General features: G+C 43.2%; 49 protein-coding genes and 1 riboswitch (2 of these 50 running past the window's edge). Of the genes, 29 read left to right on the top strand and 20 right to left on the bottom strand.

The annotated features are described in order from the left end of the window. The 3 genes from AK822_RS05965 to AK822_RS05955 all read left to right on the top strand — a co-directional run. Positions 1 to 243, top strand: partial view of a cell envelope integrity TolA family protein gene (locus AK822_RS05965; protein WP_060490924.1) — the 3' end only. Its footprint begins 666 nt before the window's first position; only the last 243 of its 909 coding nucleotides appear in the window; its start codon lies off the left edge, out of view; its stop codon occupies positions 241 to 243. Positions 244 to 304: 61 nt separating this feature from the next. Next, on the top strand, positions 305 to 748 hold the full coding sequence (locus AK822_RS05960; RefSeq protein WP_060490923.1) for a cell envelope integrity TolA family protein: 444 nt from the start codon (positions 305 to 307) through the stop codon (positions 746 to 748). A 91-nt stretch (positions 749 to 839) separates the two neighbouring features. Then, entirely contained in the window at positions 840 to 2,141 is a 1,302-nt protein-coding gene (locus tag AK822_RS05955; protein WP_060490922.1) for a PD40 domain-containing protein, read from the top strand. Between the two features lie 142 nt (positions 2,142 to 2,283). On the opposite strand, the gene AK822_RS05950 is transcribed toward AK822_RS05955, so the two are convergent. From AK822_RS05950 to AK822_RS05940, 3 genes are all read right to left on the bottom strand, one after another. Beyond that, the gene (locus tag AK822_RS05950) at positions 2,284 to 2,916 is read right to left on the bottom strand and encodes a c-type cytochrome (RefSeq protein ID WP_060492187.1); all 633 of its coding nucleotides are present in this window, start codon (positions 2,914 to 2,916) and stop codon (positions 2,284 to 2,286) included. Positions 2,917 to 3,020: 104 nt separating this feature from the next. Beyond that, complete coding sequence (locus AK822_RS05945; protein ID WP_060490921.1) at positions 3,021 to 4,622, bottom strand: flavin monoamine oxidase family protein; 1,602 nt, start codon at positions 4,620 to 4,622, stop codon at positions 3,021 to 3,023. Between the two features lie 165 nt (positions 4,623 to 4,787). Continuing rightward, positions 4,788 to 6,257, bottom strand: coding sequence for a cytochrome c (locus AK822_RS05940; RefSeq protein ID WP_060490920.1), 1,470 nt, complete (start codon positions 6,255 to 6,257; stop codon positions 4,788 to 4,790). A 653-nt stretch (positions 6,258 to 6,910) separates the two neighbouring features. Between AK822_RS05940 and AK822_RS05935 the strand changes: the two genes are divergently transcribed. Beyond that, positions 6,911 to 7,096, top strand: a complete 186-nt coding sequence (locus AK822_RS05935) for a hypothetical protein (protein WP_060490919.1) — start codon at positions 6,911 to 6,913, stop codon at positions 7,094 to 7,096. A gap of 103 nt (positions 7,097 to 7,199) precedes the next feature. Here AK822_RS05935 and AK822_RS05930 read toward each other — a convergent pair whose 3' ends face one another. The 3 genes from AK822_RS05930 to AK822_RS05920 form a co-directional block, all read right to left on the bottom strand. Further along, positions 7,200 to 7,802 (bottom strand): flavodoxin family protein, encoded by a 603-nt coding sequence (locus AK822_RS05930; RefSeq protein WP_060490918.1) that lies wholly within the window; start codon positions 7,800 to 7,802, stop codon positions 7,200 to 7,202. Between the two features lie 86 nt (positions 7,803 to 7,888). Further along, positions 7,889 to 8,854, bottom strand: coding sequence for a purine nucleoside phosphorylase YfiH/LACC1 family protein (locus AK822_RS05925; protein WP_060490917.1), 966 nt, complete (start codon positions 8,852 to 8,854; stop codon positions 7,889 to 7,891). 106 nt (positions 8,855 to 8,960) lie between these two features. After that, positions 8,961 to 10,214, bottom strand: coding sequence for an RluA family pseudouridine synthase (locus AK822_RS05920; RefSeq protein ID WP_227678117.1), 1,254 nt, complete (start codon positions 10,212 to 10,214; stop codon positions 8,961 to 8,963). A 781-nt stretch (positions 10,215 to 10,995) separates the two neighbouring features. Between AK822_RS05920 and AK822_RS05915 the strand changes: the two genes are divergently transcribed. The 17 genes from AK822_RS05915 (at position 10,996) to yfaE (ending at position 29,261) form a co-directional block, all read left to right on the top strand. Continuing rightward, positions 10,996 to 12,198 (top strand): outer membrane protein assembly factor BamD, encoded by a 1,203-nt coding sequence (locus tag AK822_RS05915; RefSeq protein ID WP_060490916.1) that lies wholly within the window; start codon positions 10,996 to 10,998, stop codon positions 12,196 to 12,198. Between the two features lie 208 nt (positions 12,199 to 12,406). After that, positions 12,407 to 14,581 (top strand): DNA primase, encoded by a 2,175-nt coding sequence (locus AK822_RS05910; protein ID WP_060490915.1) that lies wholly within the window; start codon positions 12,407 to 12,409, stop codon positions 14,579 to 14,581. 531 nt (positions 14,582 to 15,112) lie between these two features. Beyond that, a complete protein-coding gene (gene rpoD / locus AK822_RS05905) occupies positions 15,113 to 17,029 on the top strand; it encodes an RNA polymerase sigma factor RpoD (protein ID WP_045452235.1) in 1,917 nt (638 codons plus the stop codon). Positions 17,030 to 17,213: 184 nt separating this feature from the next. Next, positions 17,214 to 17,420, top strand: a complete 207-nt coding sequence (locus AK822_RS05900) for a ParD-like family protein (protein ID WP_060490914.1) — start codon at positions 17,214 to 17,216, stop codon at positions 17,418 to 17,420. Then, on the top strand, positions 17,413 to 18,186 hold the full coding sequence (gene map / locus AK822_RS05895; RefSeq protein WP_060490913.1) for a type I methionyl aminopeptidase: 774 nt from the start codon (positions 17,413 to 17,415) through the stop codon (positions 18,184 to 18,186). The genes AK822_RS05900 and map overlap by 8 nt, the downstream gene beginning before the upstream one ends. Positions 18,187 to 18,364: 178 nt before the next feature. Further along, complete coding sequence (locus tag AK822_RS05890) at positions 18,365 to 19,291, top strand: bestrophin family protein (protein WP_060490912.1); 927 nt, start codon at positions 18,365 to 18,367, stop codon at positions 19,289 to 19,291. A gap of 373 nt (positions 19,292 to 19,664) precedes the next feature. Further along, a riboswitch (TPP riboswitch) is annotated at positions 19,665 to 19,783 on the top strand. Positions 19,784 to 19,921: 138 nt separating this feature from the next. Beyond that, positions 19,922 to 20,569 (top strand): thiaminase II, encoded by a 648-nt coding sequence (tenA, locus tag AK822_RS05885; RefSeq protein ID WP_060490911.1) that lies wholly within the window; start codon positions 19,922 to 19,924, stop codon positions 20,567 to 20,569. A gap of 188 nt (positions 20,570 to 20,757) precedes the next feature. After that, on the top strand, positions 20,758 to 21,456 hold the full coding sequence (locus AK822_RS05880; RefSeq protein WP_060490910.1) for a class I SAM-dependent DNA methyltransferase: 699 nt from the start codon (positions 20,758 to 20,760) through the stop codon (positions 21,454 to 21,456). A 256-nt stretch (positions 21,457 to 21,712) separates the two neighbouring features. Continuing rightward, positions 21,713 to 22,033 carry a YbeD family protein gene (locus AK822_RS05875; protein ID WP_045446256.1) on the top strand — a complete coding sequence of 107 codons (321 nt, stop codon included), beginning with the start codon at positions 21,713 to 21,715 and terminating at the stop codon, positions 22,031 to 22,033. A gap of 525 nt (positions 22,034 to 22,558) precedes the next feature. Further along, the gene (gene nrdA / locus AK822_RS05870) at positions 22,559 to 24,835 is read left to right on the top strand and encodes a class 1a ribonucleoside-diphosphate reductase subunit alpha (RefSeq protein WP_060490909.1); all 2,277 of its coding nucleotides are present in this window, start codon (positions 22,559 to 22,561) and stop codon (positions 24,833 to 24,835) included. 526 nt (positions 24,836 to 25,361) lie between these two features. Then, the gene (locus AK822_RS05865; RefSeq protein ID WP_060490908.1) at positions 25,362 to 25,589 is read left to right on the top strand and encodes a hypothetical protein; all 228 of its coding nucleotides are present in this window, start codon (positions 25,362 to 25,364) and stop codon (positions 25,587 to 25,589) included. Positions 25,590 to 25,681: 92 nt separating this feature from the next. Continuing rightward, entirely contained in the window at positions 25,682 to 26,248 is a 567-nt protein-coding gene (locus AK822_RS05860; RefSeq protein ID WP_060490907.1) for a DUF6680 family protein, read from the top strand. A gap of 341 nt (positions 26,249 to 26,589) precedes the next feature. Further along, positions 26,590 to 26,841 carry a type II toxin-antitoxin system Phd/YefM family antitoxin gene (locus AK822_RS05855; protein ID WP_060490906.1) on the top strand — a complete coding sequence of 84 codons (252 nt, stop codon included), beginning with the start codon at positions 26,590 to 26,592 and terminating at the stop codon, positions 26,839 to 26,841. After that, positions 26,831 to 27,118, top strand: coding sequence for a type II toxin-antitoxin system RelE family toxin (locus tag AK822_RS05850; RefSeq protein WP_010198775.1), 288 nt, complete (start codon positions 26,831 to 26,833; stop codon positions 27,116 to 27,118). Before AK822_RS05855 ends, AK822_RS05850 begins: the two co-directional genes overlap by 11 nt. Before the next feature lie 94 nt (positions 27,119 to 27,212). Continuing rightward, positions 27,213 to 27,596: a hypothetical protein gene (locus AK822_RS05845; RefSeq protein ID WP_060490905.1), complete on the top strand. Its 384-nt coding sequence runs from the start codon at positions 27,213 to 27,215 to the stop codon at positions 27,594 to 27,596. A 72-nt stretch (positions 27,597 to 27,668) separates the two neighbouring features. After that, positions 27,669 to 28,802, top strand: coding sequence for a class Ia ribonucleoside-diphosphate reductase subunit beta (gene nrdB, locus AK822_RS05840; protein WP_045446160.1), 1,134 nt, complete (start codon positions 27,669 to 27,671; stop codon positions 28,800 to 28,802). Positions 28,803 to 28,994: 192 nt separating this feature from the next. Then, positions 28,995 to 29,261 (top strand): class I ribonucleotide reductase maintenance protein YfaE, encoded by a 267-nt coding sequence (gene yfaE / locus AK822_RS05835; RefSeq protein WP_060490904.1) that lies wholly within the window; start codon positions 28,995 to 28,997, stop codon positions 29,259 to 29,261. Between the two features lie 126 nt (positions 29,262 to 29,387). Here the strand turns inward: yfaE and AK822_RS05830 are convergent, their stop codons facing one another. After that, positions 29,388 to 30,716, bottom strand: coding sequence for a S1C family serine protease (locus AK822_RS05830; RefSeq protein WP_060490903.1), 1,329 nt, complete (start codon positions 30,714 to 30,716; stop codon positions 29,388 to 29,390). Between the two features lie 315 nt (positions 30,717 to 31,031). Here AK822_RS05830 and AK822_RS05825 point away from each other — a divergent pair, with 315 nt between their 5' ends. Beyond that, entirely contained in the window at positions 31,032 to 31,865 is an 834-nt protein-coding gene (locus AK822_RS05825) for a Nif3-like dinuclear metal center hexameric protein (RefSeq protein WP_060490902.1), read from the top strand. Positions 31,866 to 32,952: 1,087 nt separating this feature from the next. Next, positions 32,953 to 34,161, top strand: a complete 1,209-nt coding sequence (locus AK822_RS05820; RefSeq protein ID WP_060490901.1) for a transglycosylase SLT domain-containing protein — start codon at positions 32,953 to 32,955, stop codon at positions 34,159 to 34,161. A 139-nt stretch (positions 34,162 to 34,300) separates the two neighbouring features. Here AK822_RS05820 and AK822_RS05815 read toward each other — a convergent pair whose 3' ends face one another. The 3 genes from AK822_RS05815 to AK822_RS05805 all read right to left on the bottom strand — a co-directional run bounded on the left by AK822_RS05815 (position 34,301) and on the right by AK822_RS05805 (position 39,878). Beyond that, the gene (locus tag AK822_RS05815; protein WP_060490900.1) at positions 34,301 to 37,300 is read right to left on the bottom strand and encodes a LysM peptidoglycan-binding domain-containing protein; all 3,000 of its coding nucleotides are present in this window, start codon (positions 37,298 to 37,300) and stop codon (positions 34,301 to 34,303) included. A 354-nt stretch (positions 37,301 to 37,654) separates the two neighbouring features. Beyond that, positions 37,655 to 38,149 (bottom strand): nuclear transport factor 2 family protein, encoded by a 495-nt coding sequence (locus AK822_RS05810; RefSeq protein WP_060490899.1) that lies wholly within the window; start codon positions 38,147 to 38,149, stop codon positions 37,655 to 37,657. Between the two features lie 445 nt (positions 38,150 to 38,594). Continuing rightward, positions 38,595 to 39,878 (bottom strand): CNNM domain-containing protein, encoded by a 1,284-nt coding sequence (locus AK822_RS05805; RefSeq protein ID WP_087945572.1) that lies wholly within the window; start codon positions 39,876 to 39,878, stop codon positions 38,595 to 38,597. 551 nt (positions 39,879 to 40,429) lie between these two features. On the opposite strand from AK822_RS05805, the gene yajC reads away from it, so the two are divergent. From yajC to AK822_RS05775, 6 genes are all read left to right on the top strand, one after another. After that, complete coding sequence (gene yajC / locus AK822_RS05800; protein WP_045446152.1) at positions 40,430 to 40,759, top strand: preprotein translocase subunit YajC; 330 nt, start codon at positions 40,430 to 40,432, stop codon at positions 40,757 to 40,759. 395 nt (positions 40,760 to 41,154) lie between these two features. Further along, positions 41,155 to 43,032 (top strand): protein translocase subunit SecD, encoded by a 1,878-nt coding sequence (secD, locus tag AK822_RS05795; RefSeq protein WP_060490898.1) that lies wholly within the window; start codon positions 41,155 to 41,157, stop codon positions 43,030 to 43,032. A gap of 9 nt (positions 43,033 to 43,041) precedes the next feature. Then, a complete protein-coding gene (gene secF, locus AK822_RS05790) occupies positions 43,042 to 44,313 on the top strand; it encodes a protein translocase subunit SecF (RefSeq protein ID WP_060490897.1) in 1,272 nt (423 codons plus the stop codon). A gap of 313 nt (positions 44,314 to 44,626) precedes the next feature. Next, on the top strand, positions 44,627 to 46,042 hold the full coding sequence (locus AK822_RS05785) for an MATE family efflux transporter (RefSeq protein WP_087945571.1): 1,416 nt from the start codon (positions 44,627 to 44,629) through the stop codon (positions 46,040 to 46,042). A gap of 142 nt (positions 46,043 to 46,184) precedes the next feature. Then, positions 46,185 to 46,916: an AzlC family ABC transporter permease gene (locus AK822_RS05780; protein WP_060490896.1), complete on the top strand. Its 732-nt coding sequence runs from the start codon at positions 46,185 to 46,187 to the stop codon at positions 46,914 to 46,916. Further along, a complete protein-coding gene (locus AK822_RS05775) occupies positions 46,906 to 47,271 on the top strand; it encodes an AzlD domain-containing protein (RefSeq protein ID WP_045452206.1) in 366 nt (121 codons plus the stop codon). Before AK822_RS05780 ends, AK822_RS05775 begins: the two co-directional genes overlap by 11 nt. 169 nt (positions 47,272 to 47,440) lie before the next feature. On the opposite strand, the gene purF is transcribed toward AK822_RS05775, so the two are convergent. The 10 genes from purF to zapE form a co-directional block, all read right to left on the bottom strand. After that, a complete protein-coding gene (purF, locus tag AK822_RS05770) occupies positions 47,441 to 48,976 on the bottom strand; it encodes an amidophosphoribosyltransferase (protein ID WP_055124190.1) in 1,536 nt (511 codons plus the stop codon). 317 nt (positions 48,977 to 49,293) lie between these two features. After that, positions 49,294 to 49,791 carry a CvpA family protein gene (locus tag AK822_RS05765; protein ID WP_045446136.1) on the bottom strand — a complete coding sequence of 166 codons (498 nt, stop codon included), beginning with the start codon at positions 49,789 to 49,791 and terminating at the stop codon, positions 49,294 to 49,296. 136 nt (positions 49,792 to 49,927) lie between these two features. Beyond that, complete coding sequence (locus AK822_RS05760; RefSeq protein ID WP_060490895.1) at positions 49,928 to 50,962, bottom strand: quinone-dependent dihydroorotate dehydrogenase; 1,035 nt, start codon at positions 50,960 to 50,962, stop codon at positions 49,928 to 49,930. A 182-nt stretch (positions 50,963 to 51,144) separates the two neighbouring features. Further along, positions 51,145 to 51,690: a DUF4870 family protein gene (locus AK822_RS05755; RefSeq protein ID WP_226914222.1), complete on the bottom strand. Its 546-nt coding sequence runs from the start codon at positions 51,688 to 51,690 to the stop codon at positions 51,145 to 51,147. A 165-nt stretch (positions 51,691 to 51,855) separates the two neighbouring features. Then, a complete protein-coding gene (gene gspM / locus AK822_RS05750) occupies positions 51,856 to 52,422 on the bottom strand; it encodes a type II secretion system protein GspM (protein WP_060490894.1) in 567 nt (188 codons plus the stop codon). Positions 52,423 to 52,487: 65 nt separating this feature from the next. After that, positions 52,488 to 53,744, bottom strand: a complete 1,257-nt coding sequence (gspL, locus tag AK822_RS05745; protein WP_060490893.1) for a type II secretion system protein GspL — start codon at positions 53,742 to 53,744, stop codon at positions 52,488 to 52,490. Positions 53,745 to 53,884: 140 nt separating this feature from the next. After that, positions 53,885 to 54,343 carry a SixA phosphatase family protein gene (locus AK822_RS05740; RefSeq protein ID WP_060490892.1) on the bottom strand — a complete coding sequence of 153 codons (459 nt, stop codon included), beginning with the start codon at positions 54,341 to 54,343 and terminating at the stop codon, positions 53,885 to 53,887. An 84-nt stretch (positions 54,344 to 54,427) separates the two neighbouring features. Beyond that, positions 54,428 to 55,723 carry an NAD(P)H-dependent glycerol-3-phosphate dehydrogenase gene (locus tag AK822_RS05735; RefSeq protein ID WP_060490891.1) on the bottom strand — a complete coding sequence of 432 codons (1,296 nt, stop codon included), beginning with the start codon at positions 55,721 to 55,723 and terminating at the stop codon, positions 54,428 to 54,430. Positions 55,724 to 55,900: 177 nt separating this feature from the next. Beyond that, on the bottom strand, positions 55,901 to 56,545 hold the full coding sequence (locus AK822_RS05730; RefSeq protein ID WP_060490890.1) for a nitroreductase family protein: 645 nt from the start codon (positions 56,543 to 56,545) through the stop codon (positions 55,901 to 55,903). A gap of 189 nt (positions 56,546 to 56,734) precedes the next feature. Continuing rightward, positions 56,735 to 57,671, bottom strand: the 3' portion of a protein-coding gene (gene zapE / locus AK822_RS05725; protein WP_060490889.1) for a cell division protein ZapE. 164 nt of this gene lie beyond the right edge of the window; 937 of the gene's 1,101 nt are visible here — the last part of the coding sequence; its start codon lies off the right edge, out of view; it ends in the stop codon at positions 56,735 to 56,737.

Below are 57,671 nucleotides of genomic sequence, written 5' to 3'. Positions count from 1 at the left end.
AGTGCTATATTAAGTAAAATACAAAGCAAACTTGATACCCCAATCGAAACACAGGGTCTAACCACGTCATTGTCGCTCAAATTAGATACCAGAGGCAACGTGAAATCTGCAAAGGCTAGTGGTCCAAATGCTGTCGTCAACCAAGCAGTTGAACAAGCTGCACGCGCTGCTAGCCCATTGCCAATTGATTTAGATAATCCTGAAAGTTTTACAAATTTGACAATCAACGTTACTATTAATTGATTTTGTATAGCCTCTAATTCTATATCGTTAATGATTTTCTACTATCTTAAGGTTCTGGTTTATGAGTTTAAGCAAGTGTCATATATTACGTAATACCTCAACTTTGCTGCTATTGCTATCTTTCTCTCTACTATCTAGCTACTCTGTCGCTGGCACATTACCAGAAAGCCATAATGTCAAAAATGAGTTTATGGATCAAAAAGCCTTGTTTGCCGCTATTACTACTAGAAAAAATGATTTAAGTAATGAGAGTCATGTAACAACAGCTATATTAGAAAAAATTAAACGTAATATTACTCTACCCACTGCTACCCCCGAATCAACAACTACTTTATACTTTAAGTTGGATGAAAAAGGTAATGTGTTATCTGTTAAGGCTCAAGGTGCAAATCCTGCTGTAAATCAGGCAGTGGAAAAAGCTGCTCTATCTGCTAGTCCATTACCCATTGGCTTCAATAAACCTGAAAGCTTTAAAGACTTGATAATTAAAATTAACGTTCAATAAAAAACACCTAACGTTGTACAGTTAATCTCACTATAAATAATAATTAAGCCTGTATGATGAACCAATTATTTCTATTTTAGGATATTACTTCATGAAGCTATCTACACATTCTATCCTTCGTGCCACTTCAAGCCTGTTGTTAATCACTCCCTTGTTATCAGTGCCTGCTTATGCCGCTGAATCAATGGTACTCGATATGACTGTTACCGCGCCAAGACAACAAAACCAAGTCGCCTTTGTGCCATTTGCTGGTGACTCTGTATTATCGCCGATTATTCTAAATGATTTAAGCAAAACAGAGCTAAAAGTGACTAGCAAAGATCTACCACAGCAGCCGCGCAGTAGCAGCGAGCTGGCAGGCACATTACCAGTATGGCAAAGCATGGGGATTCCTTATCTAGTGGTCGGCAGCACCCGCAGCAATCGCGGTAAAATAGTAACCGATTACGAAGTGATTGACGTTAAATCTGGTAGAGTAATCGAAGGCAAACAAAGCTTAACGGCTGACAATAATAAAGAAAGCATGCGCTATGCTGGTCACGTCATCGCTGATAAAGTATATGAGCTAATTACTGGTACGCCAGGTGACTTTTCAGGGCGTATTGCTTACATTGAAGAGATTGGTGCTGGTAAAGAAAAAGTCTCACGTTTAAAAGTGATGGATGCCGATGGCGAAAATGCCAAAACCATTACTGAAGTAACCGGTTCTATCTTTTCACCAACATGGTCGCCAGATGGCAATCGTATTGCTTATTCCGTACAACGTGATAAATCTTATCCCGTTATTTATGTACAAAATGTGAGCGGTGGCGGTGCAACTCCGTTAACGCCCTTCCCTGGCAGCAATCTCAGTCCATCATTTTCACCTGATGGCAGCAAGATATTATTCTCTAGTAGCTTTGAAGGTAGCGCAGATATTTATGAGATGAGTGCCAGTGGTGGTCAACCTAGAAGGCTTATCAATTGGCCAAGCAGTGAAGTGCAACCAAGTTATGCGCCTGATGGCAAATCCTTTGTTTTTGTATCAGACAAAACTGGATTTAACAAACCACAGATTTATCGTTATGAGTTTGGTTCAGGACGTACTACTAAGGTATCAAGTAGCGGTTATGCCACTAGCCCGCAATTTAGTAACGATGGCTCACAAATTGCCTTTCTAAGTGGTCGCTCAGCGGCGATCATGAATAGCGGCGGCGCGGTCACTACTAACTTGGGCAATACGGGTATCGATGAAGCGCCAAGCTTTTCGCCTAATGGTAAGCGTGTCGTTTACGCCTCAAAGCAAGGTGGCAAAGGTGTATTAACCATCAAATCATTGAATGGTGGTGAGTCGTTTGGTAAGTCTGGTCAAGGCACGATTCGCTCACCAGTCTGGTCATCGAGTCCTAAATAAATCCTCTTTCTTAATTCATAAAGTCTTGCTCATAAAAAAGCGCCTAATAAATAATTAGGCGCTTTTTTATGAGCAAGGTACGGTTAAATCATTTTGTGACTAGCATGTATTGGACAATTATTGACTAAATTAGTAAACACCATTAATCATCACTCGGATCACCCGCTGATGGATTTGGATGCCGCAGTTTTGCCACATCTTCAGCAGTCACGGTATCGGTAAAACCATTTAGGTCACTGACCACATATTGAGTAACCGCCGCCATCTGCGCATCGTTCATCATTCCATGGAATGAGGGCATGCCACGAAAGCCATTAATCAAGATATCGATGATGTAATATTTTGATTGCATCTTACTGTTATTCGCCAGTGGCGGATAATAGCCTGCACCGTAAGCACCCTCGCCTTTGTGCATGTGACAAGCCGCACAAGAGTCGTGATACAGCTTTTTGCCATCTGTCGTTACAAAGCCATTTGTTCCTTCAAACTTTGCGTCCCATTCAGTAATACTTGGGTCGTCTTCCATATTGGGCAATGAGCTGTCATCGACAATATTGATAGCAGGTGCAGTAAGCTCCTCACGGCTCATATAAACGCCGCCCCACGCACCCGTATTTCGGCTTTCTTGATAGTCATTGGTTGTTAAGGAATTCTGATCTTGTACACTGGAAACCGTCACTTCATCATCTGACTGTTGACTACAGCCCAACAGTGCTGCACTGCTTATCCCACTCAGCAGCATCAGCGTCAGCAGTTTGAGTGTCATGTTTTTCATGACTTTTTTCTTCAAGATTGCTTTCTCCACGATTGCCTTCTTCACAATTGCATTGTCCATGATAGCCTCTGAATCTTATAGTTATTTATATAACCCAAGCGTTATTAAACCAGCATTTTTGCTTTTTTATGTAAGCGCTTTGCGGCATCCATACCAGATAAAATAGCGCCTTCTTGCCATGCCGGAATATGTGAGCAATGCTCGCCCGCCAGCACAATACGATTATCAATACTGCACAAGGTATCGTAATGCTGACGACGGGTCGACTCATTCCAAATACCGTAACAGCCGAGCGTCCATGGGATGCGGTGCCAGACAACTGATGTCCCTGCGCGGAACTCTTTTGGATACTGAGGATGGATGTATTTACCATAAGCAAGCGCAACATTAATACGTTCTTGCGGCGTTAAGCTATTAAACTTATAAGACGTCGGACCATAACCATACGCACCGAGTAGCACGCCCGTACCATCTTTAAACATATTTTGTGACGGGTAAGCAATCTGAGCAATGGGCATGTCGGTATAAGTCAGACCACCAAATATCCATTCATCCTCTTCCCAAAAGCGGCGGTTGAACTCTAGACCAACTTTATAAGAGGTTTCATAAGGCACGGCAGCCATCGCCTGCTTCATTGGTTTTGAGACATTGATATCCATCTGCGTCAATACAGTTAATGGAATATTGCACACGCACCAGTCTGCACGAATGGTCTTGGTGGCACCATCTGGGCTGTTGCTGTCTACATAATCGACAGTGACGCCACTGTCATCTTGATGAATTTTAGTGACCTTTGCATTAAACTCAATCATATCGCGGCATTCACGGGTGAACGCATCACCAATTTTTCCCATACCACCTACTGGCTGAAACATCGTCGGTTGATGACCATAAGTCATATGGTTGCCATAAATATCTGCCCACATACCTGAATCTAGTATCTCACTAATCGGCAAAGGTTTTGATGGCGTCGCATCAGGCATCAAGCCACCACCCGGAAACACACTAAAGCCGCGATGTTTACTGGTCTCATTACTGGCGCGGTAACGATAATCTTTATCCAGCACCCCCCAGCCTTTTAAACCTTCTAATAGCTTTTCTTTGTCCTCAGTATTGACCGAGCGATCAAGACCACCAACGTTAACTGATTTCGATAGCAGCTCCGCGACATGACCTTGGATGTCGTTTTTCACATCACCCAAACGCTGCGGCACGCCGTCGAAATGAGTACTTCGATGCAGATAAGCACGATCATTGGTTTGAATAAAGGGCTGCATTTCAACGCCAAACTGTTTGCAATAATGGAAGACGGCATAATGATGGCTTGGCAGACGCCACGGTCCACCATTAAAATAATTGCCCTCTTCAAAATCACAGGTGACTTCTTCGCCGCCAAGCTCAGTATATTTATCACCGCTGTTCAGTGTCCAGCTACGACCGCCGCCACGATTTTGATATTCGAGTACTTTGACATCGTAACCCGCTTTACGTAACTCATAAGCTGCAGTCAGCCCGCCAAGACCCGCACCAAGAATGACGATACTAGCGCCAGGAGGTGCACCTTTAAGATCCATGGTCTCTTTAAAACTCGACTCTGACGCAAATCCTAATGTCGTCATCGCCTGATACATCGCGGTCGCGCCCGCTGTTTTACCAATCATCGAGAGCAGTTGGCGCCGCGTTGGTGATTGAAGCATGTCTTTCATAATAGTGTCCTTAAAGTAGACGTTCCTGCAAGATGGTAGGCATATATATTATTAATCAGCTCGGCTTAGTTCTACGTCTGTTTTTCGAGCTGTTGTGCCTTACCATATTGCCTGTAGGTCTTGTCCTATAATAAATATGTAGATCGTCTTTATAGAATCAATGAATTAACGACGGCGCCTAGACCGCAAGATGGCTCGTATAACAAACACAATGATAATAATAGCCACGATGATGCCGATTACTGCCAGTAAGCCCGCATATTTGATTAAGAAGGGCTTGTCAGTACCTGTCGTTGCGATACGATCAACATCACTAGCACTCACCTCACTACTGTTGAGACCACCAAAATTCACACGCACATAATTGGTAATACCAGCGATTTGCTCGCTATTTAGCTCATCTGAGAACCCTGGCATGATAGGTGACGTGTTAGTCGCGCCTTCTACCCCATGAAGGATCATATTGACCAGCGCATCAGGTTTCTCACGGCGAATACTGCTGAGTCCAACGATAGGAGCGTAACGCGCATCAGGCTGACCATAACCGTCAACGCCGTGACAGCTACCACAAGCTGCCAAATATAGCGATTCTGGTGAATTGCTGCCATTACTCACCTGCGCTTTGGCTTGGGCTAAATAATCTTTTTGCGCCAGTAAATCATGAGTGATAGATTCGCTAATGGGTGTTGGTAAACGCGAGACATCAATGGCTGCGACCTTATCATCTGTTTGGATAGCAGGCACCGCTTTTAGATAAGAAGCAATGGCATTCAAATCTTCATTTTTTAAGTAGCGCGTACTATGTGCAACCGCCTCGCCCATAGGACCACCCGCATAGGCACGCTGGTCAAGCTCACCAGTACGCAGATAAGTGACGATATCTTGTTCACTCCAACTACCGATACCGCTCGACTCGTCAGGCGTAATATTTGGTGCATGCCAATGACCAAGCTGAGCACCTGATAGATACATTTTTTTATCGAAACCCATAGTGCTATTACGCGGGGTATGGCAAGTACCGCAGTGCTCTAAGTTATTGACAATATATTCACCACGTTGCTGCGTCTCGGTGAGACCATCACGGTTTTCAGTAGACGGGACATTGAGAAAATTCCAGCCAATCATTAAGCTGCGAATGTTAAAGGGAAATGGCAGGTCAGTTTTATATTTCGGTGCTTCATCGATAGCAGGTACGGTTTGCAGATAAGCAAACAACGCACTGATATCTTCTTCTTTCATGCCACTATAAGAAGGATATGGCATGGCAGGGTAAAGCATATGGCTTGGCGTACGACCTTTTTGCAACGCAGTCTTTAAATCCGTTTCGGTATAATCGCCGATACCATAACGTTTAGATGGGGTTATATTGGTTGAATAGATGTCTCCCATCGGCGTTTCGATCGCTGTACCGCCAGTATAATCTTCGCCATGACATGCCATGCAATCGGCTGCACGGGCAATGTAAGCACCGCGATTGACAAGCTCGCTGTTGGCTGGACTAATATTAGGTAAACTGGCATTAGGCAAGCTAGCATTGGCTAGGCTGGTATTGACGACGCTTGCGCCTTCAGCCATCGCAGCGCTGGAGGTCATACCAATGACGAGCATCGATAACATCACAGAAAGTGGCTTCATAATATCCTCATATAGCTGGCACCTAGGGTGTTGTAATTATTATTAGGATGAATGATTGAGATGAAACATTTAATATTAAGCAAGCCTTAATGAGTGACGACTTGTTATACTCAATTGATAATCCATTAAATGAAGTAGCAAATCATCCAGTAAATACTCAGTAAAATAGCGTGACAAAAGTACTTTCATAAGCGTAGTGACTAAGCATAGTTACTAAATGATGTCTACTCACTCTACTAATGTAAGACTATTTCGCTACTATTACTTAACGAGTAACGTATTGGTCTCAAATTTTTACAAAACGTAAAGAACTGCGTTATCATTGTCAGTTTTTGATAACGTAATATATTTTTTTATATTATAATAATAGGTCATTTAAATAATACCTTTAAAATCAGTAACTAAAGTCCTATTTTTTGGGTGCATATCTTTTATAAAAAACCTATCATTGTAGATAGCTGTCAAAAATTTGCTTCATTTTTTGTCATCATCGATTTTAGTTGTACATAATAGATACATAGACTTAAGTTAGCACTCGCTTTTTTTATCAGTCATATTTTTATAATGCTATGAAACAAGCTATTGCAACGCACCATATTTTGTTTATGATAGGCGCTATTTCCACATTGCCGATCGCCGCCTGAGACACCACTATGAAGTTACCGATTCTTGCTTGTATACTGACATCAGCCCTGTTAATCACAGGCTGCCAATCATTTCAGTTTGTCGACAGCCCTATCCCTGTGAATACCACCCCTACCAATAGCATCTTGGTCAAAAATACGCCTGCCACCACTGTGCAAGTTCAAAATAATACCAGTACAAAAAATCAAAAATAGTGCCATCACATTCATAAAATAAGCAAAAAAAAGGCAGATATCAGTTTGATATCTGCCTTTAATGTTTAATAAATTACCTTGAATGATTCAATAGCCATTCATTTCAAGGGCGCGCCGCTGGCTGATGCTTGATAATTGTCTTGGCCAAATGATCGCCGAACCAAATAGCCGTATCAATATCTCCACGTCCTGGCGTTTCTTCAGGGGGACCATCAAGCGACTGGGTCATCAAGCCCAAAAAGCTAGATAAACGGTTTAAATCATGAGCCTCATGACCTGTCGGCATCAGCGGTAATCCAATCCAGTTCATGCCATGCTGCATCGCATACAAAGAAATCTGCTGCAATACCGCCAGCTTATCACCGCTCAGCCCACCAGAGTTGGCAAAAGCGGCTGCCCACTTGCCTTCCCATTTACGATGATACCAGCGCTTTGAGGTTTCATCCATAAAAGTCTTAAATTCAGCAGTGACACTACCCATATATACGGCACTACCGAAAACCAGCAAATCCGCCTGATCCAAATAATCCCAGTCAACCTTGTGGACATCAACGGCTTTGGCCTGTGCTGCTGGCAATTGCTGATGCGCCCCTTTAACGATCGCTTCAGCGACGCGCTTGGTATGACCGTAGTTGCTATGATAAATAACAGCAATAGATACAGTCGGTATGCTATCAGTAATGGACGATTTGGCAGGTGTATTCATACAAACTCTAATAATGGCTATAAATGGTTAAATAAAAACAATATAAGTTCAACAGTTAATTGCGCGCAACAGCAAATAGCGTAATCCTACGCAGCGCCACGTACAATGACCAGCGCCATTCGACCTGTAGCAGGCTGCTGCAAATGCGTTTGACGCCGATAAGAATAATAGTGGTCATCAGTATAACTACAGCTGCTAGATAAGGTGTCATCTACTATAACGCCCGCCGCACTAAGCTGATCCGCTGCCAACTTTGGTAAGTTTAGCTTGATTTTTCTCGCGTCAACTGTGTTACAGATTGACAGCTTATCAACCGTATCCTGTACATGTTGAGTCTCGTTATCGCCTTTAATAGTAGCCACAGAATCTATGACATATAACGAATCAAAATGTTCAATACTGGCTGTGTTCAATAACTTATTTTCTGTGCAACCTTTCAATAATTGATTGCGAACTTGAGCGCCAACTTCATAGCTGTCTTGACTGATACAAACACCAATCCAAGCTTTGATTTGTCCCGATTGCGTAAAACATTGCACAGTCGCTTGAATAACCCCGCAAGCCAGACCTTGCCAACCCGCGTGAATCGCTGCTATTTGACCACTAGCTGGCTGATATAAGACTATCGGCACACAGTCAGCCGTCATTATCGCAAGCCCAAGCCCTTGTTGCCGACTGACCATCGCGTCAGCAGACATTGGCATCATACCTAGCGCTGTGCCATCAATATCATGAATTTGCTTACCGTGAACTTGGTTAACCCAGTGTAAGCGTTTGATGGGTACCTGTTGGCAGGCAGTCAACGATAAGGGTGCAAGCTGCTCATTGATGGCAGATAATAAACGCATGCGATTGCTCAGTACTTTTGCAGCATCGTCATTGACATGCAAACCTAAATTTAGCTCACCGTAATTCGCTTGACGTTGCTGTCGTACTAGCTGTTCTGTGGGCTGGTCTTGTGAGTCAACATCATCGCTTGAAAAGGCAGCTGTTTGAAAAACAGCCACATCATCAATCTGTGCAAGCAATGTCATAGGAAGCTGATGAGTCATGGCTGATTTACCGTCTTAATGAGTCATTTTTATATCATGGATCGCTATTTACTACTAGGCTCTGTTTTTTACAAGCGACTTTACGCTCTCGCCTACAAGGAGCGGTCTACTCGTCATCATAGCCATCACTTAGCACAGCCATTAACTGCTGCATATCTTCAGGCAGTGGTGTGGTGACTTCGATATCTTCACCAGTCGTTGGATGCACGAAACCCAGTGTGTAGGCATGCAAGGCTTGACGTGGAAAATTATTAATCGCTTGACGTTGTGCTTCTGTCAGTCCTGCCCGCAATTGACGACGACCACCATAGACACGATCACCCACTATCGGATAAGTCACATGACTTAAATGCACACGAATTTGGTGAGTGCGGCCCGTTTCAAGACCTACATCCAACAAGCAATAATTACCATTAAGCGCGGTCACATTCAGTAAATGAGTCACAGCCTCGCGTCCTGCCGTCATTACCGTCATTTTAGTACGCTGGTTGCGGTGACGACCGATTGGGGCGTCAATACGGCGATGGCGCGATAGACTCGCTGCATCCCCTGCTACCACACATTGATAATGACGATAGACCGACTTGTCCTTTAGTTGCTCCATCAGCGCAAGCTGTGCTGGCTTGGTTTTGCCAATCAACAATAGCCCTGAGGTGTCTTTATCAATACGGTGCACCAGACCTGCACGCGGCAGATGGTGCTGCTGCGGATAGTGATACAGCAGTGCATTGACCAAGGTGCCGGTTTGGTTGCCCGCACCAGGATGCACTACCATGCCAACAGGTTTATTGATGACCAATACGTCATCATCTTCATAGACCACATCGATGTCTATATTTTCTGGTTGATCTTCACTATGCTGCTCTAATGTGGTGGTTAACTGCAGCACATCACCCGCTCTGACACGAATTTTTGGTTTTTGCACGCCACCGTTATACAGCAGGCTGCCATCACTGATCCAACCTTGTAATTGAACACGTGAGAAATCGGTAAATATTTTTGAAGCCAATTTATCAATACGTAAACCAGCTTCGTCTTCTATAACCGTATGCGTCATATTAATAATTACTGGTACCACTTGACCGGCGGCTGACGCTTCATCATCGTCGCTATCATCAATGTCGTCAGCATCTTCATCGCTGCTATCTATCATATCGTCGTCAAGCTCATCACTATCTTTTAACATAGCTTCTTCTGACACAGCGTCTTCTAAAACATGATCGCCATGGCTTTGCTCATCAAGCATCGACTGATTATCGTCAGGTAATTCACTATTATTTAAAACGTCATTTGGCATCGGTGACTCTTGTGCTGATGAATCAGTCTGTCTTGATTGATTCGGTGGTAAATGGGTAGTCATAGCATTATTATTCATAGCAGATTTATATATGGCAAAGCGCCTGACGTGGTTTTGAAAGGTAGCTTTTGAGAAAATTTCTAATAAAGTGTTAAGCGTAACGCTATAAAAAACGAAAGGCCATTCGCTATCAATCACTTATCATAAAAGCGATCGTCGTCGAAAAAAGCGGAGGCAATACCGTGCTAGTGTAGCATGCCAAGCGCCTAAGCCCTATAGAAGCTGTGTGTTATCTGTCATTTTTTGATTATACCGCAGCGAGCGTCAGCGCCGTACTTAACTCTCTAAAATATGACATTGCTGTAATTTACTGTATATTTGTCAGTGTCAGCGACATTCGATATCGCTCGTGACAGCAGCTCATGTTAAAATGCCAAACTGACATGCGCTGGTTTACAGCTCATTGCGAGCAGCAGCATATCGCACCTGTGTTGCAGTAGACTAATAACTAACGATATTGACTCAAATCCGATGAGCACGATTGGATTAAGTACAATATAGATGGCGAAAAAATAGACGAAGCAAACGTTATTCTATAAAGTATAGCCATATTTTGCTGTATGCTATGCCACTGTATGCTTATCGAATTTTTTATTAAAAGCATTTGGTTTGATATAAACCCTATGCCATCAAGCGTTTTTTAATAACGATAACTGGTATGTCCGATGATTGACATAGTAGATGACAGACCACTATTGATGCCTACGCATCGTTTTTTATCATTAACCTAATATCTAGTATGATAGCGTCGCTGCTATTATACGTCTTGTGTCGGAGAAGAAGTATGCAAGCTGTTGGCAATACGTTTATCAAACTGTCCTCAATAACCCTACTTGCGCTAAGCGTAAACTTAGTGGGCTGTCAGACTTTCAAAAACCTGACTGGCGGTAAAGACGTCGATGCGGTAGAAACTGCCGAAAAATCAGAGCAGAACTATTATAACGACGCCATTACCCAGATTGATAAAGGCCGCTATACACAAGCCATCGAAGATTTGACCAATCTGCGCACTTTTTATCCTACTGGACAATACGCTGAGCAAGCATTACTCGACATGATGTACGCACAATATGCCAGTGGTAAGTATGAAATGGCAGCCGCCAGCGCTGAGCAATTTATTAACCTATATCCTTCTAATCCGCAAGTCAGCTACGCTTACTATGTGCGCGGCGTCGCCAATATGCAAGGCTCATCAGAAGGTCTAAAACTGTTTAAGCTCAATCAAGCTGAGCGTGATACCGCCTATTTACGTATTGCCTTCGCTAACTTTCAAGAGCTTATTAATAAGTACCCTAACAGCCCTTACGCGCCAGATGCCGCTCAGCGCATGACTTTCATTTACAATCAGTTTGCTGAAAGTGAGATGAGTGCCGCCAACTGGTATATCGAGCGCGAAGCTTATGTCGCTGCTGTTAACCGTGCCAAATGGGTGTTTCAATACTACCCACTTAGTGAATCCATCCCAGACGCAATCGCGGTCTTAGCTTATAGCTATGATAAACTGGGTATGTCTGATTTGGCAGCAGAATACAAAACTCTATTGCAGATTAATTATCCCAACATGTTAAGTGCTGATGGACGCGTTAAACTCGACACCAAACGTGAGCGTTCTTTCATCAACAAATTGACTTTTGGGCAGTTAAGTCGTTTTAACAAAGATACTTCATCAGTTGCGACAGGCGACTATAACGGCGCGACCAAAACTCAGGTTATTCGTAACGCCAGTCAATTAAGACTGCCAAGCGATAATGCAGCAGCAGCCAGTGCAGCGCAAGATACTTCACCTGTGCGCGCTAATACTGGCATCAATGTCGGCTTAGGTCTGCCTGAAGCATCCGCTGAGCGCATTACTAGCCAATCGAGCACTGGCTCTACGGCAAGAGAAGCCAATGTCGATCCACAAAACACCAATCCTGTACGCCGTACGACATTGCCTGTTCAAGGGATTGATATCCTGCCAGCAGATGTCGATATGAATGATGAATAAATGCGCTAAATTTGAGGCAACGTCTCTCTTTTAATTAAGAGAACGTCTCTTCTTTTTAGTACATCAACGCACATCATGAAAAAAATAAGGTCAACAACAGAGTTGGCCTTATTTTTTCTGTTTCTGTTTCATTATCTATGCCCAATATTGTTTGTGCCCAATATTGCCTATGCTTAAGATAATACACCTATGGTAAACTGTTTTTTGCATGAGTATTCCAAATCACATTCTCGACCAATTAAATAGCCAAGCTGACTTAATCAGTATCATTGGGCGTCATACGACGCTTAAACGTGCTGGTAGTGAGTTTAAAGGCTGCTGTCCGTTTCATGGCGAAAAATCGCCCTCTTTTTATGTCAATCCACAAAAAAACATCTATCATTGCTTTGGCTGTAGCGTCGGCGGTAATGCCATCAGTTTTTTACGCGATTATGAAAATTTAACGTTCATTGAAGCGGTTAATGAGCTATCAAAGCAGACGGGTATCGAAGTTCCAAAAGAAGAGCAACAAAACGTCAGCTACCAGCGCCGTGCACCAAAACCGATTGTACCACCGTCGATACCTAATCCGACTATCAACGCTAAAAGTGACGCTAAAAGTCTTGCTCAAACAATTAATGCGCCTTCTATTAACGCTACTTCGGCTATTCAGCAACAAAACCAGTACGGCGATACCGATCAACCCGTTTATCACGACAGTAGCAACGGCTACGATGAGTATCCGCCGCTAGATGCTTACGACTCAGCGTCTTATCCAGAAGATTCTTATGACGCAGACTACCAAGATGATAATAGCTATCCGCCAGCATGGTTGACAGGTGGCAATACTGACGCTGCGGCATTGTACGATGATCATAGCGTTTCCGATAAAGACGGTAACCTGTATGAGCTGTTAGAGCAAATCCAGCAGTTTTATCAGCACAATCTCACCCTTCATCCGCATGCCAAGCATTACTTTTTATCGCGTGGTATTACAGAAGACATCTTTGAGACGTTTGGTTTGGGCTATGCCCCATTTGGCTGGCAGCATCTTGAGCATCAGTTTCCACAGGATATTGAAGGCTTAAAGGCGCTTGGTTTGGTGCGCCAATCAGAGTCAGGGCGCGATTATGATCTACTCCGTGATCGGGTCATTTTCCCGATTCGAGACAATCAAGGACGCACCATTGGTTTTGGTGGGCGGGCGCTCGATGATGAGGTAAAACCCAAATATATTAACTCCTCTGACTCGCCCGTTTTTCATAAACAGCATGTGCTGTATGGCTATTACGAATCACGCCAACAACGTGCCGACAGCTGGTTGGTGGTCGAAGGCTATATGGATGTGATTGCCCTTTACCAAGCGGGTATTTATGGTGCTATCGCTTCTATGGGCACGGCGATCAATGAAAGCCAAATCTCACGACTTTTAACATTAAACCCTACCCTAACCTTGAGCTTTGATGGCGATAGCGCGGGACAAAAAGCGGCTTGGCGTACCCTTGAAGTGGCTTTGCCAGTACTTGCCGATGACAAAGAGTTGCGGTTTTTGACCCTACCAAATAATCATGATCCTGATACGTTTATTAAGAGTCAGGGCGGCGATGCCATGCGTGAGCAAATCGCGAATGCCATGCCATTGTCACAGTATATTTTTGCCTATTTAAGCGAGCGTTACGATTTAACCTTGGCAGAAGGCAAAGCCAAGCTCATGTCACAAGTACGTGCCTTGACCACTGCATTACCTAAAGGCAGTAGCTTTCGCTATTTGCTGAACAATGACGTCTATCAGAAGCTGGGTGGTAAACGTAGCCAAAATAAAGATGCAAGAGATGCGCTGGTAGATTTTGATGGTGACATGACCATCAGTCAGCAATTGCAACTTTGTTTTTTGTTTCAGCCACGCGCCTTAATTGAAGACCCTATCGAAGCCATTTGGCAGCAGGCAGGTATTAATGATTTACAGCTGCCAGCACACATCAAGCAAAAAGCCGCGCCTGACATCTTGCGTCCGCTTGCTTGGGAAGATTTGCAAGATATCGCCTTGCTGGATATCGTTAGCACCATCAAACGCTGCCTGAATCATTTACCCAAAGATGCCAACGCCGCCGCACACTTTATATTGTCTAATGTCAAGCCAATCACCCAAGAGACACTTAGCCGTAGCTGGGGCGGATTTTATAAGACATTAATTGGCAGAAATATTTTGAGCTTGGATGAGTTGATCGAAAACTTGGTGATGCAGTTGCTCAAGTTACATCTGCAAAAAAAGATGCAAGAGCTCATCAAAAATCCTGATCATATCAAGCTGGCGATTGTCCGTAAGCAGTCGCAATTATTAAATGATTGGCTACGCGCGCAGCAAGCTGAGCAGTCAGCGCAGATGGTTACCGTCAAATCTTAACGTTTGCCATTATTTTTGCTAAAAAATCTCCAACCCTTTAAAAGTATAGCGGCTGCCCCCACTACTAATGATTATGCCCAATAGCATGTATTGCCATTTAATCATTCAACTGATAGCAAATAATCAGTAAAAAACGGTCGGTAGATATCACTACCTCGTGCTTGATTACGCTGGTGTGTGTTAAACTGTGTCGCTAACTATTTATAGCCCAATTTAATAGATGGCGATAATCCGCCTCATTAAGCACAAATTTTAGATATTATTTTGAAGTATCCGTTTTTAGGGACCGTTATTTTTATATATTATTTTTTAGATAATGTTATCTTGAAGAGTTTTTAGCGTTACTAATTTCTAGCAGTTTTTTAGCATTGTAATTGTAGTATTTTGAGCCTTTATTCATATCAACTCATTTTTGATATTATTGACAACCTCTACGCCATATTTTGATGAATCGATTGATTATATCAACGCACTGAGCGAGCGATAGCGCGTCACAATATAAAAATGTCCGATGCAAGTAAGCGAGTATTTATGAACGATAAGTCAGTTTCTAAGTCCACATCTCAACTGGCCACCTTAATCCAAATGGGTAAAGAGCAAGGCTATCTCACCTATGCTGAGGTGAATGACCAACTGCCCGACTCTATTACCGAAAGCGATCAGATCGAAGATATTGTGCAAATGCTGACCGACGTTGGTATCAAAATCTTTGAATCTGCGCCTGATGCCGATGACATCTTGATGAACGACGATTCAAGTGATGATGACATGGCAGCGGATGAGGCAGCGGCGGTATTGGCCTCTGTTGAGACTGAGCCGGGTCGCACCACTGACCCTGTGCGTATGTATATGCGTGAAATGGGTACGGTTGATCTATTGACCCGTGAAGGTGAGATCGCCATTGCCAAGCGTATCGAAGAAGGCATTCGTGACGTACAGCATGCGATGTCTTACTGGCCGGGTACCGTACAGTTCGTCCTTGATGAGTATCAAAAAGTACAAGATGGTGAAAAAAAGCTTTCTGACGTCATTACTGGCTTTTTAGATCCTGAGACCGAAGCAGACAAAATCGCTGCCCAAGAAGCAAAAGAGGCAGCAAAAGAAGAACGTGAACGCATCAAAGAAGAAAAAGAAAATCCGCCTGTGATCAAAGCAAAAGCCAAAGCAGCGGCGCTTGATGATGAGGACGAGGATGAAGACGACGTTGAAGAGGAAGCTGAAGAAGAAACCAGCGGTATCGATCCTGAAGAAGTACGTCTGCGTCTAGAAGAAATCGAACACTTATTTATTAAAGCCAAGCAAGCCTTGCTAGATTATGGTCGTGGTAGCACAGAAGCAGATACTGCTTATGCCCTACTTGCCGAACGCTTTATGATGCTAAAGTTGAACAATCGCTTGTCAGACCAAGTGATGGCCATCATGCATGATGTCTATGACGACGTGCGTAAGCAAGAACGTCAAATCATGCGTTTGGTGATTCGCCGTGGACGTATGCCACGTGAAGAGTTCCGTAAGACTTTCCCTAGCAACGAAACCAACGTCGATTGGCTGATTGAGCGCATCAAAGGTAAGCCTGCATTTGCTGGTACGCTAGAAAAAGTCACTGATGATGTTATTTTATTGCAACGTCGCATTCGTGACTACGAGCAACAGCTCGACATGAAAATCCACGACATGAAAGATGTCGCGCGCCGTATGGCAGTCGGTGAAGCAAAAGCTCGCCGCGCCAAAAAAGAAATGGTCGAAGCTAACCTGCGTCTGGTTATTTCTATCGCGAAGAAATATACCAACCGTGGTCTACAGTTCTTGGATCTAATCCAAGAAGGTAACATCGGTCTGATGAAAGCAGTCGATAAATTTGAATACCGCCGTGGTTATAAGTTCTCGACCTATGCCACATGGTGGATTCGTCAGGCGATTACCCGCTCTATCGCTGACCAAGCGCGTACCATTCGTATTCCTGTACATATGATCGAGACCATTAACAAAATAAACCGTGTTTCTCGTCAGTTGCTACAAGAAATGGGACGCGAGCCAACGCCTGAGGAATTAGGTGAACGCTTAGAGATGGACGAAGTTAAAGTCCGTAAAGTACTGAAGATCGCCAAAGAACCTATTTCGATGGAGACACCAATCGGTGATGATGAAGACTCGCATCTAGGTGATTTCATCGAAGATGGTACTATCTCAAGCCCTGTTGATGATGCGACCGCAGCTGGTCTGCGTGAAGCGACTCGTGATGTATTGGGCAATCTGACTGAGCGTGAAGCACGCGTGCTAAAAATGCGCTTTGGTATCGACATGCCAACGGATCATACCTTGGAAGAAGTAGGTAAGCAGTTTGACGTAACACGTGAGCGTATTCGTCAGATTGAGGCAAAAGCACTGCGTAAATTGCGTCATCCGTCACGTTCTGAGCATCTGCGTTCATTCTTAGAGAATGATTAATAATAAAGCAAATTAAGCACCAATAAAAAAGCCGAGTTTATCTCGGCTTTTTTGTGTCATCGATTTGATGGCTCGAATGCTAATGCTATAACTACATGTCTTCATCAAGGAATACAAGAACGAGCTTGCAATGGCACTATACAATATATATGATTCGTATACATTTCATATACTAGGTAAAACAATGGGTATTGTTAAAATTGATGACACACTACACGAAGAGCTTCGTAAAGCCAGTGCGGTAATGGTACGTTCGATTAACGCGCAGGCAGAGTATTGGATAAAAATAGGTATGTTGGCCGAGGCCAATCCTCACGCATCTTATACCGATATCATCAGCGAGCAGTTAAAACGAGCAGATGTTAATATAGGAAATCTTATCGATGGCTAAAATCGCGCTAAAAACACCTGAAGACTTGGCCATCATGCGTGAGTCTGGACGCTTATTGGCATCGGTTTTTGCTTACCTAGATACGCACATGGTCGCTGGCATCTCCACAATGACTGTCAATGATTTAGTCGAGCGCTATATTGTGAATGTTTTGCAGGCGCGACCTGCCAGCAAAGGTCAATACGGCTACCAATACGTGCTCAATACTTCTGTCAATCAAGTGGTTTGTCATGGTGTACCCTCAAACAACCAATTCCTAAAATCAGGCGATATCATCAATGTAGACATTACTTTAGAAAAAGGCGGTTTTATTGCCGACTCTAGCAAAATGTATATGATTGGCGATGTGATGCCCTTAACAAAACGCCTCGTCGATAACACTTATGAGGCCATGTGGGCAGGTATCCGTGTGGTCAAGCCGGGCACAACGCTCGGTGATGTCGGGCATGCCATTCAAAGCCATGCCCAACAGCACGGTTACTCTGTCGTTAGAGAATACTGCGGGCATGGTATCGGTCGCGAAATGCACGAACAGCCTGAAGTTTTACATTATGGTCGCGCAGGTGCAGGCTTGGTTCTAGAACAAGGTATGACCTTTACTATTGAGCCAATGATTAATCAAGGCAAAGCCAAAGTAAAAATGAAAAAAGACGGCTGGACGGTGGTGACTGCAGACAAAAAGCTTTCTGCCCAATGGGAGCATACCATCGCGGTGACTGCCGATGGTTATGAAGTGCTGACGCTGCGTGAAGAAGAGACCCTTTAGAGCGTGCTTACAGTTTTCCTTGCTGCTGCGCAATACAAAAGTGATTTAAGTATTTAAGTGTCATCTTATTATTGCCATATTGGTAACTACTGATATGATAGGTCGCGATGATTTGAGTATACGCTGATTGATACCTCTGCCATCGCTTTTTTATACATGCCATCGATAGGAAACTGACATGATTGTCCGGCAAACCCCAAACGCTCTCAAGATACTTTTTACCCTGCACGGCTCTGTCATTCCAAAAATTTATCCGCAAATTTTGCTGATCGCGCTTCTCAGCACACTTATAACAATTATTCAGCACTGGCTTCCTGACTCTTTTCCTTATTATGGTATGGCTCCTTTTACCTTGCTAGGAATCGCGTTGTCGCTATTTCTTGGTTTTCGTAACAATGCCAGTTATCAACGCTGGTGGGAAGCTCGAGGGCTTTGGGGTCAGTTGGTATATGATGCGCGTAGCTTAACCCGTCAAGTGCTTTCTTTTATAGATGCTGATACCGAGAATGGGCACGAGACTGGGCGAACGATGGTTTACCTGACCATTGCTTTTGCGCATGCTGTGCGCCATCGCCTGCGCGGCTCGTCACCTTGGCATGATGTCGAGCCTTTTGTCGCATCGAAACACCATGATAGTATGCGCCAAGCGCGCAACCTACCTGATTACATCATGCGCCTCATGGGTAAGCAGCTCGGCGACATTCGGCGTCAAGGACTGGTGTCAGAGCAAGTCATACAGAACATGGACGAGCGCCTGACGTCTATGACCATTGTATTGGCGGCCTGCGAGCGCATTCATAATACACCGCTGCCGTTTGCTTATATGCTGCTGGTCCATCGCACGACCTATCTGTATTGCATCATGTTGCCTTTTGGCTTGGTGGCCTCGCTCGGTTGGGTGACCCCACTGATTTGTGCCGTGATCGCTTATACCTTTTTTGGTTTAGATGCCCTCAGTGAAGAGCTAGAAGAGCCTTTCGGCTTAGCCGCCAACAAACTACCCCTGACTGCATTGTCGCGTACTATCGAGATCAATCTGCGAGAAGCACTAGAAGAGGCAGATATTCCGCCTGAGATCACTCCTATCAATGGCTATTTACCATAGCCTCTTAGCTGAACGCCTATAAAGCTTAAAGTAATCAATGCTAAATGAGATAATATCCCATAAACGTATTGCCTTAATTTATGAGATATTTTTTATATATCCTAACTTCAAGCAGCTAAATACTATAGGCAATAGTAGAGCCTTTATGAATAAAAAATACATTTGAAAATAGTGATTTCTCTCGCCATTCTCGTGTTACTTGACCAGCTTAATAAAAGGTAAAATCCTGTCTATTTACGCTTGTAAGACAACCTTTATTCATGGTTTTTTGCGCATTACTTGCTAATGATGGCTGAATTCGTCTACCATAGAGCCGATTGCTTAAGCACGAGCAGTTTAAACTTATGTAAACTTTATATCTATTTCTGAAAAATAAACCTTGTCGGGGTGCTTTGATTTTGATGCTTTAACTACAATTCAAAATCATGGCTGAGAGTTACCCGCGAACCTGATGCAGTTAGCACTGACGTAGGAAACAAGCGTGACATTTTATAGCACACCTCTTAAGCATCTATTGCTAAGCAAGCCTTGCCAGTTTATTCACATAATCTGGTAAGGTTTTTTTGTGCTTGCTTACTGATCACCTCCTACTCTTTGCTTACTCGCATTTTATAACAGTAAGTGAACACTATGAACTACCAAACATTACGCCACAATTGCCCAACTTGGGATGGCTATATTCAGCATGATTTTGTCAAACAGCTAACGGCAGGTACGCTCGCCCCTGACAGCTTTCGTCACTATCTTGTGCAAGACTATTTATATCTTATTCACTATACCCGTGTGATGGCGTTGAGCGTGTATAAGAGTGATACGCTGGCACAAATGCGAGTCGGTCAAGCGGGCATCAACGCCATGCTCGATATGGAAATTGGCATGTATCTCGATTTATGTCATGAGTGGAACATCCCACTTAAAGAAGTAGAAAGCGCCCCTGAATCTGCCGTGACTATTGCCTATAGCCGCTACCTATTGGACGCTGCGATGTCAGGCTCATTGGCTGAGCTTTATGCGGCGATTGCTCCTTGTTTGATGGGTTATGGCGAAATTGGCAAACGCATTAAAGAACAAGGTTTTGTCGCGGACAATCCTTACCAGCCATGGATTGATGTCTTTGCCAGTGACGAATTTCAAGCGATTACCGCGCAGAATGAAGCGCAGATTAATACGCTACTAGCGCAGGCCAACCCCACTCAGGCAGACAAATTCAAACAGTTATTTAATACTGCTTCACGTATGGAAGTGAATTTTTGGCAGCAGGCGCTTGATCTGTCCTAGCCCCTATGCAAGGTGCTAGCTTTATGGCAAATTTAACGTCACGTACTATTCAATATAGTTGATTCAATTTAAAACAGTGACAAGGCAACCAAGTGCAGATGTATGAGTAATACTTTAAGCGAGGTTAACGCTGTCACTCTTTTATAGTGGATTAACGATACAACAAAAAATACTCAAGGAGAAACATCATGGCAGCATTCGATGAACACGCAAGCGCGTATGACAGCTGGTTTTTTGACAACCAAAACTTACTGACCAGTGAGCTAAAACTGGTCGCTCATTTTTTAGATAAGGACAGTGAGATATTGTCTATCGGCTGCGGTAGTGGACTGCTTGAGTCACTATTGGCGCAGGATTATGATATCCATATCAGGCACGGCATTGAGCCTTCTAAAGACATGGCCGCCATTGCCGAAAAACGCGGTCTGCAAGTGGATATTAGTCCTGCCGAGACTTGCGATATTGAGCCAAATAAGTTTGATATCATCATGTTTAACGGCAGTGTCAGCTACATCAACGATTTGGATATCTGTATTAAAAAAGCATTTGATGCCTTAAAAACGGGCGGCAAATTGATTGTTATCGATGTGCCAAAAGAAAGCGGTTTTGCGAGCTTATATAATTTGGCAAGCTCATTAAATACTTGGGAGCATCCGCTACTTGCGCATATCTCTCCTGCTGACCCCTATCCTATTGAGCTGGTTAAATCAGCAAATTGGCGCACCTCTGATGAAAAAATCGCGCTGATGCAAGCCTATGGTTTCGTCGATTTTGAGTATGCACAAACCTTACTGACCCATCCTATGTATGCCAATGACAAGGTGCAAGAAGTCGTCGAAGGCTACGACCGTGGGGATTATGTCGCTGTTTGTGCTTATAAAAAATGAGCTGATAGGTGTATTTGCGTGTGATTAGCATGGATGACTGAGCAAAATTTATGACAGATCACAGTGATCCATAGCATACTGTCATTGCCATGTTAGCACTTGAATTATAAGTTTAGTGCCACTATAAATGGTGGATAAAGCTCTTATGCTAATAGCTAACATTTAATAAAGCGAGGCACACATCATGACTGACGATCCAAAAGACAGCACCAATCAAAACAACAACCAAGCACCAACAAATGAAAAATCAGTAAAAATGACCAACCTAACGCCCAATCAAGGTGTGATCACAGGCAAAAGGACGGATATTCAAAATCCTGAGCTTTGGGACTTTCCAATGAACTATCCACTTAGCATCATCGGTCATGAAGGCGAGCGTGAGAACTTACTCAACGAAGTGAAGCTTATCTTGGGCAGTCAGTTCCCTGATTTTGATTTGGCCTCGATAGAAGTGAAACCGTCTAAAACGGGTCGCTTCCATTCAGCACGGGTCAATCTATATCTTACAGCAGCCGATCAGGTCAATGTGCTGTATGCCTCACTCGACGCTGCCAAAACAGTTCGTTTGGTCGTATAAATAGATAATTGTCGTTTAAAAAAAGCCAGCCGCTTTTCCGTCGAAATCGTCATTCATACGGGTGGCGATTTTTTGTGGTTTGCTGTACAATCTGCGCCCTCATTATTATTGTTCTGTGTCCCCTTATTGGTGGGTCATTTACTCGCGAATAAAAAGCAAACTGTCAGCCCGTTTTTACAAAAAACTTATTATTTGAGTCAATCGCGTCTAACCCTTACCCCATCGTCCTTTGCTAAAATTCGGACACAGCACAACCTCACAGCAACATAGTTTGATGCTAAAATCAATATAGTATTTTCAAAATTTTCCCGCTATATTGTGCCTACCTACTAACAAACACGCTATATGTAGTACTCAGTGAATTTAATTGTCACTATGAGTAGCGGTAGATTTTTGCCTAAAAAAACACCTATCGCGGCGCAAGCATCGTAGCATTATAAAGAATGCCTGCCGTTTACTGACTGTGCAGCATCACTATAAGCAACATTATAAATAATTACCAAGTTATCAACTTAAGAGGGCAACATGACACACATCGACAAAATCAAAGTGACCAAACGTGACGGACGATTAGAGCTTATTGATTTGGATAAAATTCATAAGGTAATCGAGTGGGCAGCTCACAATTTGGATAATGTGTCTGTGTCGCAAGTTGAGCTAAAGTCGCACATTCAGTTTTATGAAGGTATCAAGACTCGCGATATTCACGAGACCATCATCAAGTCAGCAGCAGATCTTATCTCTGAAGATACGCCTGATTATCAGTATTTGGCTGCGCGTTTGGCGATTTTCCATCTGCGTAAAATTGCTTACAATAAATTCACCCCGCCGCACCTTTATGATCATGTCAAAAAACTGACCGACGCTGGTAAATACGATCAGCATATCCTAGCTGATTATAGCCGTGCCGAGTTTGATGAATTAGAAGCATATCTTGATCACTGGCGTGATATGAACCTAGCTTATGCTGCTGTTGAGCAAATGGCAGGTAAATACCTCGTCCAAGACCGTGTTAACAAGACCGTCTTTGAAAGCCCGCAGTTCTTGTACATGCTGGTTGGTATGTGTTTGTTTAGCCGTTATGACAAGTCAGATCGTTTGGACTACGTAAAGCGTTTTTACGATGCGACGTCGCAATTCAAAATCTCACTACCAACACCAATCATGGCAGGCGTGCGTACGCCATCGCGTCAGTTTAGCTCATGCGTATTGATTGAATGCGGTGATAGCCTAGACTCGATCAACGCGACCACCAGCGCCATCGTACGCTATGTGTCACAGCGTGCTGGTATCGGTATCAATGCAGGTCGCATCCGCGCCCTTGGTAGCCCTATCCGTGGCGGCGAAGCACAGCACACGGGTTGTATCCCATTCTATAAACTGTTCCAAACTGCTGTGAAATGCTGCTCACAAGGCGGCGTCCGTGGTGGTGCAGCGACGTTGTTTTACCCACTATGGCATTTAGAAGTTGAGTCATTATTGGTACTTAAAAACAACCGCGGCGTGGAAGATAACCGTGTCCGTCATATGGATTACGGCGTACAGTTAAACAAAACGATGTACACCCGCTTGATCAAAGGTCAAGACATCTCGCTATTTTCACCAGGTGATACCCCTGGCTTGTATGATGCGTTCTTTGAAGATCAAGACAAATTCGAAGAGTTATACACCAAGTACGAAAATGACCCAAGCATTCGTAGCCGTCAAATCCCAGCAGCTGATTTGTTTAGCCTAATGATGCAAGAGCGCGCCAGTACGGGTCGTATCTATATCCAAAACGTCGATCATTGCAACACGCATAGCCCATTTGACGCGACGGTTGCACCGATTCGCCAGTCAAACCTATGTATGGAAATCGCCCTACCGACTAAGCCACTTGATAACATCAATGACGAAGAAGGCGAAATCGCCCTTTGTACGCTATCAGCGGTCAACTTAGGTAAAGTCGACAACGTCAGCGATATCGAAGAGCCAGCCGAGCTCATCGTCCGTGCGCTTGATGCCCTGCTCGATTATCAAGACTATCCAGTCAAAGCAGCTCAAAATGGCAGCATGCGTCGTCGTACGCTCGGTGTTGGCGTGATTAACTATGCGTATTACCTTGCGAAAAATGGCGTGCGCTATTCGGACGACTCAGCACTAGGTCTCACGCATCAAACGTTTGAAGCGTTGCAATTTTATCTCTTGAAAGCGTCAAACAAATTGGCAAAAGAGCAAGGCGCTTGCCCTGCCTTCAATGAGACTACATATTCACAAGGTATCTTGCCGATTGATACGTACAAAAAAGATTTGGACAAAATCTGCCAAGAGCCGCTACATCTCGATTGGGAAAGGCTGCGTACTGAAATCACCACTCACGGTCTGCGCAACTCTACCCTAACCGCCTTGATGCCATCTGAGACCTCTAGTCAGATTGCCAATGCGACCAACGGTATCGAGCCACCACGCGGTCTGGTCTCTATCAAAGCGTCAAAAGACGGCATCTTAAAGCAAGTCGTGCCTGAGATTGATAAGCTAAAAGGTCAGTACGAGCTACTATGGCAAATGCCAAACAATGACGGTTACCTAAGGCTGGTCGCTGTCATGCAGAAATTCGTCGATCAAAGTATCTCTGCCAATACCAACTACGATCCCGTTCGTTATGAAGGCGGCCGTGTACCGATGAAGATATTGCTAAAAGATTTGCTAAATGCGTATAAGCTTGGCGTGAAAACTTTGTATTACCATAATACGCGTGATGGTGCGAACGATGCCCAAGCGGATATGGAAGATGATTGTGCTGGCGGGGCTTGTAAGATTTAGAGTTCTAGGTATCACGTTCTCTGTTGAAATACAGAGGGCGTGATAATTACTTTTATGCAGACAAAGGAGGTAAAAAGGCAATAACAAAAGTAGGTTTTTCTCAAATTAATCAAACAAAGAGGTTAATAGCTCATGGCTAAAAATACTGGAAATGGAAGTCGAAAGGGTTCAGTGACAGGTCGAACTCAGATTAAGCATCCTAGTAATCCTGAACACTCAATTAAGAGAGATGCTAATACAGGTCAATTTATGAGTGGTATGAAAGGTAGTTATAAAGGAGTCGCACAGGAGGTAGATAGTAGAAGATAAAAATGGCATTGATGATAAATCACCAATGCCATCGGAGATACTGAATACGCCAATATTCAATATCAGGAAGTTGAGACTATCGACATCCACAAGTGGTTTGGCAATAGAATAACCTCTAGAGAGACGTCATTCTAATTTAAACCATACCACTTGTCCAAGAAAATTGATGAAGTAATAGTCATCCTTTAAAACAAACTTAGACGAGAGGTAAAAGTATATGGAAACATATCGTGATTTAAATAATGATTCAGGTGTAAGTGCTTATGAAATCAGTAATGACTCAATCACTGTGCGTTTCAAAACAGGTGCAGAGTACCTGTATAACTATGCATCAACTGGGGTCACTGATATCGAAGAGATGAAAAGACTCGCGCAATCTGGAGATGGCTTAAATAGTTATATTAGCAGAAAAGTCAAAGGCAACTACGTCAAAAGACTAGCGTAGATAGTTAAAGTTGTAGCAAGTGTAGGTTGGACGTTGTTTGTTGACACCAACCTACCATAATTAAAATAATTTTTAGTTATTTAGGTAGATTTATGGATGCTACAGACATAGTTACGATTTTAGCTGTTTTTCTTGGCCCTATCTTCGCAGTGCAAATTCAAAAACTTCTTGAATATAGTAAGGAACATAGAAACAAAAAGCTTAGTATCTTCCATGTATTAATGTCAACTCGTGGAATAAAATTATCCGCAGAGCACGTATCTGCATTGAATATGATAGATATAGAATTCTATGGAAAAACCCGTTTTGGAAAACATAAACAATCTAATAGTGAGAAAAAAGTTACGATTGCATGGAAGCTATATAAAGATTACTTAAATACAGAGTCACAATATATAGATAATTGGGATAAACAAGCGACTGATCTATTTATATCTTTGTTATCCGCCATGGGTCAGGATCTTGGATATGAGTTCGATGACGTCCAAATTAAAAAGGACTGGTATAGACCTATTAGCCATGAACATATTGAGAACAGCAAACTCAAGTTACTTCAAGGGTTGGTGGAAATGTTAGACGGTGAAAAAGCTATTCCAATAACTATTGAAAGTTTATCGCAAAATAAAACTAAGAATCAGAGTGATAAACTATCTTATTAATCAAGCGTAGGTTGGGTGGAGCTTGCGACACCCAACGATTTTAATTGAATAATATGCTGAGTCTCGTGCCTCGACACCAATCTACCTTTAGATCGTAACGGTTTTTGCAGGGTGTGTTCCACGCACCGATGATATAGAACTTGCATTTAAAGATGCGCGAGGCATATCCTAAGCCTACTATGTCAAAATACTGGGCTTTGGTTCAAGTTTAAAGGTGCGCGAGGCGCACCCTACAAATTACTAACTCCAAATATTTAATTTAATACAATAACAATTAAGACCTAATTTTCGTGCTAAAATCAGCCCTATATTTAGAGCGTAATATTAGCGGAGAATGAGTTATGCAACCAATATTTGCCACACAGACAGCCAGTATTTCAGAACTAAAAGCCAACCCATCGGCACTGATTAAACAGTCAGATGGTGAGTCCATTGCTATTTTAAACCATAACAAACCCGTGGCTTACCTAGTTTCGACAGACGTATTCGAACGTATGATGGAAGCGATGGACGACATGGCATTAAGCCAAACCGTTAGCGCACGATTAAATGACGGGCAGATACCGATAAAGGTATGTTTGGATGACTTATAATCTTGAGTTTCATCCTTTGGCATTAAAAGAGTGGAAAAAGATAGCACCAAATATTCAGCAGCAGTTTAAGAAAAAATTACAGCAGCGATTGTCAAACCCTCATGTGCCTGCGTCAAAACTATCGGGACATACGGATACTTATAAAATTAAGTTACGCACTGTAGGGTATCGTCTGGTATACACCGTAAAAGATGATGTGGTGGTAGTTTATGTATTGGCAGTTGGCAAAAGAGAAAACAACAAAGTATATGACAATCTTGCGACGCGCCAGCCATGATGAAGCTAAGATATTGAGACAGTCATTGTAGGAAGCGTCCAGCGCTATCATAGAAATATAGAAACACACAAACAATAAAAACGACGGAGGTCATGTGCAATATACCGCAATCATCAAAGACGGTGGTTTGTTTATCCCAAACGTATTTTCAGACCTAAACGATGGTGGCTCGCATATCGTACAAGTGGAAGTCGACATCGCAGACGTCCGTGAGCAATTAGGCGAAGGCACAGCAGCAAAACCAGAAGCATCAAAGAAAGTCGCCACAAAAGTATTGAAAAAAACAGTAAAGAGAACGACTAAAAAAGACGCACAGAAAGAAATGCAGCAACTATCAGATGATGATGGCTTGAGTGCGCTGCGTAAGAGTGCGATCGATGAATTGGAGGGTTTGGACGATAGTGAGCTGAGTGAGATATTTAAAGCGTATATGAATGATGGACAGACGTCAGAACAGATATCTTTAGAGAACTTGTAATATAATTCAGTCAAACCAAATCTAGTCAAAACCCTATAACTTAATAACCATATCAATGATAAAGGCAGTCCCATGACTTATTCGATTTTTTCCCAAACGCCAAACAATGCGCTAACAGAGCCGATGTTTTTTGGTAATCCGGTCAACGTGGCGCGTTACGACCAACAAAAGCACCCTATCTTTGAGCAATTGATTGAAAAGCAGCTATCGTTCTTTTGGCGTCCAGAAGAAGTCGATGTCTCACGTGATCGTATGGATTATGGCAATTTATCCTCACATGAGCAGCATATCTTTATCAGTAATCTGAAATATCAAACGCTGCTCGACTCTATCCAAGGTCGTAGCCCAAACGTGGTGCTATTGCCACTGGTATCGATTCCTGAGCTTGAGACATGGATTGAGACGTGGACATTTTCTGAGACCATTCACTCGCGCAGCTATACCCATATCATTCGCAATATTATCAATGACCCTGCTATCGTCTTTGATGACATCATGCAAAACGATCATATCTTAGAGCGCGCCGCCGACATCGCCAAGTACTACGATGACTTGTATTATAACTCATCGCTATACAACCTATACGGTGCAGGCACGCATACGATCAATGGTAAGCAAATTACCGTTGATTTAAAATCGCTGAAAAAGCAGCTTTACTTGTGCTTGATGGCCGTCAACGTCTTAGAAGCCATTCGCTTTTATGTGTCATTTGCTTGCTCTTTTGCCTTTGCCGAGCGTAAGTTAATGGAAGGTAATGCCAAGATTATTAAATTGATTGCTCGTGATGAGGCGCTACATTTAACGGGTACTCAGCATATTTTGAATCTCATGCGCATCGGTCGTGATGATCCTGAGATGGTCGACATTGCCAAAGAGTGCTATGAAGAAAGCATCGAGATATTCCGTAAAGCGGCTGAGCAAGAAAAAGAATGGGCAGGCTATCTGTTTAAAGACGGCTCAATGATTGGTCTCAATAAAGACATTCTGTGCCAATATATCGAATATATCACCAATTTACGTATGGAAGCGGTTGGCTTACCAGTGGCATTCCCGAATTCTAAATCAAACCCAATCCCGTGGATTAACACGTGGTTGTCTTCTGACAACGTGCAAGTTGCCCCACAAGAGACAGAAATCAGCTCATACTTGGTGGGTCAAATTGATTCAGATTTATCAGACAGCGATTTTGATGATTTTGAACTTTAGAGCTTATGTGTTCATTTAAAAAATAGTTTTTGAAAGAGTATATAGTCTTTTCAATATAATTTGGATACAAGGAAGGCTAGCGAAAGTACTACAAATAGTAGACTAAGCGAGCCTGACACCGTATCTGATTTATATAGGATTGACTATAGTTTAGGAAGTACAGAATGATAGGGAAACAAACAGGATAAGACTATGACTTGGGTAATGACGAGTAAAAAGCAATTTTACTTGCATGATGACGAAAGCTTGCTTGATGGATTGCTACGCACCGGACATGATATCAATTATCAATGTAAGGAAGGCTATTGTGGCAGCTGCCGCATTAAGCGTATCGCCAGCTCACACGTCATTGACTATCCGTTTGCACCCCTTGCCATGATTGATGAAGACGAGATCCTGCCCTGCTGTTGTCGTGTACAGGGTGTGATTTATATCAATCACGAGCATACTATAGAGTAATACTAACAAAAATAGTGCTAAAAAAGCCGAAACAAAAAGCGCGTTATCTTCAAGATAGCGCGCTTTTTTACTGTCTATAAACCGTCCAAGCCATTTTGATTAAGCTTTATGTGATGAAGAATGACCTTATAAGGGTGCACCGTCTCTTTCAAATAACTGCAACAGCTCCTCACGCATACGGTCACGCTCGGCTTCTGACATCATCGGTACGTCTTGTCTCTCACCTTGTAGGTTTGGATCTTCCATACCACCAACATTTTCATCAAGAATCACAACTGGACGTTCCATCGGCTCTTGTGCTGGACGCTCTTCTAACAATATTTTGACTTGGGCATTTTTACCACGGCGTAATATTTGCGCATTCAGTGTGGTATTCGGTGCTTTACGAGCGACATACTGAATCAAGGTATTGGCATCCGTCATCTCAACACCGTCAATCGTCAAAATAATGTCGCCGATACGCAGACCACTCTTAGCAGCAGGACTCTTAGGAACGACATTAAGCACTTCTACCCCAGTCGAGGTTTCAAGCTGCGTTGGGTCACGTAACTGTGACTGTATCTCAATCCCCAACCAACCACGGCTCACCTTACCATCTTTGATAATGGCATTCATCACTTGCTCAACGATGGCGGTAGGAATAGCAAAACCGATACCCATAGAGCCGCCAGAGCGTGAGTAAATGGCCGTATTAATACCAATTAATTCACCAAAAGCGTCAACGAGTGCGCCGCCCGAATTACCTGGGTTAATCGCTGCATCGGTCTGGATAAAGTCTTCAAACTTGTTGACTCCAAGCCCAGTACGTCCTGTCGCTGAGATAATTCCTTGCGTTACCGTTTGACCGACACCGAACGGATTACCAATCGCTAATGCAACATCGCCAACTCGGATAGGTTCTTTACGGAAACCAAGTGGTGCCAAACCGGTCATATCTACTTTAATCACTGCCAAATCACTGTCTGGATCTGTACCAACGATTCTAGCGCGGCTCTTACGACCATCATTAAAGGCGACCGTAATTTCATCGGCTTTTTCAATCACATGGGCGTTGGTCACGATATAGCCATCTTCTGAGACAATCACCCCAGAGCCTAAATTGGTATTGCCCTGCTCTTCTGACGGTGCACCATGGAACTCAAAAAAGCGGCGCAACACAGGATCATTCATATAAGGATGCTCTGCCATCGTTTGCGTGGTGTAGATATTCACGACTGATCGTGAGGCGCGAGCAACCGCATTATGATAAGAAGAAATCGCTGCGGGTGTATCAGAAACAGGTGCTGACGCTTGCTGCTCAGCAGGTGTGGTTCTGGGCGGCTCCCATGCCTGCTCCGATGCCGTCTTCATACTCGCAAACAACCAAATAAATGCGGCAATCACGACTAGCAATAAAACCCAAGGTAACCATTTTAATACAGACGCCTTGCTGCTGGTGTTCCGAGATGACGACATATAAAACCTCTATAAATTTGATACAAACAGACGAAGATGAATAAGGTGAGAAGCATGGTGTATATTAGGACGCATTGAGCAGCATTTATCAAACGTTCACAGCCCACTAGATGGTTGTTTTTTTGCACTATCTATACGACAAGCTTACATGTATAAATTATAACCGCCAATACTACCCAGTTGTAACGTATCGTGTACCATTTCAGTGAGTAGGGTTGTCTATCCTACTGTAGCCACATGTTAAAATACTCATTATCAAAAGCCACATCTTAGCTATAAATGCTTGCCCCACTGAATCAATTATAAGGGAATACCATGACCACACACAATATCTCAACCAAGCCCTCAAATACCGCCATTACCGTTCAAGCGCTGACCACATTCTGTGATGACTATTTATCAGCAGATGCTTTTAAAGATTATGCCCCTAATGGTTTACAAGTAGATGGGGGTCGACCTATCAAGCGCATCATCACTGGTGTAACGGCTTGTGAGGCGTTGATTGATGCGGCGATTGCTGACAATGCAGACGCCATTATGGTACATCATGGTTATTTTTGGAAAGGCGAACCTGCCCCCATCACTGGTATGAAAGGTCAGCGTATCCGTAAACTTATGCAGCATGGTATCTCTTTGATTGCTTATCATCTACCGCTCGATGCCCATCCTGTCATTGGTAATAATGCCAAGCTGGCTGACGCATTAAACATGACCGTTATCGGCGCTTTATACCCTAGTGAGTCGCATCCAGTAGGTAATATCGCTACTTGTACACCGCAAAATGCTCAAAGCCTCATTACTCACATTACTCAGACGCTAGGACGATTGCCATTGCATATCTCTGCCAATTATAGCGCACCGAATAGTACAAGCGCTCATATCGATAATAACAGAATTATCGAACACGTGGGCATTTGTACGGGCGGCGCACAAGATATGATCGAACAAGCTGCATTGATGGGCTGTGACGCCTTTATCTCTGGCGAAATATCAGAACGTACCACCCATATTGCCCGTGAGCTGGGCATTGATTATTTCGCTTGTGGACATCACGCGACAGAACGCGGCGGTATTCAAGCACTCGGTCACATAGTTTCTCAAGCATTTGGCATACCCGTGACCTTTGTAGATATTGATAATCCTGCTTAGACTGTGTCCTCAACTCTACTCATAGCTATCTAATAGCTATCTAATAGCTATCTAAATTTAGAATAATTTTCGGAAAACAAGGCTAATAATAATCAGTATTATTGTCCAGTATGCATAATTTTTGCTGCTGCAATTTTCAATAGTGTACCAATAACAAGGGCATTTTTAACCGTCTATAGCCCAATTGTTAAGTTTTATCGCTAATTTCTTAACCACACTTGAATAATCCAAGGAATATCCGCATATTAATATCCGAAGAAAGAATGTCTTGTCATGAGGCTTCCCATTTATTACAGCTTCCGGTTATGGTACTTAAATGAGTATAACCGCCTAAAATCTCGCTATGTTGTATAGCTATTGAGGTCATATAGATAGCGAGATTTTGGACGGTTTACTAATAGACACACTGTGCGTGATATATTTTCAGCAGCATGGTCTATCTTGATTTAAGTGTCGCGATACTGGGTTAGCAACCGCTTGATTGATAGAATGTTTGAGTAAATTTTCTATCATTTCTTTATTAGTAATGAAAATAGCGACTTGCTTACCCTTATTGCTGGACAAAAAATTAATCACTGTTGACTCTATTACAAATGATTTAAAGAGGCTATGGTCATTAATATCAGCATAGAAAAGCTGAGTGCATAAGCACCCCGAACATTCTATGTTTTGTCTCAATAACTTAGTTCATGACCTTACCTATGTTTAATATATAGTTGTTTTATTCTTAGCCCTATCTATGCATCGATGAAGGAATCATCCGATTTATATCCTTCGCGGTGTTGTGCGTTCATCATTTTGTATTGATACTTTATATCGATGTTTTATATTGATATTTTGAGAGATTTTTTAGCCCTCTTACCTGATACGCCGAATACGCCAGTAGATAACCAGCTAATTAAAAACTGCACCGCTACATCTGATAAAAATTCATTAGCGGCACTATTATTAAACAAGATGACGACGCACTTATCTTATTAAGAAGTGCGTGGTTGTCTAAAATGCAACATCGATGTATGGCTACTTTATAAGCATACACTCATAAGCGTTTTACGGTAAGCAGGATGGCTAAAATCAGGAGACATCCATGCAGCGTATTACTTATCGTGTGAAAGTATCTGCGCAAGGGGCTAGACGCCGTATTTCTTATTTACTGCGTCCATCTAAACGCCTACCGAACACTAAAAGTAACATCGTTTCATCCGTTACCCCGACGACATCGAGTCGTTTTTCTAGAACCAAAAAGCTGGCGCAAGTTTCTAGTATTGCCCTTCTCTCTTTACCTGCTGAGAGTCTGACGACGATGCGTGCGCCAGTGCCAGCCTATGATAACGTCATGCTAGAAAGCACGTTAACCATCGCTGCCGTCCCCGGTGACAGCACTTATTTTGCGACTGACGGTTTTCAACATGGCTTTGGTTTTGATTTGGTACGTACTTATGCTGACGAGCTTGGCGTTGATATCGATCTAAAAGCGTATGCCAATGAAGAAACTGCCCTAAAGGCGTTGAGATCGGGCGAGGTAGACATGGCATTAACAACGGCCAGTACGCAATTAAAGAGCAAGTTTAACTTATCGTCTATCAACATCAGTTGCGGCTATGACGCCAGCTTAACAAAGAATGGTTTACATCCAAAAGTCAGTTGGACGTTCAATTCATCCAATGACCCATTATCACAAAAAGCCAGTTACTTTTTATGTGACAGCATTAAGCTGAAAAACACACAAAAACTTGCTGCCTTTTACAATCAAAACTTGCTGAAAGACGCCTATAGCCAAGATCATTTCCAAAAAACGTTGACCGAAAAACTGCCTGATTATCAATCGTCTTTTGAAGAGCAAGCACGCAATTATAATCATGATTGGGAATTATTGGTGGCCATGGGTTATCAAGAATCACACCTTGATGCCAATGCTGTATCGCCAACGGGTGTGCGTGGTCTCATGATGTTGACCAATAATACAGCCAAAGCAATGGGCGTCTCAGATCGCGTCGATCCCTACCAAAGTATCGGCGGCGGCGCGCGTTATTTAGAGCAAATGAAAGATGACTTTGCTGATGTGCCAAAGACAGATCGTATTTGGTTTGCGCTTGCCGGCTACAACATGGGACCAAATGCAGTAAAGAGTATTCAGCGTAAACTGCGAGATCAAGGTATTGATGATAAAAACTGGGCGAACGTTTATGCGTACTTAGCTGATAATAAAGCTGCCAATAGTCGTTATGGTCAAGCGATGCATTATGTTAGCAATATTAGAAGTTATCTTGAAACTATCAAAACTCAAACCGTTTAGTTGATAAATATTATTAAATATTTTGAGAATTGAATGTCACAGATAAAAAAAGCTGCTCTTATAAAGAGCAGCTTTTTTGTGCAGAATGATCTGTCTTAATCGTATTTACTTAGCTATTATTTCACTAAGCAACTTACTCTTAACGATTAGGTACGGTCAAGCGCTGACCGCGCTGTAGCATCGTATCCGCCGCGATATTATTCATTTCAGCCAATTCTTGCGTAGAGACGCCATATTTACGTGCTAAGCCAATCAAACTGTCTCCTGACCCAACGGTGTAGCTCACTGTGAGCTTTGGTACTTTAAGCGTTTGTCCACGCTGCAACTGGGCATTAGTCGCGAGATCGTTGGTGGCAGCCAAATCGTCTATCGAAACACCAAATTGACGTGCCAAAGCAATCAAACCATCACCTGATTTAACTTTATAGCTCTCGGTGTTGCCCAATTTTTTGCCACTGCTCGCTGTGCTAGTTGCGGCAGTGCTACTAGCCGAACTACTGCTTTGGTTATTGCTACTAGAGGTAGCTACAACGCTGCCACTGGCAGGAATCGTAATCGTACGACCGAGTATCAAATTAGAGTTGGTTTTCAGGTTGTTCGCTGTTGCCAAGTCACTAAGACCGATATTATAACGTTGCGCCACGCCTGTTAACGTATCGCCTGATTTTACTTTATAACTGACAGTTTTATCATTTAGCTGACGATCAACCAATCCTTTAGACACGGGTACTTTGATGGTTTGACCACGTTGTAAGCGTGCTTTTGCATCAAAGTTGCTATTCACCGCCGCAAGCTCAGCTGGACTGATACCCACGCTATTGGCAATGCCGATCAAAGTATCGCCAGATTTTACTTTATAGTTGGTGGTTGCCACCGAACTTGAGCTGCTGTTACGGCTACTAGAGCTTGAGGTGTTTGCTGCATCGAAATCGACACTTGCAGGTACTTTTAGAGTTTGACCAACATATAGTGAGCTTGTAGTGCTCATATTATTGAGGCTGGCAAGTGTATCAGTTGAAACATTGAACTGACGTGCGAGAGCAATCAAGCCATCGCCCGCTTTTACTTTATAGTTCTTAGTAGCGGTGCTTGATTTACTTGGCTTGGTCGAGGGAGCAGCAGGCGTGGTCACTGGCGCAGTCACCTTACCTGGTATCAGCCATAGCTTCTGACCACGTAGTAAATCCGCTCTACTACTCAAATTATTGTAGGTTGCCAACTGAGTCACCGATAGACCAAAGCGGTTAGCAGTACCAATTAGCGTATCGCCGCTTTGTACTACATAGCTCTCTGGTTGGCTTGCCGCGGCATTGTTAGCTGTGCTCAACGGTTCGATGGTTTTTGCATTGTATAAGTATAAGGTACTGCCTGATAGCAGCTTAGAGCTGGCATCTATTTGATTCCATTCAGCGATATCGCGCCAACTGACACCCGCACGACTGGCGATATTAGACAAGGTATCACCACGCTTGACGGTATAAGTGGTACGTGCACCTTGGGGTTTTGGCTTGCTTACTGATGTTTTTGCAAAGCTAAGCTTTTTCTCTTCGCCACTGGCTTCTAGAATAGACTGCTGCGTCTGTACTGCGGATAAATTAATATTACCATCAGCATTGATTACATTGGTTTCAGGCGTGTTACTGCGAATTTGATTGGCAATAAAATCACGCTCTTCTTTGCTCAGTGGTGGTTCTTGGACAATCGTATTATTCTGTGTAATTTGAGCAGAGGTGGTCGGTAGACTGTTGCTGCTTTTTAGCTCAGCATTGATCTTGTTGGTTTCTGCCGTACTCAATGGTGGCTCAGTACGCACCGAGGCATTATTACTGTAGACAGAGCTGCTAGTAGGTGTGGCTGACGGTGATATATAACTGGTCGTTTGCTGCGGCACACTAGCGCTTGCAGCATAATCAGCCAAGGCGCTACCTGTCGATGGTAATGAGGAGCCAGTATAGGGCTTGTTATTATAGCTTGGCGTCGTGGTCGTGCTACTTGGTGTGCTTGTATTACTCGATGCCAGTATATTGCCCGTACCATTGCCTCTCAATGAGCTCAATTTAACGTCGGTATTAAGACTCACATCATTAGGAATAATAATACGCTGGGGACCAGAAGAATCAACACGCCCTGACGTTAAGGCCGTATTTAACCTTTCTAATTCGTCGTAGCTCACGCCTGTCATTTGCGCAACTTCAGCCAAGCTCACGCCATAATTCACTGGCACACTACGGAAATGCTGACGGTTGGCGATGGCTGGCAAGTAGACACCATATTGCTCAGGCTTGGCAACAATTTCCGCTACCGCCAAGAAACGCGGCACGTAGTTCATCGTTTCAGTAGGCAATCTCAGAGACCAATAATCTGTCGGTAAACCCTGAGCTCTATTAGCATCAATGGCCTTTTGCACGCGACCAGGACCCGCATTATAAGCAGCTAATGCTAACTCCCAACTGCCAAACTGGTTATGTAGTGCGGTCAAGAAGTCATAAGCGGCGCGAGTTGATTCGATGACATCACGGCGACCATCATAGGTACTGCTTTGATTCAAACCATAAATACGACCCGTACTTGGAATGAACTGCCATAAGCCTGCTGCTGCCGCACTACTGGTACCGCTTGGATCGTAAGAGCTCTCAATGACAGGTAACAAAGCCAGCTCTGTCGGGATATTACGACGCTCAGCTTCTCGTACGGTGTGATAGATATAGCGACTGGCACGTGCAGTTAAACGATTTAAATAGTCTTGTCGACTGGTAAACCAGCTTTTTTGCCCTTCGATACGCTGATTATAAGTCGGCTGACCGCCATTCATACGATAGCCAGCACGTAAGCGACTCCATAAATCACCATATTGCTGAATAGCAAGTTTGTTGCCTTCCACCATAGTCATGTCAGTGGCTTCGAGTAAATCGGCTAACTCATCCAAACTATCTGCATCTAAATATGCCGTTGAATAGTCCGTACTGCTGCTTGCTGCAGGCGCTTTAGTAGCTGGGCGTTTAGTAATAACAGATGAGCTATTGGTCGCACCCTTTTTTACCGCTGACGTATTGCTACAAGCACTGATAAGTAGAGTGGATACCGCAAGCGTCAATGGCAACGCAATAAATGAGCGAGATTTCGATAGCACAGTAGACATGATATTGGAAGTTTCCTAACGACAGAAAGTGATAAGATAAAGTTGCTTGCTAGTATAGTATGCAATGTGAAGCAAAGACTAGTCTAATATAAAAAGACAATCATCATAAGTTGAGTCAATTTTCAGACCATTCACGAAATGCAATCAATCATTTAATTATTTAACATTGTGAATCTGTATGGTTATTTATGATGGAATGCTTAGCTTTCGAAGAGCCTGATTAATGCACTATTTTCTTTGATTATCCACTGATCAAGACGTTTCTTAATCAATGCTTATCCATTAATACCTAATTGTTGATAATGCCTAATTGCTGCCTAGCTAGTACTGAGTTATTAGTCGAGTAACGATGAATTAATTAATCGTTACTTGTGATACGGCACGTAGCAGCACCGCATTACCAGTCGATAACGTCAGCGTCACTCTTGAAGTGGTGACAAATGAGACATTTTTACCATCTTTTACCCAGCTCTCATTGGTCGTTACATTGGCTTTGGCCTGATCGCCCGTAATAACGATATTATCCACAGAAATATCATAACGGTAATTAGAGGTGTTATTCCAACTATTTTGCAACAACTTCAAATAAGCATCTTTATCTAAACTGGTAGATTTACCTTTTCTAGATAATGAAATCAGTGCATCGTCAGAGACAAGACGCGCGACCTGATTGACATTTTGGCTATTCGCTGATGACTTCATTGCTGCTATATAGTTCTGCACCAAAGCTTCGGTCATGGCTGCCGCTTGTGCACTGATACTCACAGTACTTACAACGGTCACTACCGCCGCCACGCTGGCACTTTTTAGCAATAATGCCAAAAGCCCTTTTCCCCATAATCGTTTCATCATAATCCTTAGCAATGCTGTTATCGTTGTTGCCATCTTTTGATGACTAACGTTTTTTATTGATTAAATATAGTAGTCGTTTATTACTCATTAACATCATGATAAATGAAGCGAGCACTGGCTAGCGTATGCCCTCTTCATTCTACTTGTGAAAAATATCTGTTTAATCATCACCTACTTATTAATGATGACAGCGTACTTTTACCATAGAGTGAGACTATCATTCAATTCTCACAGCTATGTGACACCCTGTGTAATTATTGCGAATACTAAAATACCAACCATATGGCACATTTATTTCTGAAAATATGAGTCACTGCCCATCGTTATCATAAATACAAAATATACTAACTGAGCCGCTTACGCAGTACACGACTCGGTTTTCGCCCTAATTTTAGGTCGCTTTCTGTCAATCTAATCTCAATTTAATAAGCCAAACGGAAGCTTACTTAGCGTCCGTACTATTATCTTCGTATTGTTGTTCATCATCACTAAGCTTCATACCCAGTCGCTCTACTCGTCTGTCCATCATTTGTCGAGCCAGTGCTTGCATGTCTTCGACGCGGTCTATTTCATCCACAATCTCAAGTCCCAATAAAGTCTCAAAGACATCTTCTAAAGTAACCAAACCTTTGACTTCACCATACTCACCGACTGTAATCGCAATATGAATACGGTTTTTTAGCATCAGCTCTAACAAATCAAACAGTTTCATTTTTGAAAAAACAAAAGTAATGTCACGTTTAAACTGAGTCAATGGCTTGTGCATCGCATGGTTTACTTTTGCTAATAACATGTCTGTTTTTAATACAAAACCTGTGATGTTATCTAAGTCACCATCATAAATTGGCAGTCGTGAAAATGTCAGTTTTGGGCGATCAACCAACAATTCAGCGACTGTTTTGTTTTCCTCAAACGCCAACATCACCGAACGCGGGGTCATGATATCTTCGACTTTAATCGCACCAAATGCCAGCAAATTGCGAATAATGCGCGATTCTAATGGGTCAATCTGTCCTGACTCTTCACCGATACTGGCAAGTGCCGCAAATTCACGACGACTGAATGCTTGGGGTTCTTTGCCACGTACTAGCAATTTAGTTAACTTTTCTGATATCCAAATAAGTGGATACAACAGCAGAATAATACCTCGAACGAAATAAGCGACCATACCGCTTAGTTGACGCCAGTATAGTGTCCCAAGCGTTTTTGGAATAATTTCAGATAAAAACAAAATCGCCAAGGTCATAATGGCAGAAAACAGTCCAAACCATGCACTACCAAACACAATCGTGGCTTGGGCACCAGCACCGATAGAACCTAATGTATGAGCCACTGTATTCAAAGTCAAAATAGCCGCTAATGACTGATCGATGTTATCAACCTTTAAGCGTCTTAGCATATTTGCTTTTTTCGGATTGCTTTCTTGAACATCAGCGATATAAGACGGCGTCATGCTCAGTAATGCAGACTCAGCCAATGAACAGACAAACGAGATACCGATGGCGACAACCACAAAAAGTATGAGTAATAAGACACTGATCGCGGTCGGCTCTGCTAAAGCATCAGCGGCAAAAGCTGGATAAGGCAATAGCAGCATCGCCGTCAGCGCTGATAACCCAGCAATTGAATTGGTACGACGAAGACGCTTTGAATAGCGTGATGTCGGAGGAGGTTTAGCAGACGCTTCTTTACAAGCGCGCGGACGACACAAACGAGGTACAAACATAAAAGTGGTAAACAAGTTAGGTAACCTAAACAGAAAAAAGTAAAAGGGATAATAATATAATGAGCAAACGATACTAAATCATTAACAGCAAACAACGAAACAAACATGATTAATTAGCTATTAGTTATCTGCTAAAACGATGGTAACTCGCTGCTCAAAACTGATTTAGCAGCAGATAATAGGATCTATTATATACTAATAAACCGTGTGCTAAATGCAGGGAATTATTGCCATTTGATAGTAGCATTGATGATGCCATTTCACAATAAGACGCTATTGTTAAGTCTTTGTTTTTTGGTATCCTTGACCATACCTTTTGCTACGCTACTGCTACCTAGCATCCATTCGCTGCTTGAATTTTGTTATACTCTCAGCGCTTTGGCGTCACTTATATGATGTGGCAAAAATATTGCTGCAAAAAGTAATGACCGCTAGCATGCCATTACCTTAAGAAAAACATACTCAGCCTATGATTAACAGTTACCAAGTCTGGGATTTTTTGTTACTATGCGTTTAATTTTATTATTATCTATGACTTACTGAGAGAAATTATGTTGTTATTTATTCAAGCTGCCCATGCTGCACCAGAAGCTGCTGGTGCGATGTCACTATTTAGTCAAATACTATTGCCTGTTGCTTTTTTTGCGATTTTTTACTTCTTAGTCATTCGTCCACAGTCTAAGCGTACCAAAGAACATCGTGCCATGGTCAATGCATTGACTGTCGGTAGCGAAATCATTTTTGCTGGTGGTTTGATGGGTCGTATCAAAGCCATTGAAGGTGACTATGCGGTGGTCAGCTTAAACAATAATACTGATGTCAAAGTACAACGTGCTTCTGTTATTTCAGTGTTACCTGCTGGCACAATCGAAAGCGTTTAATGATTGATTGAAATATTAGTCGCGTTTTATTGATGATTACTAATCTGTTATTAATAAATATAGTGATTAATACAGTGCCTAAGAATGACCGTACCTTATTTACGGTCATTTTTCGCTATAGAGCAATGATGTAAAAACAGTCTCATAGAGTATAGACAATTTATGTTTATGTTTTTGACCATGCTGTCTTTATTGATTTTATCAGTGATATTTTGCTGACTATATAAAGATACGTCTGTATTATTTGCTCTACTGTTTTACTATCATCGCGGATGATCGCAATGGTGCATGATGACGACTGCTAGATACAGCACTCAACCATTGCTATCGCTAACTTCCCATCTGCTAACTTGTGGCCTACGTCGCCAGTCGTTTATCAACCTAAAGAAGTGATTATGCAATATCCCGCTTGGAAATACTTACTTATTGCCGTCGTGCTAATCATTGCCGGTCTATATGCTGCTCCTAACCTCTATCCTGATGAACCTGCCGTGCAGATTACAAGCGCCGCTGCAGGTACACAGCTGTCTGAAGGTATCTTGACTGAGTCTCAAAGCTTACTTGAAGAGGCTGGCATCAATAACCACGATGGCACCTTTGAGGGCAACAGTGCACTGGTACGTCTTGACAATCCAGTCGATCAGCTCAAAGCTCAGGAAGTACTGCGTCAAAACTTAGGCGAAGACTATGTCGTCGCGCTTAACTTGGCGCAAACGACGCCGCAGTGGCTACGCGATATCGGGGCAAAACCGATGAAGCTTGGCCTTGATTTACGTGGTGGTGTGCGTTTTGTACTAGAAGTCGATATGGACAAGGCGCTTGAACAGCGTTTGACCAGTGCCAGTCGTGACATGCGTCGCGAGCTACGTGCTGAGCGAATTGCGATCAAAGGCATTAAGACCGAAGATCGAAGTGTGGTATTACATTTCGCTGATACAGATACTCGTAACCGTGCACAGAATGTTCTGCAAGGCTCAATGGGCAATACGTTTAGCTTGCAATCCTCTATTGATGAGCAAGGTCCTGCACTGATTTTAGCGTACAATGATGCAACGCTTGATGAAATCAACAGCTATGCGGTTAATCAGAACTTGACCACCCTTCGCAATCGTATTGCTGAGCTTGGTGTGACTGAAGCTTTAGTACAGTCTCAAGGTGCTAGCCGTATCGTCGTCGAGCTTCCTGGCGTACAAGATACTGCTGAGGCAAAACGTGTCTTAGGGCGCACCGCAAACCTTGAGTTCCGTATGGTTGCTGAAGACAGCGAAAACTATACGGGCGGCATCCCTCCAGCGGGTACCGAAGCTTTCCCGTTTGAGACACTTGATGGTCCGCCGGTACTGCTTGAACGTCAAGCGATTGTCACTGGTGATAAAGTCACCAATGCACAAACTGGTGTGGATGAAAGCGGCTCTCCTGAAGTGAGCATTACTTTAGATAGTGCTGGTGGTAAGCTCATGCAAAATGCCACTCGTACCGCCGTTGGCAAACAGATGGCCGTGTTGTTCATCGAAAACAAGCAAAGAATCACTTACGAAGAAGATCCAGAGACTGGCGAAACTGTCGAAGTTAGAACGCCTTATGCTGAGACTAAAGTCATTAACCGTGCCAATATTCAAGCGGTCCTTGGCTCCTCTTTCCGTATTACTGGGCTAGATAGTAGCGCGGAAGCTGCCGAGCTTGCACTACTGCTACGCTCAGGCGCACTTGCCGCACCGATGTACTTTGTAGAAGAACGCACTATTGGCCCATCATTAGGTCAAGAAAATATTGATAAAGGTCTATTCTCTACGCAGGTCGGTTATCTATTAGTCTTTGCATTTATGATTATCTTCTATCGTCTGTTTGGTGTGATCGCCAACGTGGCGCTGGCCGTGAACGTTATTATCATCATTGCTATTATGTCAATCTTAGGCTCTTCGCTTACCTTACCTGGTATTGCTGGTATCGTTTTGACTATCGGTATGGCCGTCGATGCCAACGTACTAATCTTTGAGCGAATACGTGAAGAGCTAGCAAACGGGGTACGGCCAAAATCCGCCATCGTGGCAGGTTTTGATCGCGCCTTTAGTAGTATTTTCGATGCCAACATTACAACCTTATTGGTCGCATTTATCTTATTTGCGATTGGTACTGGTCCGATTAAAGGCTTTGCGATTACGCTCGCTATTGGTATTGTCAGCTCACTGTTTACCGCGATTTTGGTCACACGTGCGTTGGTACAAATTGCTTATGGTAAGCGTAAATCTATCAAACGTTTGAGCATCGGTTAGGAGAACATTATGGCGATCGATAAGAATAACCCTTTAGAACAGCAGAACAATCCAGATCGAAATGGTTCAGGTGGCTCAAACAGCGAGGTAAATAACGACAGCACACGCCGCCGTAAAAAACCACGCCGTGATGGTAAAGGTAGTAATACCAAAGCCAACAACCCGACTACCGCTAAATCAAAAAAAGACAAAGCTCTGAGCGGTAGTAAGAATGCGGGTAAAGACAGTCAAGCACTGGCCACCCAAGCAGCCAATCCTGATGTAGAATCAGGTGATGCCGCTGATGATGCTGCTGCAATCGCTGAAGGCGGTATCAAAGCCGTTGGCAACCAGCGTATTATTCCGTTTATGAAGATAGAAAAGCCAATGGCACTTTTATCTCTATTGATGGTTATTGGTAGTATCATTGCGATTGCAGTAAACGGTCTAAACTTAGGACTTGATTTTACGGGTGGTGTGTCCGCAGATGTGCGTTACGAGCAACCTGTCGAACAAGTTGAAGTCGTACAAGCATTGGCCGATAATGGCTTTGATGATGCCGTGGTACAGTATCTTGGTACACGAGAAGAACTCCTCGTACGCCTGCCACCACAGTCTGATAACGTAGATGGCCTTAACAGTAGCCTCACTAAAGCATTAACCCTGCCTAATAATAATGTTGAAATCAGTAACGTTAATATTATTGGTAGCCAAGTTGGTAACGAAGTCTACTTAAACTCAGTCATGTCGCTGGTATTAGCATTGCTCTGTATGCTTGGTTATGTTGCCTTACGTTTCCAATTCAAGCTGGCACTGGGCGCGGTACTATCGCTGTTCCATGACGCGATTGTCACCATCGGGGTCTTTGCATTATTTGGTTTCCCGTTTGACTTAACCGTATTGGCTGCTATTTTGGCATTGATTGGTTACTCACTGAACGATACGATTGTTGTTTATGACCGTATCCGTGAAAACTTCCGCCGTGTCCGTGGTATCACACCTCGCCAGACAATTGATTTGTCTTTGACAGAGACGCTGCGCCGTACCATTATGACCATCTCCACTGTTTTACTGGTCGTACTTGCCATGCTATTCTTAGGCGGTGATGGACTATACTGGTTCTCAGTAGCACTCTTCATTGGTTTGCTTGCTGGTACTTACTCATCAACGTATATTGCAAGCTCGATTCCATTACGTATGGGTCTGTCACGCGATGACTTTATTGTGAAAGTAAAGCCTGAGTTTGAAGAAGAAATTGTCACTTTCAATGATCCAAAAATGTTTGAACAAGACAATGTTTAATAAATTTTATACTTTCTCAAGCTAATCGCTAGCTAAGATAGTATTTAAGCAAGCATCAAAAAAAGCACCTGACTCGTGAATAATGAGTCTAGGTGCTTTTGTCTTTGTAGCTATTTTTGCCTTGAATATCACACCTACTAGAGCTAACTCCATTTAAAACAGAGTCAAGGCAACAAAGTACAAATATATAAGTCATACTTCAAGTAAGGTTAACCCCGTAACGCCTTTATAGTGAATTGACTATACGGTAATGTCATAGTGTTCATAACACTAACTCTGCCCTTCTTGTTTTTCAGCGATAAACGAGCCAAAAATGCCAATGACCACCTCGCCACCTAGTGCTATGCCACCGATTGATACTCGCTATGCGCGCATCACTGCTATTGCGTTGCCCGTATTATTGGCCAACCTAGCTATGCCACTACAAAGCGTCATCGATACCGCGATCGTGGGTAACATGAATGACACGGCTAAACTTGCTGGGATGGGCTTAGCGATACAGTTATTGTCTTTATTACTCGTGAGTTTTAACTTTTTGCAATATGCCTCATCTGGGCTATCGGCTCAAGCGCTAGGACAATCGGTCAATCATGTTGATAATTCTACTCATACCACAAAATCGTCAACCCCATCACCCCTACTATCAATCTTGCAACGTGCCTTGTTATTAGCGTTTGCTATCGGTAGCATTCTGTTATTGGCAAAGCCTTGGTTGATAGATTTTGGCTTACAAGCCCTATCGGCCAACCCCGAAAGTGGGCAAGCGGCAAAGATTTATTTAGATGTACGCTTTTGGGGCGTCATCGCTGAGCTAATGAACTTTGCCTTTATTGGTTGGTTTGCTGGTCAAGGTAAGACTCGCTACATGCTTTACCAGCAAGGCTTTATCGCTATGCTGAATATCATTCTGACTTTGTTTTTTGTCTACGGGATGCAGATGGGATTGGTTGGGGTGGCGTTAGGAACCACTATTGCCTTTTGGCTAGGCATGATACTAGCGTTGTGGCTCAGCCGTCAGCATTTGCAAATATCTTGGCAAGCCTTATTCACTGCCGACAAGCAACACTTTTCTAAAGAAAAAATGCTTAGGCTATTTTCATTAAATAAAGATATTTTTATCCGTACTCTGATCTTGACGTTGAGTTTCGCTTGGATTACTCGCTTGTCGGCTCAAAGTGGTGACGTCATCCTAGCCGCCAACGCTATTTTGCTTCAAGTATTAAGTATCTCAGCCTTTGCTCTTGATGGCGTGGCGGTATCGGCTGAAACGTTAAGCGGTCAAGCAGCAGGACGACGGGATTGGCCACGTTTTCGTATTATCGTCAAGCGCACCGGTATCGTCAGTTACGGTTTAGCGATAACGTTAAGTGCGATATGGTGGCTTGCAATGCCAACATATTTGCAATTTATGACCAATATCGAGTCCGTTTTTACGCTGGCATATGAGTACCATCTTTATGCGGTATTACTACCTCTCGTTGGCGTTGGTGCCTATTGGCTAGATGGTATATTTTTTGGCTTAACTGCCGGCAATGTGATTCGTAACGCAGCTTTGATACTCGCCGCTATCTTTTTTCCACTTAGCTGGGTGCTCTACCAACAGTGGGATATGACTGGTATTTGGCTAAGCGTGTGGTGTTTGTTATTACTTCGGCTGGTTATTTTGGGTGGCTTCTTGTACCGAGCTCATCAAACAGCCAGCTATGAAAAACTCCAGCCGACTGTGTAATGTTCTTTATATGAAGTGCATTTTTTCTAGGGTGTTTTTGCCATTACTCGGGCTATGCTTCATTTTAAAACCAGTTTTCTAACATTAATCTTTCAGCAAAATATTAATAATAATCAAAAAACAGCAAAAATTAGGATGTCATGTGACTACTCATTCAAAAGAATTACATCAACAGCATGAGACCAGCTACGACTGGGCGGCGGGGTTCAAAAAAAGTCTACCTGTGGCGATGGGCTATTTACCTGCAGGTATCGCCTTTGGTGTGCTAGCACAAGTTGCCGGTATCCCTGTGTGGGCAACGATTATGTTGAGTGTTGTACTGTATGCGGGTGCCGCTCAATATGCTTGTTTGCCGATGCTGAGCGCTGGTTTACCGATTGGTAGCATCGCAACCAATATTGCCGCTATCAATTTACGTCATGTATTTTATGGTATGCCATTATTGCAATACCTACCAGAACATAAGCTTGCCAAAACCTATTGCCTATTTGCCCTGACTGATGAAACTTTCTCTGTTATGACCAGTTTACCTAATGAGTCAAGACAAGCGTTGATACTACCATTGAGCTTATTTAATCAAAGCTGGTGGGTACTAGCTAGCACTATTGGTGTCATAATCGGCAGTACTCTGAGCGATTTAGTACCACATTTGGATTTTGCCTTAGTCTGTCTGTTTGCAACCTTAGCTTATGAGCAGTTCCAAAGTATCAAACGTTATTTCCCCATTGCTATTGCTGTCATTTCTTTAGCAGTGGCCTCCTTATTTACTAGCAATTGGTTGTTATTGGTGGCAATCACCATCTGTATGCTATTGATTTTAGCTCGTGGGTTTTGGACGCAGCGTAATATGACAGGAGCCAACAATGACCAGTAGTTACCTTATTTTCGCAACCTTTGCGATGGCCGCCGTGACCTTTATTACCCGCGCGCTACCTGCCTTAATACCCAGAAAGCTGTTAGACACACCTTGGCTGCATCGGCTCAATGAGAGCTTGCCACTATCAGTCATGGTATTGCTTATTTTGACCAGCCTTTCTTATCAAAATTTATCGGCAACGACTGGGCTAAATAATGCTGAACTCCATTTATTGATGGCGCAAATTGGTGCCCTTATTTTGGTGTTGTTCGTTTATCATATCAGCCGTCAATTATTGGTCAGTATGGTCGTTGGCATCGCCGCCATTAATGGCTTGCTATGGGTATTTACTAATTTTTTAAGTGGATACTAGAAAATTGATAAATACGTGAATGGATAACAGCTTATAGTTCATATGAAGAATTTTAAACCCTGTAATTGAACTATATTTAAAATAAAAAAAGGCTGGATTCTTATGAGAATCCAGCCTTTTACTTTCTAAAAGTGCTGAAAAAAACTGATACTTTTAAGAAATTGATAACTTAAAGCTCTTCGACGCCCATCATATCAACTGGGGTATCAGCCACTATCTGTACGCCTTTTTTGCCTGTCTTAGCAGTGTCATTGCGCTGCTCTTGTAGATGCTCGAGATACGCTTCATTGATCTGCCCAGTGATGTAGCAACCATTAAATACGGCACAATCAAAACCTTCAACTTTGCTGTACTTGGTATCTTTTACCGCATCAATCAAGTCGTCCAAATCTTGGAAAATCAATCTATCAGCACCGATGATATCGCGTACTTCTTCTACCGTATGACCTGAGGCAATAAGCTCACTGCGTACTGGCATATCGATACCATAGACGTTTGGATATTTAACCGGTGGCGCGGCGCTAGCAAAAAATACTTTATTCGCACCAGCATCGCGTGCCATTTGGATGATTTCATGGCAAGTGGTACCACGAACGATAGAATCATCAACCAACAATACGTTTTTACCTTTGAACTCAAGTGGTACGGCGCTGAGTTTTTGACGAACTGATTTTTTACGTTGTTGTTGACCTGGCATGATAAAGGTACGACCGATATAGCGGTTTTTCATAAACCCTTCACGGTACTTAATATTCATTTTTAGTGCCAGCTCCATCGCTGACGTACGCGAGGTATCTGGAATAGGAATCACCACATCGATATCATGATCTTCACCCCATTCAGCAAGGATTTTATCAGCCAGCTTTTCACCCATACGTAAGCGTGCTTTGTAAACTGAGATGTTGTCCATGATAGAATCTGGACGGGCAAAATACACATATTCAAAGATACAAGGCGTGTATTCTTGCTGCTCAACACACTGATGAGTGTGTAATTTATGATCTAAATCAATGAATATGGCTTCGCCAGGTTTGACATCACGGATAATGCTAAATCCTGATCCTGTCAGTGCAACTGACTCTGAGGCAACCATGTACTCGGTGCCGCCATTCGGTGCCATGCGCTTACCGAAAATAAGCGGACGAATACCGTTTGGATCACGAAATGCGAGCAAACCATGACCAGTAATCAAAGCGACCACGCCATAAGCGCCTTCGACACGACCATATACAGCCGTGACTGCTTCAAAGATATCAGCAGGCGTTGCTTTGGTTTTACCCAAGTTTTGCATTTCATGGGCAAGTACGTTTAGCAATACTTCTGAATCTGAATCGGTATTAAGATGGCGGCGATCTTCGATGTATAAAGACTTGGCTAAGCTCTCAGCATTCGTCAAGTTACCATTGTGTGCAAGGGTAATACCATAAGGTGAGTTGACATAAAATGGTTGAGCTTCGGCACTGCTTGACGTGCCTGCTGTTGGATAACGAACGTGACCGATACCGAACTTACCAACCAGTTTCATCATATGACGATTCATAAATACGTCACGTACCATGCCATTTTCTTTACGTAGATAGAGTCGTCCATCTTGCAAAGTGACAATACCCGCTGCATCTTGCCCACGATGCTGTAGCATCGTCAAACCGTCATAAAGAATCTGATTGACTGGTTCGTGAGCTGCAACTCCAATGACTCCACACATAATAGCTATATCCTATTTTGACTCATTAATTAGTACTACAATAGTGGCAAGACTGCTAACAGTAGATTATCAAAAATGCGTACTGTTACTCACCGACGACCTGATGATTGTTGTTCAGAATTTAACGAATATTTATCTTTTGACTATTAACAAAATGCACTATTTATTGGCATTTGTGGTCTCTAAATGCGATTAAATAATTTTTTATCAAGGATAACCTACAAAGAGGATATGATAGAAGCGATAACCTCTAGCACCACAAACCCAAGCTATCAGCATCGAAGCATTGAAACATTAAAGGTTAACCGTAAAAATACTTACGACTGATTGACTTGATCCCAAGCCATACCTAATACATCTGAGACCAACGCTTTACCCATCGGGGCATAAGGCAATAGCTCAGGTGCGAGCACTGACGTTTGCCATTGTGGCATTTGCACCAGTAACGGCGCACTGACGCTAAGCACAACTAAGACCATCAGTACATTTTTAGCAGCACCCAGTACACCACCTGCCATTTTGTCAACGACACCCAAGCGTAAGGTTTTAAGCACGCCTGAAAATACAAATGCCACTAAGTGCATGATGGCCAATATGATTATCACCACCAATAAAAATGCCATTGCCATTTGTAAAACAGGGTTTTGTACCATGCCTGATAGTTGCGGCGAAACTACTCCTGCCAAACGCGTGGCAGCGATCAGGGCAATAAACCAACCGACTAGACCAACGGCTGTTTTGATCAATCCGACTTGAAAGCCGCGCCATAAGCCGATCAAAACAACAATAGCAATCACGATATCCAGACCACTCATGTTCTACGCCTCATACCTTATTGATTTTTATCGGATGCTTACTTTCGTTTTTGTGACACATTAATCTATGATGACTCAGCTCAAAATACAGTCGTCTTGTGTATCTGATAGGTAATGAGCTAGGGACATTAATCCGCTATAGCTCCATCGCGTCGTAATAGCCACCGATTGCTTGAATACAAGACTGTACCAGCCCAGGACCACGATAAATGAGCCCCGTATAGAGCTGCACCATATCTGCACCCGCTTCGATTTTTTTGACGGCTTTTGCACCACTGTCAATACCACCGACGCCTATTAAAGCGACTTTACCATCTAGCTGATCGGAGAACTGTTGTAAAATTTGGGTACTAATGTGGCTGACTGGGCGACCTGATAGACCACCTGCTTGCTCACCATCAGGTAAATCTTCAACACCAACACGGCTCAATGTTGTATTGGTCGCAATCAACCCATCTATCTCAAAATCGAGCAATTGCTGCGAGATATAATCCACTTGTAGCGGCTCTAGATCAGGCGCAACTTTCAATACCAGTGGCACATAAAAACCATATTCAGTGGCTAATTGGCTGTGACGATTTTTAATCGTATCCAAAAGCTGAGTCAATGCCTCGCCACTTTGTAAATCACGCAGATTCTTAGTATTTGGTGAGGAGATATTAACGGTGATATAGGAGGCATGCGGATAAGCACGCTCTAAACAATAGACATAATCATCGGCAGCTTGCTCTACTGGCGTGTCGGCATTTTTACCAATATTAATCCCAATATTGCCTTTGTATTGACAGCGCTTGACGTTTTCAATCAGATAATCGATACCTTGGTTATTGAAACCCATTCGATTGATGATAGCGTCAGCTTGCTTGATTCTAAACAACCTTGGCTTATCATTGCCTATTTGCGGTCTTGGCGTGACCGTGCCCACTTCTATAAAACCAAAGCCCAGCTCAGCCAACGCATCGATATAATCACCATTTTTATCCAGTCCTGCCGCTAGGCCGACCGGATTGGTGAATTGCAAGCCCATGCAGTCTGTTGGCTGCATTGACTGACCGTATACCAAACCTAAAACACGTGCTTTATGTGCTTTATCTAATAAAGATAAGGTCATCTCGTGGGCGTGCTCTGGATCCATCTTAAACAAAAAAGGGCGAAGTAAGGCATAAGACATAGTAATGGCAGACCCTGCTCGAAAGAAATAGTGAGTGAATAGTGCGAATAAAATCAAGCGCTGCGATTATATCAGCTTAACAGAAATAAGAGCAAAGTTTCATGCGCTAAATTTCTGTATTAGAGTGCTAATAGCTATACCTACATATTGGCTAAGGAACTGACAGATGTATTCTACAGTCCCTAAGGTACAGGACGACCATCCGTCAGGGCTATCCAACCACGGACGATACGATAAAGATGCCATATGAAGGTGAAAATCATGATTAGCAGGCCAAATACCGCTAATAATACCGAACCAATGGCAATATTATTGCTATCAGCCAGCATACTAATGCCAAAACCCCCTAATGCAAAGGTAATGATAATAATACCTAAGAAGAAAAATACGATGCTATACCAAAAGGTCTTAATCTGCCAATCGAAATGCGTGGACAACCACGAACCCTCTGCGTCATGGCGCTTCGCATAGTTCATCACAATTGGTACAACCCACAGTAATCCAGCGGTAAAATAGCTGATTACGTATAAAAAATAAGTAATGTGATTATAAGTGATTAAAGAACGGCGCTTACCGTTGCTCATATTGTCACTCGCCCCATAGCTCTGCCTTTGCTGAGTCATTTCATGATCAAATGCAGCTTCAACTGACGAATTACTCTGGTATTCAGCAGTTCTGGTCTGCTGATGGCTACGCGTGTCAGGTTTGCGATCAGAAGATTGATTCATCTTAAATATCCATCTCTGGCTGTGTGATAGTTAATTAATTGTGTCAAACGTGCAATTTTTCAATGACACTAATGACAAATGGTTATTTTAGAAATTGATGATCAGTTAATTTGGGGCGACAATAGACAAGAATTAAAATACTTCCAGTTTCCACAGCATATCGATTTATGAGGTGACAGTCGCTTGTACTTGAATGGCTTTGGTAACCAAGTCTTGCTGTATCGATAGCTGACTGAATTGCCAACCTTGCTGTTCGAGTTTGCCAAGTGCGGTGCTGACCACTGCTTGACTGGCATGATTGAAGCTCAGTTGCACGGCATCACCGGTCGCAACGACTTGGGCGTTGGCAATACCTGAATTGTTTAACAATACACTGATAGCATTGGCAGGTGGCATGGCGGTTTCACCATCCGCCGTATTCATCGCATTACTATCGATATTGCCCGCTTGAGCACGCAACCAAAAGTAATCAGCCACTTGCTCTTGATAGTCGCGCTTACTATCGTTTGCCGCTTGATGAATACTATAACCACCATAGCCACCAATGAACAATAATAAGAACATAGACAATACGGTCAATGCCAACTGATCACGCGGCGAAAGTGCCTGCCAACGTAACGATAGCATCTGTTGAAAATTATTTACACGCGTTGACAGCACATTGGTTCCAATACTGTTACTGGTCTCTGGCGTGATGTTATTACGTTTGGTGCGGCGCTGTAATCGTTTCATTTTCCAACCTTTTTGACTTTTATTACCACTGCCTATTTATTACCGCTGCCTAGTTGGCAAATAAATTATGATGCCGCTACACTGGTTTGCGTCGTGTCATTATTTTCTACGACATTCACCGTAACCTGGCCACTAAACTGCCCTTGCTCATTACTGTTTACCTGTGCAAGCTTGGCATTTAAACCCTGCGCAACAAGTGTGCTCGTAAACTTATCAAGACTATTACGATCAGGGGCAATCAAGGTAAAGCTGAGTGCTGATGGCTCCATCACTAACGCTTGTGCCCGCAGTGAAGACTGTTTGATTAACGGGGATATGCGAGTCAATGCTGCCATATGAGAGGCTGGTGCTTGGCTGTCACTGCGCAGCTTTGGTTGCAATTGCACTTGCAGTTTAGTGCGCGAGCTTAATGGCTCGTTTGGAAACCAAGCTTGATACTGCGCCGCAATCTCAGCTTTGGTCGCTACCGTCGCCTTATTATACTGATACCACTGCAGGCCATCGGTCGCCATCTGTAATACCAGTGCCGATAACGCGACCATCGCTGCCACACGCAAATACGGTGAGAGCTTTGAGTCCGTTGATTTAATAAAGAAGTTAAGCGCGTGACGCTCAGGGCTGTCAACAGGCTTGGGCGTCGTGGTCAATGTGGTTAATAATAACTGGTGATCTGCAACAAGCGCGGCCGTTTCTGTCATAAAGCTCGTGGGCATTGCCGAATTTGTTGGCTTTGAAAGATCATCTAAAGCCGTTATGGGCGGCAATATATTCACTTCACTTAAATGCAGGAAACGTTCAAAAATTAAGGGCAAATAACTGACAGCCATACCTTGTCGCAATGACTGACGCAGTAGCATGGTTTGCTCATCTTGATACAGTGTTACTTGCTGACCAGCCCCTTCATCTGGCGTTGGTAGCAATAAAAAATCAGGCAGTAACGCCGTTATGCTCATGCCAGCGAGCTTAGCACTCTGCTGCCATGACTCGATATCGCTTTGCGCCAGTGCATACAGTTGGTGATTATCGGCTTCACTGATTTGCCGAATCGCCAATTGCTCAACAGGGGTCAAGGATGTCTCTTCAAACAAGTATTGCTTGCCGCTATTGCCCAGCTGTTTAAGCTGAGTCGCATTCAGCTCAGTATCTACCTGCAATATATGGCTTGATGGAAAATATAGACACAAAGTCTTCTGCGCATTGGTTTTATAATTACCATAGATCGTTTGCAGCTGTTGCCAACCATCAACCGTTTGCCATTGCTGAATATCTTCATGCCAGACAGCTAGCGGGCTATGCTGCGCTCGTAACCAAACATGTAACACTAAGCGTGTCCTTAATTATTAAAGCTGTTTTAAAGATAGGATAAGGTAGGATTCAGACAATTTCATTCTTTAACCAGTTTAACACCACTAAGCATCAATAGACTAAGTGTCAACAGTATCACTGACGATTCGACCTAATCTCAATACGGCTGCTCAGGCACAAAACGATCAATCTCTTTTGCCATACCTGCCATTACAAAGTCCATCTCAAACATCCTTGCTTCTGCAAGAGAAAATGATTCAGGATAATCGCCAGTTAATAGACCAGCGATATAAGCAACGATAGACATATGACACACCACTACCAGACACTCAGCGTCAATATTCGCAATATCTATTAAAGCTTGACGCGCATCATCGGAAGGCGTGATATTTTCCTGTACGATTACTGGAACCTTGGGCGCGCGCGTCTGAAATGCTGCTAGCGTCTGCTGTGCTCTATCATAGGGACTGACGACAAAATAATCAGGATGATAGTGAGTCATCACATACTCTGCCGTCTGCATTGCTTGCTGTTGACCAAAGTCAGTTAACTGGCGCGCGCTGTCTGGGCGCGATTCATCTTCTGCTTGACCATGACGTACTAGTATAATTCTCATAACCTTCCTTTATGCAGCGTCATGATGACGTTGTTTGCAGAATAATCATTCTTATAACAACGTCATCATTTAACATTGGGGTTTTTACTTACTGTCAGTATCGCCACTTTCATCATCAGCGCTATCGCTTGACGACTTCATCTGCGCAGTTAGCGCCGCATTACTATGATCATGTGCCATTACAAATTCAACATCACTACGGAAGCCAGCTTCCATGAGATGTAACGCCACACCTAATGCTGCTTTATCTTCATAAATGACCGCATACAATGCATGGGTAATAGGCATGTATATGCCTTGCTTGGTGGCTTTCTCATGCACTTGCTGAATAGTATTAACCCCTTCAGCCGTTTGACCGAGTTTTTTCACCGCAGCCTCAATACTCATACCGCGACCGAGCATGTTACCGATACGATAGTTACGACTGAGCTCTGAGCTACAAGTGGCGTATAAATCACCCACACCAGACAATCCTAAGAAGGTAAGCGGATTCGCACCCGCCTCAACCCCAAAGCGGCTCATCTCTGCCAAAGCACGAGTCAATATCATCGCTTTGGTATTTTCACCGACATCATAGGCCGCTGCCATTCCCATGGCAATCGCATAGATATTCTTTAGCGCGCCGCCAAGCTCTACACCTTTGACATCATCACTGGCAAACACTCGAAAAAACGCACTATGTAGCGCGGCTTGTACGGCATGGCGCAATGGCTCAGACTCACTGGCGATAACGGTCGCCGATGGCATGTTTTTCATGATCTCTATCGCAAGGTTTGGCCCCGACATGACACCAAAATTCACTTCAGGTAGCTCATCTTTAATAATATCGCTCATCATGGCAAAGGTATCTTTTTCCATACCTTTGGTCAATGACACAATAGACTGACCACTGATAAATGGTGCAATATTTTTTAGGGTCTCACGAAAAGCCAACCCAGGCACCGCAATAAAAACGATATCTTTATCTTTGACGGCTGCTGCCAAGTCATGGCTGTACTTAAGGCTGTCATCAAGCTTATAACCTGGTAAATATTTTTTATTGGTCTGCGTTTTTACCATCGCCTTTACCGTACGCTTGTTACGTACCCACAGCGTGGTATCACAGCCATTGCGTGCAGCCAAGTTTGCCATTGCTGTACCAAAACTACCACCGCCTAAAAACGCCAAACGTAGCTTGGTAGGATTACTGTGAATATCCGCCATGTTTTTTGCCACTGCTGATTCTACCGCGCTAGGATTGAGTTTTTTACGACCAATACCCGATTTGGTAGCACGTTCGATGATACCTGCCAGCAGACTATTTTGCTTTTCAGGGGCATTCGTATTCACCTCAGTATTATCGCTACTGATGTCTTTGTTGCTATCATTAGGGCTGGTCATTTGCTGTTATCCGTATTGGCTGATTTATTATTAATAGAATTTATCATGGTTTATTTATCATGAATTATGACGCTTTAGAGTATTGAGGCTATCTATCTTTTTGCTACACGACCGACTGTCTTTTTAGAGAGCGGTATTCGTCAAGAGAAAAGGACCACTAAACAGCGCTTAGATATATTATGACTCAAATCGCACTAAAGACTCGATATCAATCGGTTTACGGGCGGGTTCATTTTTGGGGCTGTTGCCAGTATAAACAAACGCCGTCACATAATCATCTGGACCAACGTCAAAATGTGATTTAACAGCAGCTTCATTACATAGCAGTCCCGTACGCCACACTGTACTAAAACCTTGGGCTTTTAGCGCCAAAATCAGGTTTTGTACAGCCGCTCCCGCACTTAGCATTTGTTCAAAAGGAGGAACTTTTTTGTGCGCTTGTATTTTTGTGACAACCGTGATGATGACGGGCGCTCTTAGTGGCATGGCTTGAGTTTTTGCGATGTCCTTTTCGGACAGCGTTTCGCCCTCTTGCACCGCTTTGGCTTGAGCCGCTGCGACCAAGGCATTGCCCAATTCATGACGGGCATCCCCCTGTGTCACTATAAAACGCCATGGACGCAGTTTTTTATGATCTGGCGCTGTCGCCGCACACTCAATCGCTGTTTCGATTTGGGTCTGTGTGGGTGCGGGCAAATCCAAATTACCCATACTGCGCCTTGAATTGATCCAGCCAATCATTTCTTCACTGCTAATCGGCATACTGTCTGTGCTAATATCTTTGGTCGACAGTTTTTTATCATTTTCGTCGGATGTAGTCATTACTGCTCCTTATTTATTATTATCTTTTTATGCAAAAAACCAATGCTTTGGTTTGCTCTCAATACTGTCAAAAAACACGTTATGTCAAACGAATATATATCAATATTGAGTGTGAGTGATTTGAATGAAAAACCATGAGTGTTTTAATCGACAACTTGTAGATTATCATCGGCTATGAAGAGGCTTTGATTATGCCACATCATCGACCCGATGCTCCATGCGCAGATAATCCTCTGACTGCATCTCAAGCAAGCGCGAGCGTGTCCGTTCAATCTCAAACGCCAATTTCTCTCCTTGATATAGATCCAAAATCGACTGCTGCGCTCTAACCAGCAACTTAACACGGCGATCATAAAACTCATCAACCAGATAAATAAACCGACGGGTCGGATCACGTAAGTCATCGTCTAAGGCAGGCACGGCATTGACCAATACTGTGCTGAACTGCTTAGCGATTTCGATGAAATCAGACGCTGATCGTGGCTCCATACATAAATGACGGAAATCACAGAATAAAATATCCTCAGTGCGAGCATTAATTCTAATTTCGCGACCATTAATCGTAATTGGCTCATTACTGATTTTTTGGTTATTGGATAAACTGGCAAAACGGTTGGCTAACCAATGATGATTCGCTTTCGTCATAGGCGATTCATATAGCTCTGCCTGCTGCAATACGCGCAAACGATAGTCGATACCAGAATCGATATTCATCACCGTAGTATGACGCTCCACTTCAGCGATAGCGGGCATGAAACGGTCACGATGTAAACCGTCTTTATACAATCCTGATGGCTCAATATTTGAGGTGGCGACCAATGTAATACCACGATTGAACAGCATGGTAAATAAATCACCTAAAATCATGGCATCAGAAACGTTAGAAACAAAAAACTCATCGAAACAGATAATAACCGCTTCTGCATAAATGATGTCGGCGACTTTTTCTAATGGGTCACTTTCACCTTGCAGCTTGTTTAGTTCTTGATGAACGCGCTGCATGAAATGATGAAAATGCAGACGCATCTTGCGATCAATGGTCAATGAATCATAAAACATGTCCATCATCCATGTTTTACCACGACCTACCCCGCCCCACATATACAAACCCGTTGGTGCTGTCGGC

Origin of the sequence: Psychrobacter sp. P11F6 (genome assembly GCF_001435295.1) — a bacterium.
Lineage (GTDB): Bacteria > Pseudomonadota > Gammaproteobacteria > Pseudomonadales > Moraxellaceae > Psychrobacter.
Note: the sequence above shows the minus strand (reverse complement) of the source record. Positions and strands in the feature narration are given on the sequence as shown.

Excerpts from the sequence above, each read along its gene's own strand:
- AK822_RS05730 (WP_060490890.1), bottom strand. The coding sequence starts at position 56,545 with ATGACTACATCCGACGAAAATGATAAAAAACTGTCGACCAAAGATATT.
- AK822_RS05900 (WP_060490914.1), top strand. The coding sequence starts at position 17,214 with ATGGGTATTGTTAAAATTGATGACACACTACACGAAGAGCTTCGTAAA.
- AK822_RS05935 (WP_060490919.1), top strand. The coding sequence starts at position 6,911 with ATGAAGTTACCGATTCTTGCTTGTATACTGACATCAGCCCTGTTAATC.
- secD (WP_060490898.1), top strand. The coding sequence starts at position 41,155 with ATGCAATATCCCGCTTGGAAATACTTACTTATTGCCGTCGTGCTAATC.
- AK822_RS05855 (WP_060490906.1), top strand. The coding sequence starts at position 26,590 with ATGCAACCAATATTTGCCACACAGACAGCCAGTATTTCAGAACTAAAA.
- nrdB (WP_045446160.1), top strand. The coding sequence starts at position 27,669 with ATGACTTATTCGATTTTTTCCCAAACGCCAAACAATGCGCTAACAGAG.
- secF (WP_060490897.1), top strand. The coding sequence starts at position 43,042 with ATGGCGATCGATAAGAATAACCCTTTAGAACAGCAGAACAATCCAGAT.
- AK822_RS05955 (WP_060490922.1), top strand. The coding sequence starts at position 840 with ATGAAGCTATCTACACATTCTATCCTTCGTGCCACTTCAAGCCTGTTG.
- AK822_RS05890 (WP_060490912.1), top strand. The coding sequence starts at position 18,365 with ATGATTGTCCGGCAAACCCCAAACGCTCTCAAGATACTTTTTACCCTG.
- AK822_RS05760 (WP_060490895.1), bottom strand. The coding sequence starts at position 50,962 with ATGTCTTATGCCTTACTTCGCCCTTTTTTGTTTAAGATGGATCCAGAG.
- AK822_RS05940 (WP_060490920.1), bottom strand. The coding sequence starts at position 6,257 with ATGAAGCCACTTTCTGTGATGTTATCGATGCTCGTCATTGGTATGACC.
- AK822_RS05785 (WP_087945571.1), top strand. The coding sequence starts at position 44,627 with ATGCCAATGACCACCTCGCCACCTAGTGCTATGCCACCGATTGATACT.
- purF (WP_055124190.1), bottom strand. The coding sequence starts at position 48,976 with ATGTGTGGAGTCATTGGAGTTGCAGCTCACGAACCAGTCAATCAGATT.
- yajC (WP_045446152.1), top strand. The coding sequence starts at position 40,430 with ATGTTGTTATTTATTCAAGCTGCCCATGCTGCACCAGAAGCTGCTGGT.
- AK822_RS05755 (WP_226914222.1), bottom strand. The coding sequence starts at position 51,690 with ATGAATCAATCTTCTGATCGCAAACCTGACACGCGTAGCCATCAGCAG.
- map (WP_060490913.1), top strand. The coding sequence starts at position 17,413 with ATGGCTAAAATCGCGCTAAAAACACCTGAAGACTTGGCCATCATGCGT.
- AK822_RS05805 (WP_087945572.1), bottom strand. The coding sequence starts at position 39,878 with ATGTTTGTACCTCGTTTGTGTCGTCCGCGCGCTTGTAAAGAAGCGTCT.
- yfaE (WP_060490904.1), top strand. The coding sequence starts at position 28,995 with ATGACTTGGGTAATGACGAGTAAAAAGCAATTTTACTTGCATGATGAC.
- AK822_RS05960 (WP_060490923.1), top strand. The coding sequence starts at position 305 with ATGAGTTTAAGCAAGTGTCATATATTACGTAATACCTCAACTTTGCTG.
- tenA (WP_060490911.1), top strand. The coding sequence starts at position 19,922 with ATGAACTACCAAACATTACGCCACAATTGCCCAACTTGGGATGGCTAT.
- AK822_RS05830 (WP_060490903.1), bottom strand. The coding sequence starts at position 30,716 with ATGTCGTCATCTCGGAACACCAGCAGCAAGGCGTCTGTATTAAAATGG.
- nrdA (WP_060490909.1), top strand. The coding sequence starts at position 22,559 with ATGACACACATCGACAAAATCAAAGTGACCAAACGTGACGGACGATTA.
- AK822_RS05815 (WP_060490900.1), bottom strand. The coding sequence starts at position 37,300 with ATGTCTACTGTGCTATCGAAATCTCGCTCATTTATTGCGTTGCCATTG.
- AK822_RS05820 (WP_060490901.1), top strand. The coding sequence starts at position 32,953 with ATGCAGCGTATTACTTATCGTGTGAAAGTATCTGCGCAAGGGGCTAGA.
- AK822_RS05930 (WP_060490918.1), bottom strand. The coding sequence starts at position 7,802 with ATGAATACACCTGCCAAATCGTCCATTACTGATAGCATACCGACTGTA.
- AK822_RS05765 (WP_045446136.1), bottom strand. The coding sequence starts at position 49,791 with ATGAGTGGTCTGGATATCGTGATTGCTATTGTTGTTTTGATCGGCTTA.
- gspM (WP_060490894.1), bottom strand. The coding sequence starts at position 52,422 with ATGAAACGATTACAGCGCCGCACCAAACGTAATAACATCACGCCAGAG.
- rpoD (WP_045452235.1), top strand. The coding sequence starts at position 15,113 with ATGAACGATAAGTCAGTTTCTAAGTCCACATCTCAACTGGCCACCTTA.
- AK822_RS05740 (WP_060490892.1), bottom strand. The coding sequence starts at position 54,343 with ATGAGAATTATACTAGTACGTCATGGTCAAGCAGAAGATGAATCGCGC.
- AK822_RS05950 (WP_060492187.1), bottom strand. The coding sequence starts at position 2,916 with ATGAAAAACATGACACTCAAACTGCTGACGCTGATGCTGCTGAGTGGG.
- AK822_RS05880 (WP_060490910.1), top strand. The coding sequence starts at position 20,758 with ATGGCAGCATTCGATGAACACGCAAGCGCGTATGACAGCTGGTTTTTT.
- AK822_RS05850 (WP_010198775.1), top strand. The coding sequence starts at position 26,831 with ATGACTTATAATCTTGAGTTTCATCCTTTGGCATTAAAAGAGTGGAAA.
- AK822_RS05860 (WP_060490907.1), top strand. The coding sequence starts at position 25,682 with ATGGATGCTACAGACATAGTTACGATTTTAGCTGTTTTTCTTGGCCCT.
- AK822_RS05945 (WP_060490921.1), bottom strand. The coding sequence starts at position 4,622 with ATGAAAGACATGCTTCAATCACCAACGCGGCGCCAACTGCTCTCGATG.
- AK822_RS05925 (WP_060490917.1), bottom strand. The coding sequence starts at position 8,854 with ATGACTCATCAGCTTCCTATGACATTGCTTGCACAGATTGATGATGTG.
- AK822_RS05915 (WP_060490916.1), top strand. The coding sequence starts at position 10,996 with ATGCAAGCTGTTGGCAATACGTTTATCAAACTGTCCTCAATAACCCTA.
- AK822_RS05775 (WP_045452206.1), top strand. The coding sequence starts at position 46,906 with ATGACCAGTAGTTACCTTATTTTCGCAACCTTTGCGATGGCCGCCGTG.
- AK822_RS05825 (WP_060490902.1), top strand. The coding sequence starts at position 31,032 with ATGACCACACACAATATCTCAACCAAGCCCTCAAATACCGCCATTACC.
- AK822_RS05920 (WP_227678117.1), bottom strand. The coding sequence starts at position 10,214 with ATGACTACCCATTTACCACCGAATCAATCAAGACAGACTGATTCATCA.
- AK822_RS05865 (WP_060490908.1), top strand. The coding sequence starts at position 25,362 with ATGGAAACATATCGTGATTTAAATAATGATTCAGGTGTAAGTGCTTAT.
- AK822_RS05810 (WP_060490899.1), bottom strand. The coding sequence starts at position 38,149 with ATGAAACGATTATGGGGAAAAGGGCTTTTGGCATTATTGCTAAAAAGT.
- AK822_RS05875 (WP_045446256.1), top strand. The coding sequence starts at position 21,713 with ATGACCAACCTAACGCCCAATCAAGGTGTGATCACAGGCAAAAGGACG.
- AK822_RS05910 (WP_060490915.1), top strand. The coding sequence starts at position 12,407 with ATGAGTATTCCAAATCACATTCTCGACCAATTAAATAGCCAAGCTGAC.
- AK822_RS05735 (WP_060490891.1), bottom strand. The coding sequence starts at position 55,723 with ATGACCAGCCCTAATGATAGCAACAAAGACATCAGTAGCGATAATACT.